Source organism: Hyphomicrobium sp., from assembly GCF_041659645.1.
In the GTDB taxonomy this organism is placed as follows: domain Bacteria; phylum Pseudomonadota; class Alphaproteobacteria; order Rhizobiales; family Hyphomicrobiaceae; genus Hyphomicrobium_B.
Genome location: NZ_JBAZXX010000003.1, coordinates 852,772 through 909,796 on the forward strand (window position 1 = coordinate 852,772; position 57,025 = coordinate 909,796).

Below are 57,025 nucleotides of genomic sequence, written 5' to 3' on the forward strand. Positions count from 1 at the left end.
CGCGGTAAGATCGATCTTGTGAACGGGCGGCTGCTGGTCGGTCAGCGCCGCTTCCGCATGTTCGCTCCAGTGGTCGGTCGTGCTGACGATGACGCGTTGGGTGAAGGGCTTCTTGCCGGAGGCTGTGAAGAAGCTGTCGATGTCCGCCTTCTGCAGCCGGTAGCCAGGATCGAAGAGTTTGCATTGGATCGCATGATATTCACCTGTGCCGTGCGTCTGGGCGACAAGGTCGATGCCGGCGTCACGCCCGTCGAAGCTTTGGGTGCGCGCCCAATCGGCGTAGGGCCAAACCGTCTCATAGAGATCCCGGTAGCGCGGCTCATTCCGGAGGTAGCAGGCAATCAGCTCCTCGAAGTAGGTGCCTTTTTCCCGTTCGGTTTTGGCGGCCCCGCGGTATCGTGAGAGAAGCCCTTCAAGCGCAGTATGCATTCGTAATCCCCCGGCACTCCCACAGCAGCTTGGCTGCGCCGTCTTTTCGTTGATGAGTATGTGTGAGGCTTTCTAAGCCCGGAGGCTTACGTTTAGCAGCCGAGCCGGGCGATCGCATCGCCGATCAGAGCTTGGACGCAAGGTGCTGGCATGACAACGATTCTCAGCAAATTGCTAACAGGGGGAAGTCTAAGCGTGCTACATGCCATGCTGGCTCATCGTGTCCTGCCCTGGAGTTACGATGAGCAGCAAATTCTCTCATGCGCAATCAGATCAAGCTTGCCAGCAGGTTCTAACGTTGACACACGCCGAAGGTCGGATTCGTCATGACCGAGCTATCCGATAATCGATTTTCAAACCCCTCATATCTATACTATTCGTAATTATGAAAAGGCTCCAGTGAACGAGCTTTAGATTCTTAATTATATATGTTATTTCAATTGCTTATGACTGTGTCTATCGTACGATTCTTTGCCTCAACCAACTTCCTTAGTGAGGCACGCGCGTATGAAGAAAAAGCCCTGGCTGCAGCTCGATAAGTTCTACAATGATCTTGTCGGCGATGAATTCCTGATGAAGGCTAGGTACTTCCGGAAGGTTCAGGTCGAAACGCCGGAGCAGTTCGAATCGATTGCTAAGTACTGTGACGTTGACCGACGTACAGCATTTTATTGGGCAGAGATCGGCCGAGTTTTCGGCGAGTTAAATGTTGATGAAAAGCGCCTCAGCGCGGTCGGATGGACCAAGGCGCAGATCATCGCGAAGTACATCAATCAAGACAACTGCGAGGAACTTATGACGCTCGCAGAAGCGAGTTCGGCCCATGACCTTGCACTGCTGATGCGCGGCGAGATGCCGGTTAAAGGCACGCGAGTGGTCACTTTGTACTTGAGGCCGCGACAATACAAAATTTTCTCGCAGGCGATCTTGGCGCACGGTGGCAGCAAGAACGGAAACGGTCTCGCGGGCAAGGAGGCGGCACTTACTTCGGCCCTGTCGAAGTTGGGCTATGGAATGTCGATGAAGTAAAGGTGTTCGCAATCGACGGCGCGGCACCATGATGATAGCCGATTGAGCAGGAAAGCCGACATCGGCCCCAGGAGACGCAGATTGCTTCTGGCAACAATCATTTAACGCTGTAAGCTGATGATGCCCCTATGGCCAAACTCGGGGCATCGTCGTGGCGCGGAAGTCAGGAAGTGAGATACCGGCGGGTCACTTCGATCCGTTATCGCCGGACGAAGAGCTTGTCGCGGCAATCTGCGAGAACGCCCCCCAGGAGGCGGCTCAGAAGCTGCGAGAGTTGGACAGCCTCGGCCGATATGCCCTGGACGCTCTAGCCGACATGCTTGACGGGGGAACCGCCGCGAGTTCCCGTCAACTGGACCGCCTGCCCGTCGCCCTGAAGATTATCGCCGCGCGAGGTCGGGGCCGCCCTTCGAAGGGCGTTGTGCGAAGCGTAGTTTCCCGGCCAAGTCGCCAGCGCAAGACGTTGGCCAAATCGCCGGGGTGGGAATACATGATGGCGCTGCGGGTCCAACGATTCATTGATGCAGGCTACACCCGGACACGGGCAATCGAAGAGGCGAGGCAATCCGCGCATTTTGCCGTTGAGGGTCAGAAAAAGCGCGTGCCGCCGTCGGCCTCCGCCGTCGAGAAAGCTTACGATCGCTATCGCAGGAAGCTGCGTACCGAGAAGTCCAGACGGATGCGGCGCGTCCTCAAATAATGCCAGCAATATAATGAAGTAGCCCGCCATTCTGCGGTGGCCTTAAGCCGATGGAGCTGCGACCAATTCCGGTCGCAGTGATCCAATCGAGCTGCCAGGTGAAAGCGCCAAGCAAATCGAGGGCTATAAAGGCTGAGACGCCGGACGGCGTCGTGGCCATTGACCTGCCGGAGCGCCTTCCTGTGGCGTCGGAAGAGGTCGCCATTCTCCGCGCCTTTCTGGCGCAGGAGATCGACGCGATCCTTTTTCCCGCATCGGAGGCCAGTTCTGTCCAGGCCTCGAACGCTTCCGCTTCAGTAAATCATCAGACAGCAGATCATTTATCGGCCGCCGTCGCAAAAGACGGATCGGCTTCTGCAGGAGCACAACCATGTCGATAAAAAAGACGTCGAGCCCGGAGGATTTCGAAGCGCTGTGGACCGTCAAAGAGATCGCGGCACACGGCAAGGTTTGCACAAAGACGATACGTCGGTGGCTCGTCGAACTCGATGTGCCGACCGTTCGTATCGGTCGGCAAATTCGAGTCCGCGCATCTCATGTTACGCTGCTGTTCAAGAAAAAGTGGTGAGGCGGATGTCTCTTCGCTTCCGCATCTTGCCGCCTCTGTCCACCCGATCGTGAAAACGCTTCGTGTCTAACCCGCGAATTTAATCGCCATACGTTCTCACGAATTTCCCAATGTTTCCACGAGTGTCCACGAAGGTCCCCCATGTACCACACGAAAGCTAGAGCGGAAAAAAATTGTGAGGCCGCTCCGCTCTTCACTTTAGCGAAGCTGATCGATCTGATAGCCGCGGACGCCTCGATCTCGGAGAAGCGGCGGGCAGAGTTATGTTCCGGTGTGCGATCGCTCGCACGAGCGATAGGCTTGCAGCTCGAGAGCACCCCTGCTGATCCGCGGCTTATCGCCGACCGGCTGCGCGACCTGACTCCTGCGGGGGCCGGAATGAGCAAGGGCCGGCTTCAGAACTGCCGATCGTATATGGACGCGGCGCTGGCCTATGCTGATAAGCGCTTCCGCCGCCGACAAGTGCGTCGCTGGCTTGCACCCCATCTCAAAGCTTACCTCGATCTGATCCCAGATCGGTGGAAGCGAATGAAGCTGCGTCCGTTCATGCACTTTCTTGACGAGAATTCAATCTCACCAGACGCCGTGGACGACGAAACCTTCCAAGCTTTCGGCACAAGCCTTGAAAACAGCCTCGTCAAGAACGTTCGAACGCGGGATCGCGAGACGCGAACGATATGGAACGCGCTGGTTGCTACGCTACCGGAGCGGCAATGCCGGCAGGTAACAGTGACGCTCAACACGGACCATTACGTCCTGCCTGAGAATGCATTCCCCGTGAGTCTCTGGGCGGATTGCGGTGCCTACATCGCGTCCCGCGCAGTGAAGGCCGGAGTTGAACTCGACGACATTTTGACTGAGGAGGAGTTGTTTGGTGAAAATACGCCGCGTGCGCTATCAATTCGCCCGTCGACCGCTAGATTGATCCGCTATCGTGTCCGACAATTCGCAACCGCCCTCGTTTTGTCGGAGGTCATGAAGCCTGATGCGGTGACTACTTTGAAAGTTCTGGTCGACATCAAGACCGTTGGCGCTGGATTAAACTTTTTCATAAAGCGCGCAGGCGGCAACCGCCGAAACTCTCAGATCCGTGGCATGGCGTACGACCTTCTGATGATCGCCAGACTCTGGGTCAGGAGCCCCGAGGTCGATCTGAAGAAGCTCGAGGAGATCGCCGTCAAGGTGCGTCCGGAGCATCAAGGATTGCCCGAAAAGGTTCGGCGGAAGCTCGCTCCGTTTCGAGAGATCGAAAATGTCCGAGCCTTTCTGGCGTTGCCCGACCGCATTGTTAAAGACGCTCTGCGCGACAAAGCCATCGATCGAGCGACGGCCAACCGCGTGGCGACGGCGCTGTGGATCAAGATCGCGCAGCGTGCGCCGCTGCGCATCTCCAATCTACTATCGACCAGCCTGAACACCAATCTGCTCCGCTCGCACACCGGGAAGGATGCCAAGGTCGCGCTGTTCTATCCGCCGGAGCAGGTTAAGAACGCCAAGACATTGGAAATACCTTTACCGGCGAGTACGATCAAGCTGCTCGATCTTTATTTGACGACCTATCGCCCCGCACTGATTGATACACCATGCGATTGGCTTTTCCCGGCGCTGGACTGCGGTCAGAAGCGCTCCGCAGTAATGTCGGACAACATTCAGAAGTTGATGCGGGAATACTTGGGCTTCGCCATTAACCCACATACGTTCAGACACCTCGCAGCCAAACTTTATCTGACCGCTCATCCGGGCCGCTACGAAGACGTGCAGCTTCTGCTCGGTCATCGCTCGCGCGAAACCACCGTCAGCTTCTACGTCGATCTGGAAGCCGAGGAGGCGTTCCGGCACTTCGATGCTGTGCTGCTCGGGCTCGAAGACGCCGGCACGCTGCGGTCCAAGGACAAGGACGGTGCTGGGAAGGCGAAATGACGGGTCAGAATGTATTTGATGGACGTGCTCTGCCGATTTCCGCTTGGCCCGCGGCCGACCGTCGCTCCTGGATAGATGCTCAGTCGGAAGATGACGACCTTCTTGCCGAACACAAACCCGCCGCTCACCTTCGTCCTAGCTCGAAGGAGCTCTACGCACGAAACTATGGCATTTGGCTCGCATGGCTAAAGAGCGAAGGGCTCCTGGATGAGGATCAGCAGCCCGAAGAGCGCGTGACCCCAGCACGGCTTACAGACTATCTGCGTGCCGAACGAGGGCTTGGTAACGGTGCTCGGACGCTCGAAAATCATGCTGTCAGCATCAGCCGAATGTTCGAGTTGCTTGCCCCGGACGAGGACTGGAGCTGGACGCAGCCGATGATCCGCAAACTGAAGAGCACAGTGAAATCCGTCAAGAATCACTCGGACCTGCCCTCAATCCGGGAGCTGTTCGAGGTCGGCTTGGCAATCATGCTGAAGGCTTCTGAGCCCGAATACGGATCTTTGAAGCAGCATGCGATTTGGTTCCGCAACGGTCTCGCCATCGCCCTGCTCGCCGCGCGCTCATTGATGCGCCGGAACAACCTCGCCACGATCGAGATTGGCCGAAACCTCGTGAAGGAAGGATCGAGCTACGCCTTGCACTTTTCCAGCGATGACATGAAAGGCAGGACGCGTCGCGGCGGACCGGTTCCGGACGCGCTAACCCCATTCATTGATCGCTACATCGAGATCTACCGGTCGCGCCTTCTTCTCGGCAAGTCCGACGCACACACCATCCTCTTCATTTCCGGCATGGGTAATCCAATTACTCCGCACAACCTGTCGGACGAGATCGGTAAGATCACCTTCGCCGTGTTCGGTCGGCGCGTAACGGCCCATGAATTTCGTCATGCCACCGGAAGTTCAATTGCGAAGGAAGACCCGGATCACGTCGGGATCGTCCCTTCGATGCTTGGTCATACTGATTATCGCACGTCGGAAGGCTATTATATCGTTGCGGACGAGATGGCGGCGTTCAATCGTCTCGACAAAGCCCTTGACCGATTAATGCGCGATGGCTTTCCCGAGGACTCTGGAGACGCCGAATAATCGCGACGCTGACAGTTTAAAAATCGGGCAGATAGAATTTCGGCGACCGGATGCTGGCGACGGTGCTTATAGATATTATTGAAGGGTAGGAGGCGGGCATGTCGAAAATGGAGCACTTAAATTTAGAAGATATCGAAGAGGCGCAAATTTGTGTCCATCAACGCCAGCTGCTTTTTAGGGTACGCCAGTTTCTTCTGGAGCACAGTGCTGGCGAGGAGCTGCTTGAAGCCGTCGATCAAGCAATGGAGGATAACGAGCAGTGGGGCGTTCCCGAAGTAGAAGAGGCCATTCTCGACGGGCGAATTAAGGGTGGCAGCGCATGATCATACAGATCGTATCCGGTGAACGATGACGACGGCCGCAATCTACGTCCGAGTATCGACCAGCAGGCAGGCCGAACGGGACCTGTCGTTGCCCGACCAGGTTGCCCAATGTCGCGCTTACTGCGAGCAACGGGGTTGGCAGGTAGCCGAGGTCTTCTGCGAGCCAGGTGCTTCGGCTCTTGATGACGATCGGCCGATGTTCCAGGAGATGATCTACAAGGCGACGCGGATCGCACGACCCTACGAATATGTCGTGGTTCATTCGTTGAGCCGCTTTTCTCGTGATTCGCTGCACTCGGAACTTTACGTCCGCCAGCTACGCAAAGCGGGAGTCGAACTCATCTCGATCACCCAGGACATCGGTCAAGATGCGAGTGGTGAGTTCATCCGGAAGGTCCTTAACGTTTTCGACGAGCACCAGTCACGTGAGAACGCCAAGCACGTCCATCGCGCTATGCTCGAAAACGCCCGGCAGGGTTTTTGGAACGGCTCACATCCGCCCTTCGGTTATGCTGCCGAAATACGGGAGCGTCGAGGCACCAAGGACAAGAAGGTGCTGGTTCTGCGGGAAGACGAGGCGGCTCTTGTGCGGCAGATTTTCAATCTTGCTGCTGGAACGGAAGGACGGCCGCTGGGCGTCAAGGCTATAGCGACCCAATTCAATGAGCGCGGCGTCACGCGCCGCGGTCGCCGTTTCTCGACCGGTAGCATCCACGAAATTCTAACATCGTCGACCTACTGCGGGCGGCACTTTTTCAACCGTACTGACAGCCGCAATGGTCGCTCGCGGCCCCCGTCGCAATGGATAGAGGTTCAAGTTCCGGCGATCGTCGACGAACCGACGTTCAATGCAGTGCAGGCCCTTCTGCAAAGCAGAAACCCGAAGCGGGTTGCTCCCCGTGTTGTCAACAGCCCGACGCTCCTCGCAGGCGTCGTGCGATGCGGCTACTGCGGCGCAGCCTTGATCCAGAATACCGGCAAGGGCGGCCTGTATCGTTACTACGCGTGCTCCCGGAAACTAAAGGAGGGCACGACGGCGTGCCGAGGGCTGCGCATGCCGATGGACCGGCTGGACCAGATTGTCATCGATGAGGTGAGTGCTCGCGTCCTCCATCCTGACCGGTTGGGGGATCTGCTGAAGACCTATCTGAAGTCGGCGAACAGCAGATCGGTGGAGGCCAAACAGCAGCTCGGCAAGCTTCGCCAGAGCCACAAGGATGCCGAAGCCGGTATTGTCCGGCTGCTGACGCTCGTCGAGCAGGGCGTGATGGAGGCCGAGGACGCAAGTCTGAAAGCGCGCCTAGTCGGCCTGAAGGTTCGGCGTGACGAACTCGCGGCCGAGATGACCGGCCTGCAGAAGCGCATTGCAGGCGGCGAGCCGACTATTACGCCGGACAAGATCGCGGCCTTCGCAGACCTCTTGCGCGACAAACTCCGAAACGGACCGCCCGACCTCAGACAGGCTTATGTCCGGCTCGTCATGGGCTTAGTGACCGTTAAGGACAAGGAAATCAGTATCTCTGGATCGAAGGCGATCCTGGCGCGGGCCGCAACCGACGGCCTCAACAAAGCAGCGCCCGGAGTTCTCTCTTTTGTTCCAGAGTGGCGCGCCGGGAAGGATTCGAACCCACGACCCCCAGATTCGTAGTCTGGTGCTCTATCCAACTGAGCTACCGGCGCTTTTTTCGTTGCGTTGGGGCTGGAAGCCCTTCCGGCGGCGTGGCCGGGCGACGAAGCCCCCCTCTCTAGTGGGTCGCGCCGCGGAGCGCAAGACCCCTCGATCACGCCAATAGAGGACGTCTCGCCGCGCTTGGGTCTTAGTGCGCGGTCAACCGACGGCGCGGTCCGGCAGTTCGATGCGGAAGCACGCGCCGTTCTTGCTGTCGACGAGCGTCAGGGTGCCGCCATGGGCCTGAACAAGCTCGGCGGCGATGACGAGGCCAAGGCCGGTGCCGCCCTTCTTCGTCGATGCCTGGAATGCCTTGAAAAGGTTTTCGCGCGCCTTCTTCGGGACGCCTGCGCCGTTGTCCATGACGTCGATGACCACCTTGCGGCCTTCGCGATGGGCTGCGACGCGAACCTCGCCGTCCGTCTTGCCGTCGATGCTCTCGATTGCCTGCGCGGCATTGCGGATAAGATTGCTGAGGGCGCGAAACAAGTGCTCGTGATCGGCGTCAATCAGCAACGCAGGCTCGATGTCGGCGATGAAGGCCACGGAACCTTCGCGCGGCAATCCTTGACTGTCTGCGATCTCCTCGACCAACGGCCTTAGCGGCATTACTTCGCGTCGGGGCGCAGCTTCCGAAACGCCGCCGAACTGCAAAGACGAGTTGCAGAACTGGATAGCGCGGTCGAGCGACGCAATCAGCTTCGGCACGAAGCGTTGGACGGTCGGATCGGGGATAGCGACGATACGATCGGAAATAAGCTGCGCGTTTGCCAGCATGTTTCGCAGGTCGTGATTGATCTTGGAGACGGCCATGCCGAGTTGCGCGAGGCGGTTTTTTTGCACGAGCAAACTCGAAAGCTGTCGCTGCATGCTCGCAAGCTCGCGTTCGGCGACGCCGACTTCATCGCGGCGCCCGGTATCGGGCATGATGCGGCTTTGATCCTCAGGATTTTCCGCGAAGTGCAGCATGTTGGTGGTGATCTGCGTCAGCGGCTTCACGAACAGTCGGCTCAGCGCCAGATAGACAACGACGGCCGTCAGCAGCGAGAGGATGATCGACAGCCAGAGGATGTTCATTCCGTAGCGGATCATCGCCGCCTTCAACGGTGCTTCGGGAATGACGATCTCGATCAAGCTGTTGTTATCTGGGCCGCTGTGTCCGATGACGCGGATGGTTCGATTGCTCGAAAGAAGAGTCGTCACTGCGTCCTTCGCCTGCTCGATCCGTGTCGACATACTTTGCCAAAACGTCTCAGGTTCGGGCGGCAGGTAGTAGACGTAGTCAATCGAGAGATCGCCTTCTGGCGGAAATACGAGACGTCTTTCGCCGGCGCTGCGCGATGCGATTGCTTTCACTTGGGCGGTTCTGAGAAGTTCTGCTCGAAGCGCCGACGGAATTTGTCCGCCTGGAAATGCGTCGGAGGTCAGCGCCGCGAGCTGGGCCCCCGTCAGCCGTTCCTGCAGCCAGGTCACGCGGTAGCTTGCAATCGACGGTAAGAAGATCAGGGCTTCCGCGACGAGGACGAAGATCGCCGTCAGTATGATGAGCTTGGATGGGAGGCCGCGGCTTTCCCAAAAGCGCGCAACGGCACGCCAAGGCGCCATCACGAACGAAGCCGTTCCCTTGGCATTCTCTCTATTTTTATCGTTGTTGTTGAAAATTGCGCGCTGCACCGGATTCAGCATCTCCATCCCCGGAGATCATTAACCGAGCTTCGCGAGCAACGCGATCACTTTGCGGAGAAAGGGGTTACTCGGCATTGTTGCAAAGTAACGAATTGCGGCCCTTTTGTTAATCTCGGAGTACGTCGGATAGGGCGAAATCCATTCGGTCATCGCCTTGATGTTGAGGCGCTGGGATATGGCCAGAGACCATATCTGGATGATCTCGCCCGCGTCGGCGCCGACGATGGCTGCGCCGAGAATCTGGCCACGCTTCGTCGTGATGACCTTCACATGACCTTCCGTCTTGTGCTCGATCTGGGCGCGGTCGTTCTCATGATAGGGCCAGCGCAGAACATTGATGCGGCCGTGCTCGGTGCGCGCTTCGGCTTCGCTGAGGCCGACGGATGCGAGCGCCGGTTCGGTGAACATGACGCGCGGGGCGGCGCGCCCTTTGGGCTTGGCGGACATGCGAAACAGAGACCGGCGCAGGACGACATCGGCGTGCTCACCGGCGATATGGGCATAACGTGGTCCGCCGATTGCGTCGCCAATGGCGAAGACGCGCTTGTTGGTCGTCTTCAGGCCGCTGTTAACTTTGATGGCATTCCCGACGATTTTAACGCCGGCAGCATTGAGGCCGAGGTCGGAGATGTTGGCCTTGCGTCCGGCGGCGAGGAGGAGTGCCGTCCCCTCGATCAGCTCGGTCTCGCCGCCAGCTTCGATCTCGACGATGATCTTCCCGACCGTCCCCGAGATACGCTTGATCGGGGTTCCTTCGCGGAAGGCGATGCCCTCTGCCGCAAGCTGTGTCAGCAACACGACGGCGAGTTCAGAATCTTCGTCGCCGAGGGCATGGGCCGAATCGACAACGGTCACGCGGGAACCGAGGCGGCGGTGCGCCTGAGCCAGTTCGATGCCCGTTGTTCCGGCGCCAACGACAATGAGGTGTGGGATTAGGCTGCTAGTGTCGAAGATCGTTTCGTTCGTGAAATAAGGGATGTCCGCGAGGCCGGGGATCGCCGGGATGATGGGCGATGATCCGGTCGCGATCACGAACCGGCGCGCCGAGATCCGGTAGTCGCCGGCGGCGACGGTGGTCGGGTTTATGAATCTCGCGGCTGCCGAAATCACGCGGATCCCCATGCCGCCGAATCGTTCGACGGTCACGTTCGGAGCGATGCGGGCGATGACGTCGGTGACGTATTGATTGATCGTCGCGTGGTCGAGCAGCGGTTCGACGCCCCGGATGCCGAAGGTCGAAGCCGTCCGCATATCCTGGGCGCGCCTTGCGGCGGCGAGGAGGGCGTTCGCCGGAATGCTTCCGTAATTCAAGCCGTCGCCGCCCATCTTGTGCTTTTCGATGAGGACGACGCGCTGGCCAAAGGCTGCTGCCGTGGTCGCGAGTGCGATGCCGCCGGCTCCGGCGCCAATGATGCAGAAGTCGGTTTCGACAGTTTGCGTCTCGGAGGCCATGTCGACGGTGTCTTTGGGCATGAAAAGATCCAGAAATCGCGAGCCGGTTGGGAACAGCTTAATACCACGCATCGACTTTTCATGCCGGAGATCGCGCCCTATCCCCTGCCGGAAGCGGGTAAAAGCTCGATTGGACGCCATTTCGACGAGCGCAGGAGCGCTATGCTCGCGTTGACTTGGCTGCAAGGCCCCACTATAAGGGCCGGAATTCCGGAGAATGCGAAATCGGCTGGGGTGTTTGCCCAGGCGGTTGTCTATTTGTAAGTCTCGGGAAAATAATAGCAATTTAGCTGCTCAGTTCGCTACGGATACCGATGCGGACGGCGGCCTTGAGAGACTTGGACGGAGACTTCCGTGAAGCGCACATATCAACCGAGCCGCCTTGTTCGCAAGCGCCGCCACGGATTTCGTAAACGTATGCTGACGACTGGCGGTCAGAGGGTTCTGGCGCGCCGTCGCGCGAAGGGCCGCAAGCGCCTTTCGGCCTAGTCGGGCGGCCTGGTCGAGTCTGGCGCCTAGGCCCCGCTGTCCGCGTTGTTGCGGCTCTGGAGGCTGTCATTCCTATTCTGCCAACGCTCAAGGCGCGATCCGAGTTTCTCGCTGTTCGCGGCGGCCGACGGCAATCCACGCCGGCCTTCCTGATCGAGATGCGCGAACGGCCTGACGCTTCGACCGCCAAAATGGCTCGTGGCGGCGACGGGCCGCGCTTTGGCTTTACAATCACAAAGAAAATCGGGAATGCCGTCACGCGGAATCGTATCCGGCGGCGGCTCAAAGCGGCGTTTGCCGCTCAAACCAAAGATGCGAAGCTTGGGCCGCGCGACTATGTGATTGTCGCGCGGCACGCGGCGCTCGACCGGCCGTTTGATCTTCTTCTCGGCGACGTTAACCGGGCAATCGGCGCATTACACGGCGCCAAGCCGGTCCGCGCCGAGAGAAAAGGTTCAGCGTGACTGGGTGTCCCCTTCCTTTTATGACCAGTTTCCTCCATCGCTTCCGGGCCAAAACAGGCCAAAAGAAGCTGGCCCCGACTCGAGGATTTGATGAGCTCTCCTAGCGATCCAAAAGACCAGAACAACCTGATCATCGCCGTGGTGCTGTCGATCCTGGTGCTCATGGGATGGCAGTACTTTTTCGCCGCGCCGCAAATCAAGCATGAGCAAGCGAAGCAAGAGTTCAACAAGCAGCTCGACGCGCAGAACACAGGGAAGGCGACGTCGGAGAGCCCGCCGAATGTCGCGAACGCGCCCGTCGCCGAGCCTCGGTCCGGCGTTCCTGTCGCCGGTCAGCAGGCGGCGGCCTCCGCGCCGAAGTCACGAGAAGAGATTCTAAAGCTGACGCCCCGCGTACCGATTGCGACGGCTTCACTCGAAGGTTCGATCGATCTCAAGACGGGCCGCATCGACGACCTCATATTGAAAAAATACCGTGAGACCGTCGATCCGAACAGTCCGATGGTGACTCTGTTGTCGCCGGCGGGATCATTCGATCCCTATTTCGCAGAATTCGGCTGGGTGCCGCAGGTCGGCTCGACGGTTAAGGTGCCGGATCGCGACACGGTTTGGAAACTCGAAAGTGGAACGACGCTGACGCCCGAGACGCCCGTCACGATCAACTGGGACAACGGCCAAGGCGTGATCTTTCATCGCGTCATCTCGATCGACAACGACTACATGTTCAAGATCGTCGACGAGGTCGAGAACAAGACCAACAATGAAATTTCGCTTCTCCCTTATGCACGTGTGCATCGGAGCGGGCATCCGCCTTCGCAGGTCTATTCGGTTCTGCACGAAGGCTTGGTCGGCATCTCCGGCGATCACGGGCTGATCGAGGATACCTATGCCGCCGCCATCAAGGAAGGCGTGCCGCGGACATTCGAGAACGTGGTCGGCGGCTGGCTTGGCATCACGGACAAGTACTGGGCGACTGCGCTCATCCCGAGCCAGACAGCGCCTTATCGCGCAATGTATTCGGCGCTTCCGGCGCGCGATCCGTCGGGCCGTGACGCATTCCAGACAGACTATCTGCTCGGCGCGCTGACTGTTGCGCCCGGAATGCGCAAGGGCGTTGAAGCGCATCTTTTTTCCGGCGCCAAGCAGGCGTCGCTGATCGACGGTTACGAGAAGGGCCTCAACATCCTGCGCTTCGATCGGCTGATTGATTGGGGATGGTTCTATTTCATCACGCGGCCGCTCTTCCGGTTGATGGAGCTCATCAACGGCGTCGTCCACAATTTCGGCATCACCATTCTCGTTCTGACAGTGATCGTGAAGGCTGCGTTCTATCCGATTGCGAACAAGCAGTACGAGAGCATGGCGCGCATGAAGAAGATGCAGCCGGAAATGCAGCGCATCAAAGAGCAATACAAGGACGATGCGCAGCGGCAGCAGAAAGAGATCTTCGAGCTTTATCGCAAGGAGAAGATCAATCCCCTTGCGGGCTGTTGGCCGATCCTGTTGCAGATTCCGGTGTTCTTCGCGCTGTATAAGGTGCTGTTCGTAACGATCGACATGCGGCATGCGCCGTTCTTCGGCTGGATCAAAGATCTCTCAGTGCCGGACCCGACGTCGCTCTTCAATCTCTTCGGTCTGTTGCCGTACGATGTGCCTGCGTTCCTGCACATCGGAGCTTGGCCGCTGGTGATGGGCCTCACGATGTGGGTTCAGATGCAGCTCAACCCGCCTCAGCCCGATCCGATCCAGCAGCAGATCTTCCAGTGGATGCCGGTGATGTTCACGTTCCTGCTGGCGAGCTTCCCGGCCGGTCTCGTGATCTATTGGGCCTGGAGCAACACGCTGTCGATCTGCCAGCAGCTCTGGATCAACAAAAAGAATGGCGCCGAGATTCACTTGTTCGGGAATCTCCGCCGCGCCTTTGCTCCGCTGTTACGATTATTCGGAGCGAGCGGCGACGGTGGCCCAGGTAAGTAATTTTTCCGAAGGCCTGGGTTACGCTTCATGCGTGCCTGGGCCTTTGCATTGGACCTGTCATGACTGACGAGGAAACTCTATCGGCCGACGAAATAGAAAACGGCAGGCGGCTTTTTACGCGCGCCTGGACGTTTTCGCGCGGCACGCCCGATCTCGATCACCTGCCGCCCGACGACAGGCCTGAGATTGCGTTCGCGGGCCGGTCGAATGTGGGCAAGTCGAGCCTCCTCAACGCGCTCGTCGGTCAGCTTCGGCTGGCGCGGGCGTCGAATACGCCGGGGCGCACGCAAGAACTGAATTTCTTCACCGATCCGAACGCGGAGCTCTATCTCGTCGACATGCCGGGTTACGGCTTCGCGGAAGCACCGAAGGCGAAGGTCGCGGCGTGGAACAAGGTGCTGCGCGCTTATCTCGCGGGGCGGCGAACGCTATTGCGCGTTTTCCTTTTGATCGACGCGCGGCATGGGCTGAAGCCGGTCGACGATGAGATCATGGCCCTGCTCGATGGGTCAGCCGTTTCGTATCAAGTGGTGCTGACCAAGGCCGACAAGATCAGCAAGACCGATCTTGAGCAAGTTTCCGAGCAAACGCAAAAAGCGATGGCGAAACATCCGGCGGCGTTTCCGCACATTATTCTAACGTCGTCGGAGAAGGCGTTCGGTTTCGAGGAACTGCGCGGGACGATTGCGCAGCTTCTCGAAGCGCACGGCTAGTGCCTAGTGGCCGAATTTTTTCAGTAAGGCCGTCGCAATCGTCATTCCCGATTCCCCGAACGTCGCGAGCGCGCCGCCGATGACGGCCGCGACCGTCCAGCTGAAGAGGCGGCCGACGGTGCGCCAAAGGTTGGCACGGACCTTCACCTCCACGATCTGATCGGGGAGCGCCGTTTCCGCGGCGGCGCCGTCAGCACCGATGGTTCGTGCCGAGACGATGATTTGCAGGTCCGACCAGCCGCGCGACTGCGGTGTGATCAGGAAGCGCCAACTCGCGAAGTCATCGCTGGCGTAGCCGAGATTGCTCTCGATCCACTGCGTCTCCGGAGAGGCCGATTCAATATAAAAACCGCCCTCCGGCGCACGGATGCGAACCGACATCGCCTTCGTGATGGAGATGGCGTGTTGCCACGTTTGACCTCCGCCATCGAGGCCATCGGCGATGGCCTTGACGGACGCCTTGGCGATGCGGACCTCGGCGCGCACTGTTCTGCCGACGCGCATCGAGCGCGGAATATTTTCAGCAAGCTGTCCGGTTTCGACGTCCGCCGCCTTGCCGCGCTTCTCTTTCCGTCGAGGTTGCGGCTGCGGCGCCGAGCGCTGTGCGCTGATCGGAGGACCCGGATGGAAGCCCGGATCTTGTCCGAGGTTCGGGCGTGGACCCGGAGCGCCGGTGGGCGCCCCCATCATAGAGCCGCCCGGCGGGCCGTTCGGTGCGACGGCTGGGGATGGAGTCGGCCGTGGGGCGTTGACCTGTGGAGTCGCGCCTTGGGCCGGAGATGGCGCGGATTGGCGCGGCGGACCCCCGAGGCCAGGGGCGGGCGGGATCGGCGGCGGTTGAATTCGCGATGGCTGCGGGCGTGGCGGCAGGTCGGCGAAAATCTCGCGCGGCGGGGGCACCGAATCCTGTCGTCCGGCACCCATGCCGAGCCCCGGACCAGCTCCAGGGAAGCCGTGCGGTTCTTGTCGCGAGCCGCCGCCGGGTCCCGCTGACCGTGATGGAAGCGGCAGCGAAGGTTCGGCGGGGAATGGCGCCGGGCCATGACCGGGCGCGGGGGGGGATCCCGGGTTCGATCCTGGGCGCGGTCCTGCATTGGGTGCGCCGAATGACGGTCCAAATGACGGATCTGGCCGGCGTTGCGCGTCGGGCTCGCCACCAACGGGAAGCCTCGGCTCCTGTTGCGCCGGATACGGCCTCCCGGGATTTGGCACGGGCGCTGTCGTGACCGCAGATGGGCGCGGCTCGGGTCTCGGTGGCTCGGTTCGCTGTGGTTCGGCTTGCGGCGGCGCTGTTCGCGGAGTCTCCCTCGTGGGACCGGTGTCGAGCGAGTGCGGCGCCTGCGGAGCGATCGGCTCAGGTTCGAAATCTTGCTCGAACTCAGGAGCGCGGTCTCGCACAGTCTGCTCGGCGGGGACATCAAGCGATGACGCCTGAGGGAACGTTTGGGGAAATGGAGGCTCAGGCGGAAGTCCTTGCTGCGGGGGCTCGTGCGCGACCGGAGGTTCCGGCATCGGTGGCGCCGGCCGCGGCATATCCTTCATGATTTCGCGCAGGGACGGCGCCGAGCGCGACTGTACGCGTTCGCGGGCTCGCGCCAGGACGTCGTCGGCGACGGGTGGTTGAGCTTGCGGCGCGACTGGAGCTTCGCGCGGGGGCTGAAGAGCCGCCTGGAGAGCGCGGATGGCGTTTTCGAAGGTCAGGCCGTGGGCTTCGAGGATCTCTGCCGCGGCGCTTCGCGCGTCACCGACGATGGCCGCCAGCACGATGGCGCCGTTGATATCACGTCTGCGGCTGCCCCTGGAGGCGGCGGCGGCAGCTTCCAAAATGCGCCTCACCTCGATCGAGACGCCGAGAGAATCCTGTTGAGCGGGTGGGGGCTGGGCGCTTGCCAGGACGCGGGAGATGACGTCGCCTTTGATGCGTTCACCACTGATATGGCTCGCGTCGAGCACCGCAACGGCGTCGGGATCGTCGCAGAGGGCGGCGAGCAAATGCTCGAGCGAAACCTCTGGCGCTCCGGCCGCTTCCGCGAACTCGGCGCCGCGAGCCAACGTCGCCGCAAGCTCCGACGACATCGGGATTTGCGCAATATCTGGTGCCGTCACGCCCACGACATCTCCTAAAACGAAGGCCAAGACGGGCAAGACTGGCCATGACTCATTGCGATAGCGTGTCGAAAACACACGCGAATGGCAAGGCTATAGCAATGGAGCGGCGGTTGGCAGGCCGAGAATGGATTTCGTCCCCAGGTGCCAGCCCAGATGCCGGGCGTTTGCCTGCGTCAGGAGCGCCCGCCGGGCTTCGGGTCAGGGAAATTCATTGAGGCCGTCCGCCGAGAAGCTATAAGACCGCGACAAGGCGCCCGGCTCCCCGCCGGGGCGGCCCATTTTGGCCATAGGGGGAATTCGTGACGTCAGCGAAAAATCACTCTGAAAAAACCGCCGCGACACCGGGTGAAATTCCGCTGACCGCGCATCAGCAGGCGCGCATCCTTGCGGAAGCGATCCCGCATCTCATTGATTATGACGAAGAGAATGTCGTCATCAAATTCGGCGGCAACGCCATGGGCGATGAAGAGCTGTTCAGGGCCTTCGCGCAGGACATCGTCTACCTGAAGCAATCGGGCATCAATCCGATCGTGGTTCACGGCGGCGGGCCGCAGATCGGCAGCATGCTGGCGAAGCTGGCGATCAAATCCGATTTCGTTCACGGTCTGCGCGTCACCGACAAGGCGACGGTCGAGGTCGTCGAGATGGTGCTCTCTGGCAAGATCAACAAAGAGATCGTGTCGGCAATCAACCGGCAGGGCGGCAAGGCGGTCGGCATCTCGGGCAAGGATGCCAATCTGATGATCGCGAAGAAGATCACGGAGATGCCGGACCCGCAGTCGAACATCATGAAGCATGTCGACATCGGGTACGTCGGTGATCCGCTCGAGGTCAATCCGCACATCGTCGAGGTGATCTCGAAGTCGGATCTTATTCCGGTCATCGCGCCCGTCGCCATTAGCCGCGACGGAGAGACGCTGAACGTCAACGCCGATACGTTTGCGTCGGCGCTCGCGGCGCGTATGCAAGCTAAGCGCCTGCTGCTGCTCACGGATGTTGCGGGTGTTCTGGACGAGAATAAGCAGCTCATTCCGAGCCTGTCGATCGAACAGGCTCGCGAGATGATCAAGAGCGGCGCCATCTCGGGCGGAATGATTCCAAAAATCGAGGGTTGCATCGAGGTTGTCGAGGCGGGCGTCGAAGGCGTTGTCGTCATCGACGGGCGAGTGCCGCATTGCGTGCTGCTCGAACTCTTCACCGAGCACGGCGTCGGCACGCTTGTGAAGCGCGCAGAGCGCAAGAAGGGCAAGGCCTGATGGCGGCGCCAGCCGGAGCAGCGAGCTTGCCGAGCGCGACCGCGGAGAAGCGTGGTTTCGATCATGTCGATACCTGGATCTTCGATCTCGACAACACGCTTTATCCGGCGTCGTGCGATCTCTTCGCGCAAGTCGATCAGCGCATGAGCTCCTTCATCGCGAAGACGCTCGGCGTGCCGCGTGAACATGCGCGGCATTTGCAGAAGGCGTATTACCGCCAGTTCGGCACGACGCTTGCGGGTCTCATGAAGGTTCACAAACTGGCGCCGGGGCCGTTCCTCGACTACGTCCACGACATCGATTTGTCGGTGGTTCCGGAATTGCCGGAGCTTGCCACCGCGATCGCCGCGCTGCCGGGGCGGCGGCTGATCTTCACGAACGGTTCGCGGCGGCACGCGGAAAACGTGGCGGCTAAGCTCGGCGTACTGCATCTTTTCGAGGATATCTGCGATATCGCGGCGCTCGACTATGTGCCGAAGCCGGAGCGGGAAGCGTTCGATCGGATGCTGAAGCTGCACGACGTTCCGGCGATGCGCGCGGCGATGTTCGAAGACATGCCGCACAATCTCGAAGCGGCGTCGACGCTCGGCATGACGACCGTGCTGGTGCATTCCGACTACATTGACCATCCGGCGCAATTGAAGATCAGGGAATGGCGGGAGCTGCCTCAGCACATCCACTATCTGACGCGCGATCTGACCCATTTTCTTCTCAACGGCATCGGCGGCCGCGCCGAATAGGAACGTGGGATGCCGGGCGCTTTACATGACGCGGCGATTTTCAATGTGCCGATCGCTTTTCTCTGGGTTTCGTTCCTCATTGAGTTGAGTCCTGGTCCGAACATGACCTATCTCGCCATTTTGACGCTCGTCGAGGGACGGAGGGCGGGGTTTGCGACCGTTGCTGGAATAGCTGCGGGCCTTTTGGTCGTCGGCATCCTCGCAGCGTTCGGCATCGCGGCGTTCGTCTCGGAATCGCCGCCGGTGTATCAATTGCTCCGATGGCTCGGCGCTGCGTATATGTTCTGGCTGGCTTACGAGATTTGGCGTGGCAGCGAACCTGCCGATGCTCACCAAAAAGTTGAATCCTCGTCTGCCGCAAGCCATTTCGGCCGGGGTTTTCTTGCGAATATTCTTAACCCCAAGGCCGTGGTCTTTTATATCGCGGTGCTCCCGGGATTCATTGATACGAGTAGAAAGCTCTTACCTCAGACGCTCTCCCTCTCCTTCGCGTATACGTTGGTTGCGACCGGTGTGCATGCGACGATTGTCATTCTCGCTTCCCGGATTCGGCCCCTCTTGCAAGATTTGGGTCGCATTCAAGCTGTGAGGCGTACGCTGGCCGTTATGCTTCTGTTTGTTGCCGTATGGATCCTGTGGAGCACGGCCGAGCCCAGGCGTGAAATTATCCCCGGCCGATGAATGGCATCGCCGTCGCCATCAGCGTCATGGATTGGACGTTGGCGTCGAGCGGCAGGTTGGCGATGTAGAGCACGGCGTCGGCGACATGCGAAACGTCCATGCGTGGTTCGACCATCGTGGTGCCGTTCGCCTGCAGGATGCCGCTTTCCATTTTGGCGGTCAGGTCGGTCGCAGCGTTGCCGATGTCGATCTGCGAGCAGGCGATGTTGTCGGCGCGGCCGTCGAGCGACAACGATTTCGTCAGGCCCGTTATGGCGTGCTTCGTTGCCGTGTAGGCCGCCGAAAACGGTCGTGGCGTTATCGCTGAAATCGAGCCGTTGTTGATGATACGGCCACCTTTCGGGTCCTGCGCTTTCATGATGCGGACCGCTTCGCGCGCGCAGAGGAAGCAGCCCGTCAGATTGACATCGACGACGCGCTTCCAGTCGGCGACCGGCAGTTCGTCGATCGGTACGCCTTGTGTGAACGTGCCGGCATTGTTGAAGAGCAGATCGAGACGTCCGAACGCGTCTTGCGTTTTTGCGAAGGCGTCGGCGACGGCGGTTTCGTCGGTGACGTCGGCGGGAGCGATGAAAAATCTGCCCCCTTGAGGCGATGCGGAGTCTGCGGTCTTTTGCAGCTCAGCAATGCGCCGGCCAAGCAACGCGACGTCGAAACCGGCGGCTTGAAGCTTTAGAGCCACGGCCCGCCCGATGCCTGAGCCTGCGCCTGTCACCAACGCTACACGCTTCGTCTGAATCATGTTTTCATTCCGGACCGGCCACCTCGAATAGCCGGTTCCATACCGTGGAACGTCAGCATGTGCCAGTTTCTGGCGTCATGAGTCCGTGATAGAAGCGAAATCGATCGGAGCGGATTGGGGGTTCACGGTCATGCCGGAAGCAGGGGTTAGCGCGGAAGCTACAAGCGCTCGATTTTGCGCGAACTGCGGAACAGCGCTGCAGGGAAAATTCTGCGGCGCCTGCGGTGCGCCCGCTGTCGCGCCTGTTCCGGAGCAAGCACCTGAAGGCTGGGGAAGCCTGACGTCCGAGTTTCTAAGCTCGCACGGCAGCAACGGCATTTTTGCGGTTGCGCTCTCGTTTCTGCGCCATCCCGTCGATACCATCATCCGGCTGACGGACGATCCGACCTATCGATCGCAGTGGGGATTTCTGACCGCAACGGTCGGCGCGCAGATGACGCTCGCCTACGTGTTGCTGCCGCGCATTTATGCAGCGCTCTTCAATGTTCCGAGCGCGGCGAACAATTCCGCGGTCGTTACGAACGAAATCGTGCAGTACGTCGGCATGGTTATCCTGACGCCGATCCAATTCTACGTCTGTCGCGCACTTGGGACGCTTCCCCGCTCGCCTATGTCGTATGTGAAGCTCTGCGCTTTGAGCGTCAGTTACGGTGCGCTGCTGTCTACCCTCGTTTCGCTTGGTTTCTTTGTGACAGGGGTCACGGCGCTTAAGAGCGGGATCACGCTCGATCTGTCGACACTATGGAACGGGCTTTCGGCGCTAACGCTCGTCGCCGTGCTGGTGTTTGTCACGATGAGCCACAAGCGATTTTGGGGAATGTCGTGGCCGATCGCGATCGGTGTCACGCTTGCAATCGCGGTGGTATCGTGGCGCGTCGTCTATCCCGGGCTGTTCGCGCTCGTCGAGCGCGGCGGTATAGCTGGGGCAATCAGCGGCCTCACCGGCGGCTGAGGTCTCAGCGCGTCGGGACCGGCTTTTCGCCGCGATAATCGTAGAAGCCGCGCTTGGTTTTGCGCCCCAGCCATCCGGCCTCGACGTATTTCACGAGCAACGGACACGGACGATATTTTGAATCCGAGAGGCCTTCATAAAGGACCTGCATCACGCTCAGGCAGGTATCGAGGCCGATAAAGTCGGCGAGTTCGAGCGGACCCATCGGATGGTGAGCGCCGAGCTTCATCGCCTTGTCGATGGCTTCGACGGTGCCGACGCCTTCGTAAAGCGTGTAGACGGCTTCGTTGATCATCGGCAGCAGGATGCGATTGACGATAAAGGCCGGGAAATCTTCCGATACCGCCGTCTTCTTGCCGAGGCTTTCGACGAACACCTTGGCCGTCGAAAAAGTCTCGTCCTCGGTGGCGATGCCACGGATCAGCTCGACCAACTCCATCAACGGCACCGGGTTCATGAAGTGCATGCCGATGAAGTCTTCGGGGCGGTCGGTGTTGGACGCGAGGCGCGTGATCGAAATCGAGGACGTGTTCGAGGCGAGCATCGCGGTCGGCTTCAGATGCGGACACAGCGCCGAGAAAATCTTGTGTTTCAGCGCTTCGTCTTCGGTGGCGGCTTCGATGACGAGATCGCAGTCGCCGAAGGCTTCCATGGCGGGCGCGAACGAGATGAGGGCGAGGGCCCTATCGCGATCCTCTTCCGTGATGATGCCCTTGGCGATCTGGCGCGCCATGTTCTTGGTGACGGCCTCGATGCCTTTGTCGAAGGATTCTTTCTTCAGGTCGTTGATCGCCACGGAATAGCCCGAGAGGGCGACGACGTGGGCGATGCCGCTGCCCATCTGACCGGCGCCGATGACGCCCACCTTGCTGATCGTCCGGGCAGGCTTGGCGCCGGCCTTGCCTTTATCCATCAGCTTCTGAGCTTGCGACATGAAGTCGTGTCCCCGCGGGTTCGGATGTTGTCTCAGCGTGCGGCTTTCTGCAGTTCGGCATCAAGCTCCGGCAGGGCCTGGAAGAGGTCTGCCACGAGCCCATAATCCGCGACCTGGAAGATCGGCGCTTCGCCGTCCTTGTTGATCGCAACGATGACTTTCGAATCCTTCATGCCGGCAAGATGCTGGATGGCACCCGAAATGCCGACGGCGATATAGAGATCCGGAGCGACGACCTTGCCGGTCTGTCCGACCTGCCAATCGTTCGGGACGAAGCCGGCGTCGACGGCGGCGCGCGACGCACCCATCGCGGCACCGAGCTTGTCGGCAATCGGCTCGATGTATTTGGTGAAGTTTTCGCCGTTGCCCATGCCGCGACCACCGGAAATGATAATCTTGGCGGAGGTCAACTCGGGGCGATCCGACTTCGACAGCTCGGCCTTTTCGAAGGTCGAGATGGCGACGGCGGCCGGCGCGGAAATGGTTTCGATGGCGGCGGAACCGCCATCGGGCGCGACGGCGAACGCAGCAGTCCGGACGGTGATGACCTTGGTCGCCTCGGGCGACTGCACCGTCTGGATGGCGTTGCCAGCATAGATCGGCCGCTCGAACGTATCGGGCGAGACGACCTTGGTGATGTCGGAGATCTGCATGACGTCGAGTTTCGCCGCGATGCGGGGCAAAACGTTTTTACCGAACGCCGTCGCTGCGGCGGCGATGGCGGAATAATCCTTCGCGATGGCGAGGATGACCGCCGCTACCTCTTCGGCAAGACCGTTTGCCAACTGAGGAGCATCCGCGACGAGAACCTTTGAGACGCCAGCGAGCTTGGATGCAGTCTCGGCGGCGCTACCAACGTCTGAGCCAGCAACCAGAATGTGGACGTCTCCGCCAAGGTCCTTCGCCGCGGAAAGCGCTTTGGCAGTCGCGGGTGCGAGAGTGTTGCCGTTCAGTTCGGCGAGGAGAAGTGTCGTCATTATAGGACTCCCGCTTCGCTTTTCAGCTTCTCGACCAGCTCTGCAACGCTGCCAACCTTGACGCCAGCCTTGCGGGTCGCGGGTTCGGCAGTCTTTAAAACCTTAAGCCGCGGTGCGATATCGACGCCGAAGTCTTCCGGCTTCTTGATATCGAGCGGCTTCTTTTTCGCCTTCATAATATTCGGTAATGACGGATAGCGCGGCTCGTTCAACCGCAGGTCCGTCGTGATGATGGCCGGGAGATTGAGCTTGATCGTTTCGAGGCCGCCATCGACCTCACGGGTAACGGTGACCGAACCCTCTGCCGGTACGACCTTCGATGCGAAGGTTCCTTGCGGCCAATCAAGGAGGCTCGCGAGCATCTGTCCGGTTTGATTGCTGTCGTCGTCGATGGCTTGCTTGCCGAGAATAACGAGATCCGGCTTTTCTGCTTCCACGATTGCTTTCAGCAGCTTGGCGACTGCGAGCGGCTCAATCGTCGTGCCTTCAGGAGTTTCGATCAGGATGGCGCGGTCGGCGCCGACGGCCAATGCGGTGCGCAGCGTTTCCTGAGACTTCGCCGAGCCGATCGATACGACGATGACTTCCTTGGCGCCGCTCTTTTCCTTGAGGCGCACAGCTTCTTCGACGGCGATTTCATCGAATGGATTCATCGACATCTTGACGTTCGCCAAGTCTATTCCCGAGCCGTCCGGCTTGACGCGAATTTTGACGTTGTAATCGACGACACGTTTGACCGGCACAACGATCTTCATGCCTTTCGCCAGGATCCTGGCGCTCCCCTGTTTGTTGTTTCCCACGCTTCGGACGAACGCAGGTTTCCTTGCGGTGCAACTCCGCTAGATCGGCAGAGCTGGACGCGCCCAGGCCGGTTCGAGCTCCGGCTGGCGCAATTCTCGCAACTGCGAAAAGCGAAAGCTACGGGTGGGTTCAGCCCAAGTCAATCGTCGCTTGCGTCGCGGCGGGGGTGAAAAGCGCTGGTTTCGGTAAGTCTTTAGGCTGCATCGTGGAACTTCGAATGCGGTGGCAGGGGGGAGCCGCAAGAGACCGCGCAGCCGAGCGCATTGCGGCCGTTCGCGGTCAGCGATTTTTCCCCGGAACCCACAGGATATCGCCCTTGCCGCGATCATTGACGTAACGGCTGGCGACGAACAGGAAATCGGAAAGCCGGTTAATGTACTTGAGCGCGGGTGCACTGACGTTTTCACCCGGCAGGCTCGCCAATTCGACCATCAGGCGTTCGGCCCGGCGCGACACCGTGCGGGCGACATGGAGCGCGGCGCCAGCGGGGGTTCCGCCCGGCAGAATGAATGAACGCAACGGATCGAGCGCCGAGTTCATCTGGTCGATTTCCGCTTCGAGCCTTGTCACCTGGGCATCGGCAACGCGGAGCGGTTCGTAGGCAAGTTTCTCGCCCTTGTCGGGCACGCAGAGGTCGGCTCCGAGGTCGAAGAGATCATTCTGAATGCGAAGAAGCATCGCGTCGACGTCGGGATCGGCGCCGGCCAGATGGGTGCGCGCGACGCCGACGACGGCATTGGTTTCGTCGACGGTGCCGTAAGCCGCTATTCGAGGTGAGGTTTTTGGGACGCGTTCGCCCGTTCCGAGCGCCGTCGTGCCGGCATCGCCGGTCTTTGTGTATATGCGGTTGAGAACGACCATCGATCTGAAACCTGATTTAGCTCGTTTGGCCCATAAGCCGCCGCGACATCCGCCGTGACTGGGCGAATTGCGCCATGGCGGCCATTAGTGGGTCACAATGACGTAGGCAAGAATAATGAGAATCGCGACGAACTGCAGTCCGACGCGCCAACGCATCAATTTTTGGCTGAGGTTCGGGCTGGTGCCCCGCATCATGTTCCACAAACCTAAGAGCAGAACAAAGAGAACGGCAAAGACGGCAACAGTCGTGGCATGGTAGAGAAATGTTTGCATCAGGCGTATCCACGGCCAAATCGGTCGTTTTGCTTAGGCCTTCCCAACGTGGCGGGCAATCTCGAAGTGTCCCGGTCCGAAGCGACAGGGCTCAAAGTGCGTTGTTTTGAAGGAACTTGGTTTGAAGCGCTTGGTGCGGCCTTGGTTCACCGCAGAACCGTCCGCTGGCAAAGCATTACGCATTTGAAATTTGCTCTCCGCTGCAAATGCCTTAATTTTTTCATCGCATCCTTCGCTCATCCAGTTTTCAAGCGGGCGACATCCGTTCCTACCGGCCGTATGTGCCCTTCAACCTGAGGCTTCGTGTCAAAGAACCAACCTGCGTTGCGCGATCTACGGCCTCGCATCGGCGACGTGGGCGGACGCATGGGCTTTGCCGGAGTTTTGGCGCTCTCCTTCGCGCTCATGCCATCCCCGCTTTTTGCGGAGGACGCGCTTCCAACCGATCCCGAGACGGCGAAGCGGGTTTTGCAGGAGAAGAAACACGAGCTTGACGTCAACGCCGCAAAAGAGCTGACGATCCAATCCGACGTGGCGCAACTCGATGCCGAGCGCGAGCGGTTGAACGGCCGCCTCATCGACACTGCCGGACTTATCCAGCGAAGCGAAGGGCAGATGACGGCGATCGAGGGCCGGTTGTCGGAGCTTGAAGAGCAGGAGCGGATCGTTCGCGGCTCGCTGGCGCAACGGCACGGCGAGATCGCGGTGCTGTTGAGCGCGTTGCAGCGCATGGGACGCAATCCGCCACCGGTGCTCGTGACCCGGCGCGAGGACGCGCTCAAGATGGTTCGCAGCGCCATGCTGCTGTCGTCGGCATTTCCCGATCTCAGAGACCAAGCCCTCACGCTCGGAACGCAACTTTCCGATTTGCAGCGGGTGATGGGCAATATCCGCACGGAAGGTGCGCGGCTTCAGGCCGAGACGGATCGTCTCAACGAGGCGCGGACGCGGCTCGCGAGCCTGATGGAAGCCAAGAAGATGTCGCTCGCGGATCGGCAATCGCAGCTTGCCTCCGTCCGCATGGCGACAGCCGATGTTTCCAAGCGCGTGACCAGTCTTTCCGATTTGATCAACAAGCTCGATGTGGCGGTGACCGAGAAGACCGGGCTCGGCGCTTATGACGACGAACTCAAGGCGCGCCATCAGGCCGAAGGTATGCAAGCGGCTTCCGCCGCGCCGCAATCGGGGCCGCAGACCATTACGCCACCACCACTCGACGCCGCCGCGACGAAAGCCGAGACCAAGGCCGCAGCGGCTGTTCCTCCGGTACAGCCGGCGCCGAGCACGGTCGCAGTGATGCCGCCGCCTGCGCAAAAAACCGTGGCTCCCCCGACCGATGTCGCAACCGCCGCGCCGCCGCCAGCTCAGAGTGCGGGCAACGGACAGAAGGTCGCCATGGTCGATCTCGAACCGGGCGGCGCATCGCTCGTGCCCGGCAGTCCGGGCCGGATCAAGCCTGCCATTGCGTTCTCGGACGCGCGCGGCAAACTGCCGTTACCGGCCCAGGGCCGTCGAGCCCTCGCATTCGGCGAGCGCACGCAATTCGGCGGTCAATCCAAGGGGATCGTTATTGAGACACGGACGTCCGCCCAAGTTACGTCGCCTTGTGACGGCTGGGTTGTGTACGCTGGAGAATTTCGCAGCTATGGGCAACTCTTGATCATTAATGCCGGCGACGGCTATCATGTGCTGCTTGCGGGGTTATCGCAGATCGATGTCCAACCGGGACAGTTCGTGCTGACCGCAGAGCCCGTCGGTACCATGAGTGGTGGGCAAAAGAATTCGTCGTCCGCGGCACCAGTAAGCGGACCCGTATTGTACGTTGAACTTCGTAAAGATGGGCGTCCTATCGATCCCGATCCCTGGTGGGCATCAGGTCAGCAGAAGGTACAAGGCTAATGCGCAAGACAGACTATGCATTCTGGACATTCCTGCTGATGACGGGTTTGGCCGGGGCGACGACGCTCCTCAATGTCACCCAAACCTATTCGGCGACATCATCGCAGAATTCGGAACTCTACAAGCAGCTCGACCTATTCGGCGATGTGCTCGAGCGCGTTCGTTCCGATTACGTCGACAAGCCGGACGATACGGCACTGATCGAATCGGCGATCAACGGCATGTTGTCGTCGCTCGATCCGCATTCCTCCTACATGAGCCCGAAGAGCTTCCGGGACATGCAGGTCCAGACGCGCGGCGAGTTCGGCGGTCTCGGGATCGAAGTCACGATGGAGAACGGCGTTATCAAGGTCGTTTCGCCGATCGATGACACGCCTGCCTCCAAGGCCGGTCTGATGTCCAACGATCTCATTACGCATCTCGACAATGAAGCGATTTCGGGTCTGACGCTTGAGCAGGCGGTCGAGAAGATGCGCGGTCCGGTCAACACACCGATCACGCTGACCATCGTTCGCAAGGGTAAGGACGAGCCGTTCGACATCAAGGTCGTGCGCGACGTCATTCGCATCAACCCCGTCAAATCGGAGGTCGAGGGCGACATCGGCTACGTGAAGATCACCACTTTCAACGAGCAGACGCACGCCAATCTCGTGAAGGCGATCGACAGCCTCGACAAGAAGATCGGTCCCAACCTCAAGGGATACATCATCGATCTGCGCAACAACCCGGGTGGGCTTCTGGATCAGGCAATCGCCGTTTCCGATGACTTCCTGGAGCAGGGCGCGATCGTCCTGACGAAGGGCCGGAACAACGAAGAGACGCAACGTGCGAACGCTCGTCCGGGCGATATCACCGACGGCAAGAAGATGGTCGTGCTGATCAACGGCGGTTCGGCTTCGGCATCGGAAATCGTTGCGGGTGCGCTGCAGGATCACAAGCGGGCAACCGTTGTCGGCACGCGTTCGTTCGGTAAGGGTTCGGTGCAGACGATCATTCCGCTCGGCGCCAACGGTGCGATCCGCCTGACGACGGCACGATACTTCACGCCGTCGAACCGGTCGATCCAGGCCAAGGGCATCGAGCCGGATATCAACGTCACCGAAGCGGTGCCGGATGATCTCAAGGACAAAGTCGCTGCCGACAAGCCGCGCGGAGAAGCCAGCCTTCGCGGCCACTTGAAGAACCCGGATGGTTCCGACCAGACGAAGGACGATGATCTGGGCGAACCGTCAGGCTCGGCGTCGTACGTCAACAAGGACGCCGACAAGGATACGCAGCTGCAGTACGCGATCAACTTCCTCGACGGTAAGGCGAAGGGGCCGGAAACCTCGAGCGCGACGCCATCGCCGTCCGATACGCCGGCCGCTGTCCCGTCGAAGGACGGCGACAAGAAGGCTCCGATCCCGTCGTCGGACGACGATAAGAAGGTGACGCCGAACTAAGGCGACGCTTCTGACATTTGAACTGTTGAAGGGCGCCCTAAAACGGCGCCCTTCGTGCTATGGAGCGCGCAATTCAAGAGGACGGGACTTTGCGAATGACCGAGCAGCCGAAAATCGGCGTAAACGCCGAAGATCTTGCCTATCGCCCCTGCGTCGGCCAGATGGTGATCAATTCCGAAGGCCTGGTATGGGTTGGCCGCCGCGCCGATCTTCCGGGGGATGCCGAGGGGCGCGGGACATGGTGGCAGATGCCGCAGGGCGGTATCGATGGCGATGAAGCCCCTGCGGCCGCCGCGCGACGTGAGCTCTTCGAAGAAACGGCTATCGTGTCGGTCGAGCAGATCGCGGAGTTGTCGTCGTGGGTCACTTACGATTTGCCTCCAGAGCTGCTCGGCGTCGCTTGGGGTGGCCGATACCGCGGGCAGAAGCAGAAGTGGTTTGCCTACCGGTTTACTGGCCACGACAGCGAAATCAGCATCACGCCGCCGGAGGGGCTCGAAGCGGAGTTCGTCGAATGGCGATGGGCGCGCGCGGACGATCTTCTGGAGCAGATCGTTCCGTTCAAGCGCGAGGTTTACCGTCAGGTTCTCGCCGAGTTTGGGCCTCTCGCCTGTCCCATCGGTGGATAGCCGCACTGTAGGGCTGCTTTTTGGTCCGCATTTTGCTTAAAAATGCTATTTGTGACCGTCGGTTATGTATATGACAGTCTAATGTCATATGGTTGCTACGTTTTTCTGTACGATAACGAATCGGAGAACGATCCCACCCGGAATGGCATTTGAAGTCGATTGAGGAATGACGTTGCAGCCCAATCCATCGAGCCTATCGCGTGACGCGCTGCCGTTCCGGACGTGCGTCGGGATCATGCTTCTCAATCGGGACGGCTTGGTTTGGGTCGGCCGCCGTCGGCCGAAATGGGCTGGCGAAAATCAGGCGCACATCTGGCAGATGCCTCAGGGCGGGATCGAAAAGTTCGAAGCGCCTCGGATCGCCGCGATCCGAGAACTGCGCGAGGAAACGGGCGTAACGCATGTCGAGCTCTTGGCCGAACATCCGGACTGGCTGAGCTACGAACTGCCCTCGAACTTGCTCGGCATCGCCCTCAAGGGCCGCTATCGCGGGCAGCGGCAAAAATGGTTCGCGATGCGCTTCCTTGGAAACGACAGCGACATCAATATTTTGGCGAAGGCGGAGACCAAAGCCGAATTCGATATGTGGCGATGGGCGCCGATCGAGACCATCTCGGAGCTGGTCGTGCCGTTCAAGCGCGTCGTCTATGAGCGCGTGACCAGCGACTTCGCGCGATTTGCACGACCGGAGACGGCTTAGCGCCCGGCCAGATCGTATTGCTACCGACGCTTTCATGGCCTCGGTTCAGGCCGTCTTTCAGACGGTCAGTCCAGCGGACGTCATGAGCAAACGGATCAGCCCCGCGACGACGGCAAGGGCAAGTACGCTCAAAAACCAGATCAGCAGCAGCCATCCGATGCGGCGCACCCAAGTCGGCCGTTCCGTTCGTGTCAGCGGCACTCGCCCCGCTCCGGTATCATCCGGCATCAGTGATATCTCTCGCCGGCTTTCACCTTGCCGCGGAAGACGTGATAGGCCCACGCCGTATAAAACAGAATGAAGGGGATGGTGAAGAGGGCGCCGACCAGCGTGAAGCCGAGGCTTTGCGGCGGCCCGGCGGCATCCCAGATGGACACGGACGGCGGGATGATGTTCGGCCACAGGCTGATGGCGAAGCCGCTATAGCCAAGAAAGACGAGAACAAGAGCGAGCACGAATGGCAGGGCGTGCGCTTCGCGCCGGACAGCCCAAATTATAGCGAGCGCCGCAAGTACGACGAGGATCGGGACCGGCGAGAAGAACAAGATGTTCGGGTACGAAAACCAGCGCGTGGCGATCTCGGGATGCGAGAGCGGCGTCCACAGGCTGACGATGGCAATCGCGACGAGGAGCGTGGTGACAACCGGCTTCGCCAGCGTGCGCATGCGTTGTTGCAGCGGGCCTTCCGTCTTCAGGATCAGCCACGTCGAGCCGAGCAGCGCATAAGCGACGATCAAGCCAAATCCTGAGAAGATGCTGAAGGGTGTGAGCCAGTCGAGGCCGCCTCCGGCGTAGGCGCGGTCGGCGACTTGAAAGCCGTTGATGAAGGAGCCGAGGACGACGCCTTGCGAGAACGTCGCGACGTATGAACCGCCGGCAAAGGCTTTGTCCCAAATCGGCTTGTGAGCGTCGTCGGCCTTGAAGCGAAACTCGAAGGCGACCCCGCGCAGGATCAGACCCAGAAGCATGGCGATGATCGGCAGGTAGACGGCCGACAGAATGACCGAATAGGCGAGTGGGAAGGCGGCGAGAAGCCCGGCACCGCCAAGGACCAGCCACGTTTCGTTGCCGTCCCACACCGGTGCGATGGTGTTCACCATCGTATCGCGGTCGGTGCGGTCTGGGACGAAAGGAAACAGGATCCCGATGCCGAGGTCGAAGCCGTCCATGATGACGTACATCATCAGGCCGAAGCCGATGATCGCGGCCCAAATGAGCGGAAGATCGATACCGATATCCATGGCGTTCAATTTCCTCGAATGGCCGGGAACGATGGGATGTCGATCTTGTCGTCGACGGCCGACAGCGGACGCGCTGGGCGCAGGTGTGGATCGGTGTCGGGATCTGGATGCTTACCGCCGCCTTCGTCGGGACCTTGCGCGATGACCTTCATCATGTACGTGATCCCCATGCCGAAGACCGCGAAATAAAGGACGACGAACGCTGTAAGGCTGATGGAGAGCGCGAGAACCGAATGGTTCGAGACGGCGTCTTGGGTCCGCATCACGCCGTAGACGACCCATGGCTGACGGCCGATTTCCGTTGTGAACCAACCGGCGAGGATGGCAATCAATCCGGCGGGGCCCATGATCAATGCAAAGCGTAGGAAAAGCTCCGAGGAATACAGCCGCTCTCTCCAGCGCAGCCAAAGGCTCCAGAAACCGAGCACCACCATCAGCAGGCCGAGACCGACCATGATGCGGAAGGTCCAGAAGACGATGGTGGAGTTTGGCCGATCTTCGGGCGCGAATTCCTTGAGGCCAGGAATATGGCCATCGAAGCTATGCGTTAGCACGAGGCTGCCGAGATCGGGAATTTCGAGCGCGTATTTTGTCGTCTCGGCTGCCATGTCGGGCCAGCCGAACAGGATCAGCGGCACGCTTTGACCTGGCGTGTTTTGCCAGTGGCCTTCGATCGCGGCGATCTTCGCCGGCTGATACTTCAGCGTATTCAGGCCGTGCTGATCGCCGATTAGAATTTGGATCGGAGCCATCACCGCAATCAACCACATGGCCATCGAGAACATCGTCCGGATCGCAGGCGACGACCGGCCTTTGAGAAGGTGCCATGCGGCGGACGCGCCGACGAACAAGCCCACAGCAATCTGAGATGCCACGACCATGTGGGCAAGGCGATAGGGGAACGACGGATTGAAGATCACCTTCAGCCAATCGACGGGGACGACGCGGCCGTCGATGATTTCAAAGCCCGCCGGCGTCTGCATCCAACTGTTCGACGCCAGAATCCAATTGGCCGAGACCAGCGTTCCGAGCGACACCATGATCGTCGCGAAGAAGTGGAGGCCCGGGCCGACCTTGTTCCACCCGAACAGCATGACGCCGAGAAAGCCAGCTTCGAGGAAGAAGGCGGTCAACACTTCATAGGTCAGCAGCGGGCCGGTGACGCCGCCGGCGAATGCCGTGAAGTGGCTCCAGTTGGTGCCGAACTCGTAGGCCATCACCAGGCCCGAAACGACGCCCATGCCGAAGTTGATGGCGAAGACCTTCGACCAGAAGTGATAGAGATCCCTGTAGGCCGTATCTTTCGTCGCGAGCCACAGTCCTTCGAGAACGACGAGATACGTTCCGAGGCCGATGGTGATCGCGGGGAAGATGATGTGGAATGAAACGGTGAACCCGAACTGGATCCGGGCAAGTTCAAAGGCACTCAACGCTGATACGGCCGTAATCATTTGTGCCTCTGTATTTCGACGTGGTGCGACCGTGCTCTCGGCGTCAGACGCCGGAGGGATCGCATGAATCTACTTTGCGTCAGTCGCCACATAATGAAAAGCATTGTTGCGACGCCGGTTTAACGCGCTCAATGACCCGAACGCCGACTATTGTCTGGAAGACAACCGCCAGTACGAAATGCCATCATTCACTGCGGCTTTTTAAATAGAAAAGCGATTGCGCCGTGCGAAGTGGACAAGACGCCCAAGACCTCGGGGCCGAGCATTTATTCGTGCTTATTTGAAATTCAGATCGTTGTTATTTGCAATTCGATCTACCGGCGACGGAACCCGGTGCCGGTATTCGGATTTCCTAATCTGCCGTAGCTTGCGGCGGGGTTATTGAAATCGCGCAAAGGTGCGGGATAGGTTGTCGTCGGAGATCCGATGCTGCCGGATGTTCCGTTGCTGGTGCCGCTGCTGCTCGACGGCGTCCGAATGATCGATTCCGTTCCGCCCGACGGCTGCGGGCTGATGCTCTGTTGAGCGCTCGCCGGAGCCGCGCTTGAGATTATGGCGGCAGCTATTACGAACATTGCTTTCCGCATCTCGATGCTCCTTAACTTTCAGCCGCCAGACCGTGATGGTTGCGCCAGATTTACATAGGAAATTTGCGCTTGGCTGCAAGCCGGCGCAACTAGCACGAAACGCGGCGCTTGAGGCGAAGTTCCGGTTTGCTCGACGATCAGCGGACGAGGAAAATTGTCCCGGTGGCGATCGCAACCAAAACGGCGCATAGGACGCTCAACATCACGGGATTGGAGGACGGCGCGCGTTCGCGGTCGTCGGAGGTTTTCGGTGATTGGGCCATGGGAGCTGTTCGAATTCCAAATAGATTTGAAGCCAGTATGAGAGAAACTTTAGTCTCTTTTCTCAACTTGATGCGGAACGGATGGCTTGGTGGTTGATGATTCGTAAAAAGCGAGAGGCATCCGGAAATCTCGTCCGGCTGTTATCCACAAACGAATAACCGCGTCCGATCCGTTTGAAAATCTAGGCTTTTTCAAATATTTTCTTCGCATGTAGGAAATGAGCTTCCGCAGGAAGGAGCTTCCAAATGCGGCGTCATCGTAGTTTCCAGCGCGGTTGTCTGTTGTTGGTCGCCGCCGGATTGGGAATTCCCTCGATTGCGACTCTTGCTGTTGCGGATTCCGTTCCGGAGAGCATCCGGATTCAGGAGAAAGCGGAAAAGGCGTACGAGCGCGCGCCTGTCGTTCCGATCGAAAGAGGAAACGCGCACCATCGGGACTCGAAGGACGAAGGCGACGGCGCAGGGACCGGAAACACGCCGGAACCTCCGGCGCGAGGGACGCCGCAGGGGACGGAACGGCATAATTCGAATAATTAGCCGAGGCGTATTGGGACCGGGCGTTTGCTGGTGCAACTCATGCGGCGCAGCGTGTGCAACTCGGGCGAGCGTCCGCAACTTTCGTCCGGTCGGGGATAAAACTTAAAATCCCGAATATCTGCTGAACCCGGACTTAAGTTGACGGGGACTATAATGGCGGGACCGACTTTTCGGAGTGTCCATGTCGACCGCCGCCGCAAGTCACAAACGCCGACGCGTCCTGATCGAGGTTGCACCCTCGTGGAGCGAGCGTGTGGCGCACTGGCTTCACAGGTTACGGCATCCTCGGCACCCATGGTTTGCCGGGCACGGACTTTCGGGGCGAAAAGCCGATCATGCCGGCCCGCTTGCACGCCCCGCCGAAGCGGCGCACCGGGAAAAAGATTGATTCTGGTGGCATCCGTTGCCGCCGACCGCCTTACCGGCCAAAGCAAAAGGTCGCGACAAGGTCCTGGGGGACAAAGGGAAAACTCGAAAGCTTATTTTCTGCGGCATCGGCACATTGGACAATTTGCCTAATGCCCTCACAGTGTATCCCGGGACAAGAAGCTGTCTTCGAGGCTCGCGAATGTTTTTGCGCGCGGAGCCAGGGCATGGTTCAAGGAGCAAGAGCGGCCGATGAGTGGAGCCTCAGCCACGTTCGAGCAGACTACGAGAGTCGCGGATAGCGGGCACGGTGATGTCAGCCCTGGCGAAATCGCTATTGGGGTCGTCATCGGCCGGACTTCGGAATTTTTCGATTTCTTCGTCTATGCCATCGCCTCGGTGCTCGTTTTTCCGAAGCTCGTCTTTCCGTACCTCGATCCGCTGACCGGGACGCTTTACTCGTTTGCGATCTTCGCGCTTGCGTTCATCGCGCGGCCCTTCGGTACGGCCATTTTCATGGCTATCGATAGAAACTACGGCCGAAGCATCAAACTCACCATAACGCTTTTCCTCCTCGGCACTTGTACGGTCGCCATCGCCTTCCTGCCCGGTCATGAACAGATCGGATGGGTGTCGGCTTTGCTCCTGGCGATCTTTCGCATCGGTCAGGGCTTGGCGCTTGGCGGCGAGTGGGACGGACTTCCATCGCTGCTCGCGATGAACGCGCCCGTGAACCGCCGTGGCTGGTACGCGATGATCCCTCAGCTCGGCGCGCCGCTTGGCCTGATGGTCGCCGCAGCGCTCTTCGCTTATTTCGCAGCCAACCTTTCAAGCGAGGATTTCCTTGAGTGGGGCTGGCGCTATCCGTTCTTCGTTGCCTTCGCCATCAACGTCGTTGCTCTGTTCGCCCGCCTTCGCATGGTGGATACGCCGGAATACATCGAACACTTCGAGCAGCAAGAGCTTGAACCGATGCCGATCGGCGAGACGCTGCGGAAGGAAGGCTTTCATGTCGTTATCGGCGCATTCGCGCCTCTGGCGAGCTTCGCGCTGTTCCACATGGTCACGGTGTTCCCGCTGTCCTGGATCTTCCTCTACACGGATCAGAGCCCGTCGCGCTTCCTCGTCATCGAGTTGATCGGCTCTATCGTCGGGCTCATTACGATCGTGCTTTCCGGTTATGTCGCCGATCGTGTCGGCCGTAGAAACCTGCTCTCGGCGACGGCCGCCGCAATCGCCGTGTTCAGCGGATTCGCACCGCAGATGCTCAATGGCGGCGACATTGGCGAAATCACCTTCATGGTGTCGGGCTTCATCCTTCTCGGCTTGTCCTTTGGACAGTCGTCGGGTGCGGTGGCTTCGAACTTTGCGAAGATCTATCGCTATACCGGTTCGGCTCTGACGACCGACCTCGCGTGGCTGGTCGGCGCTGGTTTTGCGCCGTTCATCGCGCTTTGGCTGTCGAGCCATTTCGGTTTGATGGCGGCAGGCGTCTATCTGCTCTCCGGCGCGGTCTGCACGTATTTGGCGGTGGCCATGAGCCGCCAGCTTGAATCGCACGATCAATGATCCGGCCAGACCGGCTCTAAGCGCCATCTGCAATTTAAGACGCCCGGCTCATCACCGGGCGTTTTCGTCGATGGTGCATTGCTCGGTTCGATGGCGGCGGGCGTCAGGCGAGGCCCAGCTTTTGCGCTAAGCCGATGCGCTGCAGCTTGCCCGTGGCGCCTTTCGGGATCTCCGGCAGCAGCAGGATCTTGCGTGGAACCTTGAAGGTCGCGACGCGCGCGATCACGAAATGGCGTAGTTCGCGTTCCGTCGCTTGCTGGCCTTCCCGAAGCACGACAGCAGCCGCGACGTCTTCCCCGAGCTTATCGTGCGGGACTGCGAACGTCACGGCCTGCAAGACGGCTGGGTGGTCCATCAGCACTTCGTCGATTTCGCGCGGTGAGATTTTCTCGCCGCCGCGATTGATGATTTCCTTCAGTCGGCCGGTGATCGTCACGTAGCCGTCGGCATCGATGATGCCCTGGTCGCCGGTGCGGAACCAGCCATTGGTGAAAGCTTCGCCATTGGCCTTGGGATTGTTCTCGTAGCCAGCGGTGACGTTATCACCGCGGATGACGATTTCTCCCGTTTCACCATGAGCTAGAAGATCGCCGTCGTGATCCATGATCGCGATTTCGGGACCAGCCGCGAGGCCGACAGTCCCCGGCTTCCTGACGCTGCCGATTGGGTTCGACGCCATCTGATGCGCGGCTTCGGTCATGCCGTAGGCTTCGAGGACCGGCGCATCGAAAACCCTTTCGAGTTCTCCGAGGACTTGCGGCGGTAAAGAGGACGACGACGAGCGGATAAAGCGCAGCTTGTGGCGGGCAATGATTTCCCGGTTGTGGTGGGAACGGCCGACGATCGCCTGATGCATCGTCGGGACGCCGGGGTACCAAGTCGGCGCCGCTTCATCCATCGCGTGAAAGAACCTGAGCGCATTGAAGCCCGGCGTGCAGAAAATCGAGCCGCCACGCGACAATGGCGCAAGCACGCCAGCAATCAGACCGTGGATATGGAACAGGGGCATAATGTTGAGCGCGCGGTCGGCGTTCGTCAGATGCAATGCCGTCGCGATGTTGTTGGCGGATGCGGCGACGTTCTTGTGACTCAGCGGCACGATCTTCGGGCGCGATGTCGTGCCGGAGGTATGCAGGATGAGGGCGATGTCGTCAGATTCGGCAGGGCCCGGTTGTGCCGGTTGTTCGCGGCTAACTTCGGCCGAAAGCTCAAAGGCGCCAGCACCGTGTGCCGGATCGCGCTCAAGGGTAATGACCATGATGCCGCGTTCCTCGGCGACGCCGACGGCGGGGGACGTGCTGCCATCTTCGACGATGAGGGCTTTTGTGTTGATGTCCGACATATAGAAATCGAACTCGTCGTGGCGATAGGCCGGATTAAGCGGTGCGGCGGTCGCGGCCGAGGCGACGGCGACAAACACGGTTGCCATCTCAGGCCCGTTGGGCAAGACGATCGCGACGCGGTCGCCGCGACCGATGCCGAACTCATTCAGCCGAGCGATCGTCCTGATGACCAAAGTCCGGAAGCCAGCATAGGTGAGCGGCTCGATGCCGGATGTCCGGATCGCGGGCGCCTGGTCGTCGCCTGCCTTGAGAAGGTCGTGAAGTGTCGTGCTCGTCACCATCGTCGTCGTATCTCCGTGCCCGTGCCTTCGAGGGCGAAATCAGGCTTTTTCAACTCTCAAACGTCCGCCCTTGTGGGCCAAAGTCGCCGCCAGCAATTTCACGCAGGCATAAACCGTTTCGATCTGCGGTGTGGGGACGCTTGCCACTTGTCCGAGTTCGATGACAGAGCCAATCAGCGCATCGGCTTCGATGCCGCGGCCGGCCTCGATATCCTGCAGCATCGAGGTCTTATGCGGACCGACCGCTTCCGCGCCGGCAATGCGCTTTTCAAGGGGAATGCGGAAGCGAATGCCAAGAGCTTCGCCGACGGACTGGGCTTCCCGCATCAATCGTGCGGCTGCATCGCGGGTCGGCTGAAACCGGCAGATGTCCTCGAGCGTCGCGTGCGTCAACGCGCTGATCGGATTGAAGCTCAGGTTGCCCCACAGCTTGGTCCAGATCTCCGCCCGAATGTCGGAAACAACCGGCGCTTTGAACCCGGCCTTTTGCAAAGCGTCGGAAACGCGCGTCACGCGCTCGGTTTTCGAGTTGTCGATCTCGGCAATTGAGAAGCGGTTGCCTTCGATATGCTTAATGACGCCCGGCTCGGTTATTTCCGCGGCAGGATAGACCACGCTGCCGAGCACTCGCTCCGCCGGGAGATTGTCCGCGATGATGCCGCCCGGATCGACGCTTTCGAGACGGCGATTTTCGTGCGGCCCAGCGACGCGCATGAAGTACCACCACGGTATTCCGTTCTGCGCGGTGAGCACGGCGGTCTCGCGACCATACAGCGCGGGAAGATCGCGCACGACGGCTGCGACCTGGTGTGCCTTCATGCCGAGAATGACGAGGTCCTGCTCCGAAACTTCGACGATCTTATCGGTCGCAGCGATGTGCGAAATGCTTTCGCGTCCGTCCTCTTCAATCAATTTTAGTCCATTGGCACGAATGGCCGCGAGGTGCGGGCCGCGCGCAACGACGGTCACGTCTTCGCCGGACTGAGCCAGCCGTGCGGCAAGCAGACCGCCGATACCGCCCGCGCCGACGACACAAATTTTCATCGAACTTCGTCCCTCGAATTCATGTGGCGGTGCAGCAAAAACTTTGTTGGCACTTGGCTTTAGCGCTGCACTTGTCGAACGTGGTTTTTCACGTTTTATGTGCGCTGCGCTTTTAGTGCGAAATGAAAAAGAATTACAAGCCCGAGGGGACGACAAGGATGACCATTCAAACGGAGTCGGGTGCTCCGGCCTCCAGCATTGCGACGCAGGCCACCGGAAGGTGGATGCAGCTCGCGCTCGGGGTTCTGTGCATGACCATGATCGCCAACCTGCAATACGGTTGGACGCTCTTCGTCAACCCGATCGCTGCCAAGTTCGGCTGGGAGATGGCGGCGATCCAGTGGGCGTTCACCATCTTTATTCTCACCGAGACGTGGCTCATTCCGTTCGAAGGCTATCTCGAAGATCGCTTCGGTCCACGGCCGCTCGTGTTGGTCGGCGGCATCATGATCGCGATCTCATGGATCCTGAACTCGCACGCGGACTCGCTGGCGATGCTGTACATCGCCCAGGCCATCGGCGGTGTCGGCGCGGGTTGCGTCTATGGAACCTGCGTCGGCAACGCGCTCAAGTGGTTTCCGGATCGTCGCGGCCTCGCGGCGGGCATCACGGCGGCGGGCTTCGGCATGGGCTCGGCGTTGACGATCATTCCGATCTCGGCGGTGATCGCCTCGCAGGGATATCAAGCCGCGTTCCTTTATTTCGGTGTTCTGCAGGGCGTCGTCATCATCATTGCGTCGTTCTTCTTAAGGACGCCGTCGAAGGATCAGTTCGGTGCGCGCGCTCTGCTGGTTTCGGTAAAGCGCTCGTTCGCGCCATCGGAGATGCTGAAGACTCCCGTATTCTGGGTCATGTATCTGATGTTCGTGATGATGGCGGCGGGCGGCCTCATGGCGACGGCGCAGCTCGCGCCCATCGCGAAAGATTTCAAGGTCGCGGATATTCCCGTGTCGCTGCTTGGCATCACGTTGCCGGCGTTGACGTTCGCGCTGTCGCTTGACCGCGTACTGAACGGCGTCACGCGGCCGTTCTTCGGTTGGGTGTCGGACAAGATCGGGCGCGAGACGACGATGTTCATCGCGTTCGGCATCGAAGGCTTGGGCCTTCTGGCGCTGGCCCACCTCGGGCACGATCCGATCCTGTTCGTCCTCCTGACCGGTCTCGTGTTCTTTGCTTGGGGTGAGATCTACAGCCTCTTTCCGGCGACGTGCGGCGATACGTTCGGCTCGAAGTTCGCCACCACGAACGCGGGCCTTCTTTATACGGCGAAGGGAACGGCGTCGCTGCTCGTGCCGTTTTCGAGCGTGCTGACGCATGCAACGGGAAGCTGGCACGCGGTGTTTTACGTCGCGGCGGCGATGAATATTCTCGCGTCGCTGCTCGCCATTCTTGTTCTGCGGCCTATGCGCCAGCGGATCGCGCAAAGTCTATAACGGTGGCCGTTGCTGTCCGCTAAAGCTTCGAACGGGCCGAAACTCTTCCGGCCCGTTTGCTTTGCAAGGCATGACAACGCGCCGGGGATAGTGACATGCGAGATGCCGATCCATCGAAAGCTTATCTCCTGCTTTGAGGCCGGTCCCGTTTTGCTGGTCACGACGACGACCGGAAAGAGCGGCGAACGCTGTACCATAACGGCGACGGCACGTTCACGGTCGATGGGCGCAGAATCGATCTGCGCGAGCGCATGCGGCTTTGGACGGGCTTTCAGGTCGACTTATGAAGCGCTTTCAGGCGATCTTCGGCGGGCCGCCGCGGCCCTTGAAAAGGAACGCGATCGCAAGGCCTGCGACGAAGCCGCCAACGTGGGCCATGTAGGCGACGCCACCGGCATCGGCGGTTTCATCCGTCCTGGCGATCGACCCGACACCGCTGAAAAGCTGGAGCACGAACCAGAAGCCGATAACGATCAGCGCCGGCATGGACATGACTTGCCGTCCGAACAGCACGTCGACGCGAGCCTGCGGAAACAGAAGCAAGTAGGCGCCGAGCACGCCAGCGATCGCTCCCGAGGCGCCGAGGTTTGGAATGTTGGAGTGCTCGCTGAAATAGAACTGAGCGAATGTCGCGGCGATGCCAGCGACGAGATAAAAGACGAGAAACTTCACGTGGCCGAAGCTCTCTTCGACGTTGTCGCCGAAGATGTAGAGATAGAGCATGTTGCCGAAGAGGTGCATCCAGCCGCCGTGCATGAACATCGCGGTGAAGATGGTGGGCCAGGTCGATGCCGGGTCGGCGACGAATTTGCTCGGGATGAAGGCCCATTGCCGAATGAATTCGTCGCCGCCGTTCATCTCAACGAAAAAGAAAAGGACGTTGGCGACGATAAGACCGGTGGTGACGATAGGCGTGATGCGAACCGCGGAGTCGTCGTCGCCAATCGGAAACATCGCAGGCTCTCCCCTCTCGAAACCGCGTTGTCGTCAAGATTTTAGAAACGCTCAGGCTACGCTCGGTCTCCGTGCCGACATCAGATAGTTGACGTCGGTATCGGGATTGCGCGACCAGACGTCTTGCAGTGGATTGTACGTGATTCCCTCAAAGCGGATGTCGTCCAATCCGGCGGCCTTGGCATAACCGGCCAGTTCCTCAGGTGTGATGAAGCGATCCCACCGGTGCGTGCCGCGCGGCAACCAGCCGAGCACGTACTCGGCGCCGACAATCGCGAGCGCCCAGGCCTTGAATGTTCGGTTCAACGTCGAGAAGACGGCGAGGCCGCCGGGCGCGACGAGGGCCGCACATTCGGCGATGAACTTCGCCGGGTCTGGGACGTGCTCTACAACTTCGAGGCAGGCGACGACATCGAACGACCGTCTTTCCGCGACCAGATCTTCGACGCGCGCCGCGCGATAGCCGATGGTCAAGCCCTGGCCTTCGGCGTGTGCCGTGGCGATGGCGATGTTCTTTTCAGACGGATCGATGGCGGCGACGGTGGCGCCCATGCGCGCGAGCGGTTCCGAGACGAGACCGCCGCCGCAGCCGATATCGACGGCCGTCAAGCCGGACAGAGGTCTTAATGCCTTGGGGTCGCGGCCGAAGCGCTCCACGGCTGCATCGCGAATGAAGGAGAGCCGCGGCGGCCCAATCTGGTGGAGAGGGCGAAACTTGCCTTGCGGGTTCCACCATTCGGAGGCCAGCCGGGAAAAACGCTCAACCTCGCCGGTATCGAGGGTGCGTTCGCTGGCGTCCGATTGCTGCGTTGCGGTCATTGCTGTCTCCGTCCTGCACCCTACACGTCAACCGGGCGGTCATCTTGTCAAGCTATTGTCCCGGCAACGTTGATTTTCGGTTGTTGCCGGGGGGCTCGCGAGCCGCTAAGAAGCGCCGGACTCAATCCAAATCCGAATGCTCGCATGGCCTGTAACAGGGACCGGGGTGGGCTTGCACAGGCACAGAAAGCGCTTCGAGAATGGCGACGGTAGTGATGAAATTTGGCGGCACGTCGGTCGCCAACATCGAGCGCATTCAGAATGTCGCCCGGCACGTTAAGCGCGAGGTCGACGCCGGCAATAAAGTCGCGGTCGTGGTGTCGGCTATGGCCGGGGTGACGAACCAACTCGTCGCGTGGGTGAAGGAAGCGTCTCCGCTTTACGATGCGCGCGAGTACGACTCGGTGGTCGCGACGGGTGAGCAGGTGACGGCCGGCCTCCTCGCCATCACTTTGCAGGCGATGGGGCTTCGCGCGCGGTCGTGGGCCGGTTGGCAGGTTCCAGTCAAGACGGATGGCGCCCACGGTTCGGCGCGGATCATCGATATTCCGGGCGAAGATCTCAAAGCGCGGATCGAAGGCGGCGAGGTCGCCGTCATCACCGGCTTCCAAGGCATCGAGCCAACCGACAACCGGATCTCGACCCTCGGTCGTGGCGGTTCCGATACGAGCGCCGTCGCGATTGCCGTCGCGCTCGAAGCGGACGTGTGCGACATCTACACCGACGTCGACGGTGTCTACACGACAGACCCGCGGATCGTTTCGAAGGCGAAGCGGCTGGCGAAAATTTCCTACGAAGAGATGCTCGAAATGGCGTCGCTTGGATCGAAGGTCCTGCAGACGCGCTCCGTCGAGTTGGCGATGGTTTACAAGATCAGGACACGGGTGCTCTCGAGTTTTGTTGCGCCGGATGCCATGAAACCCTTCAAAGCCGACAATATCGAAGATATCGGCACTATCGTATGCGACGAGGATGAGATCGTGGAACAGCAAGTCGTGAGCGGCATCGCCTATGCGAAGGACGAAGCGAAGGTGACGCTTCTCAATGTCGACGACAAACCGGGTATTGCCGCAAGGATCTTCGGGCCGTTGTCGGAGGCCAACATCAACGTCGATATGATCGTCCAGAACGTCACGCCGGACGGCAAGCATACGGACATGACGTTTACTGTGCAGGCGGCCGAGCTGCCGCGCACGCTCGACGTTTTGAAAAAGGCGAAGGCCGACATCGGCCACGTCGACGTCAAAAGTTCGGCGGACGTCGTGAAGATTTCGGTGATCGGCGTTGGCATGCGCAGCCACGCAGGCGTTGCGGCGCAAATGTTTAAAACGCTGTCGGAGAAGGGCATCAACATCCACGCGATTTCGACGTCGGAGATCAAGGTCAGCGTGTTGATCGATGCGGCATATGCTGAACTCGCGGTGCGCGCATTGCATTCGGCCTATGGGCTCGACAACGATTAAGGCGCGGCGCTCTTACCAGCCCCGTCCCTTTATGACTAAGGTGTAATTGCCGGGCAGATTCTGCTGGCGAGACGATGGGCAAGGCAAGATGGTGCGGCGCGATGATCCGAGACCCTTACCGAGCGAAACCTCGCTCCGGGTCATCATGCGCCATCTTCGCGAGATCATGGCCGACGGTGGCGAAGGCCAGGACAAGCTCGATCGCATCGTTCGCCAGATCTCGGGCGTCATGGTCGCCGAGGTCTGCTCGATCTATCTGAAGCGCCAGGACGGATCGCTTGAACTTTTCGCATCTGAAGGCCTCAATCCGGGAGCAGTGCATACAACCCGGTTGAAGCGCGGCGAGGGCCTCGTCGGGCGGGCGTCCGAGCTTGGGGTGACCGTCAACGAACCGGAAGCGTCGAGCCATCCGGCATTCTCCTATCGGCCGGAGACGGGCGAAGAAATCTATCACTCGTTGCTTGCCGTGCCGATTTCCCGCTCGGGTCAGGTGCTCGGCGTGCTCGTCATTCAGAACCGGACGCCGCGCGAATACTCCGACGAGGACGTCGAGGTCATGGAGGCAACCGCGATGGTGATCGCGGAAAACCTCGTCTCCGGAGCGGTCGCCGGAACGGTCGCCGCGATCGAAGCCTCGCGCTCGCAACCCCTCGTGATCGAAGGCGAACCGATTTCAGACGGCATCGCGCTTGGTCATGTCGTGCTGCACGAGCCGCGTATCGTCGTTACGCAATTGATGGCGGAAAATCCCGTTCTCGAATTGGAGCGGCTGTCGCACGCGCTCGAAAAGCTGCAAGCGAATATCGACGAGATGTTCGAGCAGGAGCATTTGTCGAACGTCGGCGAGCACAGGGATGTGCTCGAAGCGTATCGCATGTTCGCGCACGACAAAGGCTGGCACCGGCGGCTGCGCGAAGCGGTCGAGGGCGGCCTCACGGCGGAAGCTGCCGTCGAGCGTGTTCAGAACGCGATGCGGACGCGCATGCTGCGTCAGCACGACAGCTATTGGCGGGAACGCCAACGCGACCTTGACGATCTGTCCGACCGGCTGCTGCGTGTGCTCGCGGGACGCCTCAAGAGTTCGGAAGACGACGGCGGATTGCCCCCCGATACGATCCTTGTGGCGCGGACGATGGGACCGGCCGAGCTTCTCGACTACGACCGGACACGGCTGCGCGGTCTCGTCGTCGAAGATGGTTCGAGCCAAAGCCACGTCGCCATCGTCGCGAAAGCGCTCGGCATTGCAGCGATCGGGCAGGCGGCCGGAATTGTCGATCGGGTTTCAGCGGGCGATGCCGTGATCATCGATGCCGTTGCGGGCGAAGTTCATCTCCGGCCGACGGCCGAACTGATCTCTGCCTATTCCGACAAAGTCCGTTTTCGGGCGCGGCGGCAGAAGCGGTATCAATCGCTGCGGGAACGCCCGGCGATCACCAAGGACGGTTTGCCGATCACACTCATGATGAATGCGGGTCTTCTTGTCGACATGCCGCATCTTGAAGAGTCGGGAGCCGATGGTATCGGGCTCTACCGGACGGAGCTGCAGTTCATGCTGTCGGAGTCATTTCCGCGCCTCGACCGGCAAACGCAACTTTACAAGTCGGTGATCGACGAAGCGGGCGGCAAACCGGTGGTGTTCCGCACGCTCGATATCGGCGGCGATAAGGTGCTGCCTTATCTTCGCCAGCCCAAGGAAGAAAATCCGTCGATGGGCTGGCGCGCGATCCGTATGGCGCTCGACCGGCCGGAACTGTTCCGCTTGCAGATCCGGGCGCTGCTCAAAGCCGCTGCGGGGCGCGAGTTGCGCGTGATGATCCCCATGGTTTCGGCAGCCTACGAGCTTGGCGCGATCAAGGCGCTGATCGAGCGCGAGAAGGCATTTTTGACGGAGCACGGGCATCAGCTGCCGGAGACGGTACTCGTCGGGGCGATGTTCGAAGTCCCGGCGCTCCTGTTCGAACTCGACGCGTTTTTGACCCGGGTCGATTTCGTGTCCGTCGGCTCGAACGACCTCATGCAGTTCCTGTTTGCGGCGGACCGCACGAATGCGCGCGTCGCGAGCCGTTTCGACGTTCTGGCTCCGGCTCCCTTGAGGGTGTTCCAGACGCTCATGAAGGCGGCGAACTCCTACGGGGTCCCGGTGACGTTGTGCGGCGAGATGGCGGGTAGCCCGCTCGAAGCGATGACGCTCATTGCGCTTGGCTTCCGGTCGCTGTCGATGGCACCCGCTTCCATCGGTCCGATCAAGTCCATGATCCTATCCCTCGACGCGGGAAAGGCCACGGCCCTCCTCGACGATCTTTTGAAAGAGGGTGCGAAGGACGTACGCATGTCCTTGGAGCAGTTCGCGGAAATGGAACACGTCGCGCTCGAGGGTTAACGGCGCTCCGCCGCCCGATGCGGAGTCTTTGACAAACAACGATTTTTGGCCAACAATATACTTAACGTTGGGGGGCCGGTGCGTTTTACCGGTAAGTGGGTATGCGTCGAAGCGTAGGGCGGAGCGTTCCGGCCGGGAGTCATGAGCGTGAGCGGCAGGTTTATAGCCGTAATGACGCACACATGCAGGCGGCGTCGGTGCAGGCTCAGGCGGAAAGCCGGGCGCTGATAGCGCGGTTTTTCATCGATTTAAGGCAAGCGCTGCGGCTGACGGTGCCGCAAGCGGCACATTATTTAGCGGTGCGACCGGAAGTCGTCGAAGCCCTTGAGACGGGGCAGGTCGAGTATCTGCCGCCATGGCCCGAAACGTCGGGCATCATCATGACCTATACGTCAATGGCGGGTGTCAGCGGCCGTCCGGTGCTCAATGCCATCGGCACGCTTTTTACGCAGCTTTCCGTGGCGGCCGCGCCGCCTCAAGCGCCTGTGCGCTCTTCGTTACCGTATCTGCATCAACCGATGCAGCCGCAGCAGCAACGTTATCCAGCGGCGCCGCAGTACGCGATGCCCCAACAACAGCAGCCTTTCCCCGCCCGTCAGAAGCCGCAGCGTACCGTCGCTCCGCAGACGGAGCCGGACATTGCGCGCTCCGGGCTCATTGAATCGAGCCGAAATCTGCTGCGGGCGGGCTCGGCTATAGCGAACGGGGCGCGGCGCCTGCCGCAGGAGGCCCTCGATCGCGTTCGCGATCAGGTTCGGACTAGGCCGCAACGGGCGCTTTATGCCCTTTCGCTGCCGCTCGGCCTCGTTGTGATCACAATGCATTCCTCGATTTTCGCGACGATCTCGGCACCGTTTGGAATGGCCGTGCAATGGGGCAGCACCTATATTCAAGAGCATTACGGCCCGGTGCGAGACGGCATGCGCTATATTGAAGTTGACGATCCCCGGTCGCGGCGGGCTGATAAATTGCGGATCGGCGGCGGTTCGTATTAGATAGGGCGCTAGATGCTGGGCGCCCGATGCGCGGTGACGCGCTCAAAGCGTTGTCGCAGCGTTGTGGCCGCCTTTTTACGGCCCGCCATTACCAAACCCACATTCTCAAGCTCCCATTCTTAAGCTCATCGGACACATGTCAGCACTGCCACGCGATAAACTCGACCGTCTCTTCGAACGCTGGATGGGCATTCAGGATCAGCTGAACCATGGCATTCCGCAGGCGGAATACGTAAAGCTGTCGAAGGAATTCTCGGAACTCAGCCCCGTCGTGGCGCAAATCAATGCGTTGCGTAAAGCCGAGGCCGAAAGCCGGGATCTCGAACAGATGATCCGCGATCCCGCCGCCGACAAAGACATGGTCGATCTCGCCTACTCCGAGCGGGCGGCGCTGTCGGAACGCATCACCGACCTCGAACAGAAGCTTCGCGTTGCGCTTCTGCCGAAAGATGCGGCAGATGAAAAAAGCGCGATCCTGGAAGTTCGGGCGGGAACGGGCGGCGATGAAGCGGCGCTGTTCGCGGCCGATCTTTTTCGCATGTACTCGCGCTATGCCGACCTCAGAGGCTGGAAGACGGAAATCATATCAGCCTCGGAAAACGATCTCGGGGGTTACAAGGAAATCATTGCGTCGATCACAGGCGCGGGTGTCTTCGCGCGGTTGAAATTCGAATCCGGCGTGCATCGCGTACAGCGCGTTCCGGCAACGGAAGCAAGCGGGCGCATTCATACTTCGGCCGCGACCGTCGCGGTGCTACCGGAAGCGGAAGACATCGATATCGTTATCAGGCCGGAAGACATTCGCATCGATACGATGCGGGCGGGCGGCGCGGGCGGGCAGCACGTCAACAAAACGGATAGCGCGGTGCGCATGACGCATCTGCCGACGGGGATCGTCGTCGTTTCCGCCGAAAAATCGCAGCATCAGAACCGGCGGCTTGCCATGGCCGTACTGAAGTCGCGCGTTTACGAGCTTGAGCGCGAGAAGGCCGCGACCGAGCGTTCGGACGCGCGCAAATCGCAAGTCGGCTCGGGCGATCGTTCGCAGCGCATCCGGACGTACAACTTTCCCCAAGGGCGTGTGACGGACCATCGCATCAACCTCACGCTCTACAATCTCGAAGACGTCATGACAGGCAATGCTCTCGATATGTTGGTCGACCCGCTGATTACGGATCACCAGGCGACGATGCTTGCCGAACTCAGCGCGGCGTGACGACGATGGCCGGTGTCGACGCCGACCCATTGCCCGCGGTTCATTTTCGATCCGACCAGAGCATCGGCGACGCGCTGGCCCAGCTGACGCGCGTACTCAGGGACGCGGGAATTGATACGCCGCAACGCGACGCGCGCTTCCTGCTGCGGGGGCTTCTCGGACTCGATGGCGCGAAGTTGCTGTCCTGTTCGGCCCGGGCGCTTGGCGACGACGCTGAGAGGATCAGTGATGCGGCGCGGCGCAGGGCGGCGCACGAACCGGTTTCGCGCATTCTCGGGCATCGCGAATTTTATGGGCGCGACTTCATCGTGACGCCGGATGTGCTCGATCCGCGGCCCGATACCGAAGCCGTCGTCGAGGCGGCCCTCGGTCTCATCAAATCGCGCGGACTTTCGCAGCGGCCGCTTTCGATTGTAGACGTCGGAACCGGATCTGGAATTCTGATCGTTACGCTGCTTGCCGAACTGCCGAACGCGCGCGGCGTTGGCACCGACGTCAGTCAGGCAGCCCTTGAGGTGGCCCGGCGAAATGCGGCGTCGCTTGGGGTCAAGGACCGGGTTCACTTCGTTGCGACATCTGGTCTCGATGGTTGCGCGGGACCCTTCGACCTCGTGATCTCGAACCCTCCCTATATATCCACAGGTGAGATCGACGAGTTGGAGCGGGATGTGAAGGATTTCGATCCTCTCCTGGCGCTTGACGGCGGTGCTGACGGCCTCTGCGTTTACCGTAAGATCGCCCAGAATATCGTGGAATTGCAGCGGCCATTGATGGTCGTTTTGGAGGTCGGCTCGACCCAGGCCGAGGCGGTTATCGAGATTTTCTCAAGCGCTGGCGGTCAACTTATTGGCCGGCATAAGGATTTGGGCGGCCATACGAGGGCTGTTGCGCTGGAGATACATCTCTAACCCAAGCGATCATTTCTGTTTGCGGAATTACGTTTCCGGAGTAATGTCAGTCCCGAAGAGTTTGATCGGATGTGCTTGGCCATTGATGCCGCTAAAGCGGCTACCGAGCCGGCCTTCCCATCTCAGATGATCAGCGCAAACTTTCTCGGACCCCACTGTCCGTTGATTGGCGAATGTCGGGCCTATCCTTCTCGGCATGTGTGCTGACAAAGCTCCTTATGAGGACGGCTCTAGTATCTTTACAGGCGTGATGACTGGGATGAGTGCGATTTTGCCCGAGGCATTGGGGCAAGAGCCTGGGCTTACGAGCCTTGGATTAGATCCGTGGGACATGTCCGTGGGACAGTGGTGACTTTAAGAAGCAAGATTTTTGAATTGGATCAGAGGATCCAGGGCGACGCCTCGCGGAAATGAGCGTGCGCCGGTGGTCAATACCAACAAGCATGAACGGGAGCCCATGAGGCAAGGTCAACAGAACCGTCGCGGTCGCGGACGAAACAACAACAGCAATAACAACAACAATAATAATAACCGCAAATCGCAAAATCCCCTGATGCGCAGCTTCGAGAGCTCGGGCCCTGACGTGAAGATTCGCGGCACGCCCTCGCATATCGCTGAGAAGTACATCACCCTGGCGCGGGATGCGCTTTCGTCGGGTGACCCGGTGCTGGCCGAGAACTATTTGCAGCACGCCGAGCACTACAATCGCATCATCCTGGGCTATCGCGAGCAGGTGGCGCAGCAGGGCGGCGTGGATCCGATAGGCACCGGCGGCGCGCGGACGCACTCGCTGGCGGGTCCTGAAGGTGCCGATGGCGACGAGTTCGGCGACGAGGACGGCGACGACTTCGGCGGGCAGCCGCAGGCCGCCGGTCAGGGTGGACAGCCGGATTTGCCGCAACAGCCTTTCCAGCAGCCGCCACAGCAACAGCGCAACTTCGATAATCAGAACCGCTACGATAACCGGGATAACCGGGATAACCGACAGCCGCGCCAGGAGCGGTTCAACAATAACCGCAATGATAATCGCAACGATCGCGGCGACGGCCAGCGCTACGATCGCAATGACCGCGGCGATCGCGGTGAGCGACAGGAATTTCGTGGCGATCGTGGTGGTGATCGCGGCGATCGATTTGAGCCGAGGAACGGTCCCGCTCCCAGTGGCGGCGAAGGCCGCTTCCGCGACGATCGCAGGCCTCAGAACGGCAACGGCGAAGGCAATCAGGGCGATGGCGGCTTTCGTCGTCGCGAGCGCTATCAGGCTCCGAACAACGGCAATTCGAACGGCGCCGATCGCGAGCACGCAAACAGTGGTTTTCAGCCGCCCGTAACGGCTGCCCCGCAGCCCGTCGTCGAGCGTCCGGCGCCTCAGGCTGCCGCGCCGCCGCCGCCGGCTTCCATTGAGCAGCAGGAGCAGCCGGCCTTCTTGCGCCGTCCGGTTCGCCGCCCGCGTCGCGAGGAACCCGCCGAGGCTCCGGCCGTGCCGCCAGCCGCGAACGAAGATACGGAATAAAGAAAAAGAGCCCCGGTTGTGGGGCTCTTTTTATTTAATGCGTGCGACTCGCCCCGGCGAGCCGGCCGCCAGGGACGGATTAAGCGCGATTTTTCGCGACGTCGTAGACACGATCGAAGATGGCTTCGATGTAGCGGCTCGCGGGACAGTATGACCAATGCTTTCCGGCGAACTCAAATCCGTCTGGACTGCTTGGCCGCAACGCCTGTCGCATTTTCAGCAGAATGAGCGAATTGGCCGGAACCTCGTCGGGAATGCCCGGCAATCTGCATGGCACGTTGTTCTGCCGTGTCACCGCTACCGCTGACGTGCGGACCTTGTTCCACTCGAGCGGCGTTGCGCGCGCTTCGGCGGTCTGAGGCTCTACGAAGAGCGCGCGAAGGTGATCGAGGATAACGACGGAGTTGGCGAGCGTGATACCGACCGCATGCAGGCCATAGTCGTCGCCGCCGGTCATTTCTAAAATCTCTCGCGCGGCGTGCCGGTCTTTGCCGAGGAGACGCGGCAGCAATCCCTTCCAAGGGTTCCGGGCAACCTGCAAGATTTCAAAAAGACCGAACAAGCGGCGAAACTTGGCGGGTTCGTAAGACGTGTCCTCCGGCGAGAGAAATGGGTAAGCCGTGGCGTAGGCGAGGGCGGCGAGAGCCGCGTTCCGATCTGTGCCGTTTGCGACATAAGCCGCCATAACGGCGATCGCTTCCGGAGCCCAAGGCCGCTGTTCGGCCAGTGCATCCACGCGTTTCGCGAAAGCGCCTTGCGCGGACGCGCGGTCTCCGTCTCCGCGGGGCGCGAATGAGCGAAGCGCGCTGCCGTCGCGAAAAAGGGCGCGGCGCAGCCTGGAGATCATCAGGCGATTGAGTGGAGGGCCTTCGACACGGTACGTGCGATCGAGGTCGGGACGGTCGATGAGCGCGTCGATTTCGTCATCGGCTTCTACGACGACGATCGAAGCGAGACCTCCAAAGCGGATATGGCGAGCCATCGGTCGATTTTTCTCCGGGCTTTATGGCGGGCAAATTTCGGCCGTCGCCGCTTAATCCGCGATCTCGAATGTATCGCCGACGCGGATGCGGCCGCCGTCAATGATGCGAGCGTACACGCCGAAATCGGTGTGCCCGAGCGTCTTCGACAGAAACGACGGAATTTTCATGTCGCGGACGCCGGTTTCCGGATCGACGTTGGTTGCGGCGCAACGCTCGGTGCGCTTGAAGATTTCGAGTGTCGTTGTGCCCGTGCGCAACTTCTTGCCGACGAGATCGAGTTCTTGCCACGGCACAAGGCCGTCAATTACGAGGTTCGGACGAAAGCGGCGGGCATCGACGTGAGAGCCGATCATGCCTTCCAGCGCGGTCAAGCTCTGGCGGCTAACGAGATGCAGGCACTTCGGCGCGACGTCGGAAAAGCTGTGGCCGGGACTGACGACGACGCGGGGGCGGCCGCGAAGTCCCGATGTCACGATCCGGGCGATGGCGTCCTCGATCGCCGCACGCCCCGCTTCAGTCCGCAAGTCGCCGCGGGCGATCTCCGTTCCGGATTTCGAGATGACCAGGGTCTCGGTGCTGTCGTCGAACAGGGAGCGGACGGTTGCCAGCTCTTCGTTTCGCATCAGCATGACGAAGTGAATCTTCTGGAGATGCTGGGGGCTGGCCGGATCGAATGGGCCAGGACCGTTCTCGATGGCGTAGGCTCGGTCGAACGGCAGGGTCTGCATCGGGGTCAATTCTACGCTTTCGAGAGGTTCGGGCGTCAAACCCTTAACCGGATAGCGGTAAAGGGCTTCGATGCTGACGATCGCGGACTTTCCCATTTCTGACGGTGCCATGTCGCGAAATTTCCTCGGGTTTTATCGATGCTGCCTCTTTTTCGAGCGGCGCCCGATCCTATATCGGGAGCATCGTAGGGGTAGCCGGGGATGCCGACCATCGGGTCTTTGGCCGCGCCATGATGATAAAAATCAAATCGCATGGCATTCTTTCCGGGCCTCATGGGGCGGAACGAATGTGCTGGAGGACGCGACATGAACTTCGAACGCTACACGGACCGCGCCAAGGGCTTCATCCAATCGGCCCAATCGCTCGCGCTTCGTGAGAACCATCAACAAGTCACACCCGATCATCTTCTGAAAATCCTGCTCGATGACCCCGAGGGTCTGGCGAGCGGCCTTATTCAGAAAGCCGGTGGGGACGCCCGCGGGTCGCTTCGCGCGGTCGAGGCCAATCTCGCCAAGAAGCCGAAGGTCACGGGCGGCTCGGGGCAGGTTTATGTTTCGCCCGAACTCGCGCGGCTTTTCGATGCCGTCGAGAAGCTTGCCGATAAGGCGAGCGATAAGTTCGTCACCGCCGAGCGTCTGCTGCTGGCTCTGGCGCTTGATACCTCGACCGACGCGGGCAAAGTGCTGCGCGACGCGGGCGTGACGGCCGACAAGATTAACGCCGCCATCAACGACATCCGCAAGGGCCGCACCGCCGATAACGCGAATGCCGAACAAGCTTACGATGCGCTGAAGCGGTATGCGCGCGACCTGACGGAAGCGGCCGCAACGGGCAAGCTCGATCCCGTCATCGGGCGAGACGAAGAGATTCGCCGTACCATTCAAGTTCTGTCGCGGCGGACGAAGAACAATCCCGTTCTGATCGGCGAGCCCGGTGTCGGCAAGACGGCGATCGCGGAAGGGTTGGCGCAGCGCATCGTCAAGGGCGACGTGCCCGAGAGCCTCAAGGACAAGAAGCTGCTGTCGCTCGATATGGGCGCGCTGATCGCTGGCGCGAAATATCGTGGCGAATTCGAGGAGCGGCTGAAGGCCGTGCTTTCGGAAGTCGAAGCCGAGGGCGGCAATATCATTCTTTTCATCGACGAACTGCACACCATCGTCGGCGCTGGCAAGACCGAGGGCTCTATGGATGCGGGCAACTTGCTCAAGCCAGCTCTGGCGCGCGGTGAACTTCACTGCGTTGGCGCGACGACGCTCGACGAATACCGCAAGCACATCGAGAAGGACGCGGCGCTGGCCCGTCGCTTCCAGCCGATTTTCGTCTCCGAGCCGACGGTCGAGGATACGATCTCGATCCTGCGCGGCTTGAAAGAGAAGTACGAGCTGCACCACGGCGTGCGCATCACCGACAGCGCGCTCGTTTCGGCGGCGACGCTTTCGAACCGCTACATCACCGACCGGTTCCTGCCCGACAAGGCAATCGACCTCGTCGATGAGGCGTCGTCGCGGCTGCGGATGCAAGTCGATTCGAAGCCGGAGGAACTCGACGCCATCGACCGCGATCTCATGCAGCTCATGATCGAACGCGAAGCTCTGAAGAAGGAGACCGATGCGGCATCGAAGGACCGCCTGGGCCGTATCGAAAAGTCCATCGCGGAGTTGCAGGAAAAGTCTCACGCGATGACGGCGCGCTGGCAGGCCGAGAAGCAGAAGCTCGGCTCGGCGCAGAAGCTCAAAGAAACGCTCGACGGGCTCCGCAACGAACTGGAACAGGCGCAGCGTAAGGGCGACCTCGCGCGCGCGGGCGAGCTTCGCTACGGGAAGATCCCCGAGCTTGAAACGAAGCTTGCGGACGTCGAGAAACACGAAGGCAAGGGCGCTCTCGTTGAGGAGGCCGTAACGCCGGATCAGATCGCGGCCGTGGTGTCGCGCTGGACGGGCGTGCCGGTCGATAAAATGCTCGAAGGCGAACGCGACAAGCTTCTCAAGATGGAGGAGGCGCTGGGCAAGCGCGTCATCGGTCAGAAGGAAGCGGTCATCGCTGTCTCGACGGCCGTTCGCCGCGCACGCGCCGGGCTGCAGGACCCGAACCGGCCGATCGGCTCTTTCATGTTCCTCGGACCGACTGGCGTCGGCAAAACCGAACTGACGAAGGCGCTTGCGGGCTATCTCTTCGACGACGACACGGCGCTGCTCCGCATCGACATGTCGGAATACATGGAGAAGCACTCAGTCGCGCGTTTGATCGGCGCGCCTCCGGGCTACGTCGGTTACGAGGAGGGCGGCGCTTTGACCGAAGCGGTCCGGCGGCGTCCCTATCAGATCGTCCTGTTCGATGAGATCGAGAAGGCGCATCCGGATGTCTTCAACGTGCTGCTGCAGGTCTTGGACGACGGACGTTTGACAGATGGCCAAGGCCGCACGGTCGACTTTAAGAATACGCTGATCGTGCTGACATCGAACATCGGTGCGCAGTACCTCGTCGAGCAGAAGGAAGGCGAGGAGACCGAAGCCGTGCGCGACGAGGTGATGGCCGAGGTTCGGACGAAGTTCCGGCCGGAGTTCCTGAACCGTCTCGACGACATCATCCTGTTCCACCGCCTGCAGCGGGCGGACATGACGAAGATCGTCGATATCCAGATGGCGCGGCTGCAGAAGCTGCTCGTCGATCGCAAGATCAAAATCGAACTCGATGAGCAGGCCAAAACGTGGCTCGCCAACCGCGGCTACGATCCGGCTTACGGGGCGAGGCCGCTGAAGCGCGTCATCCAGCGCAACGTGCAGGATCCGCTCGCCGAGCAGATCCTCGCGGGCGGTGTGAAGGATGGCGATACGGTGCAAGTCTCGGTGCGCGACGGCGCCCTGACGATCAACGGCTGGCCGATCAAAGCGGCGGCTTGATGAAGTGCGCCGGCGACTGCGCTCCGCGGAGCCGGCCGCCGGGGACGCGCCTCGGCAAAAAATTTCGGACGCGATACGGGGGCATCGCGTCCGAGCTGCAGAAGTCTTTGAGGTTTCGTCGCGTTTTTTTAGCGGACGCAGACGAGGCGGCCGCTCGGCGTGCGAACGGCGCGGTAGCCGGTATGGCGAACACACCAGGCTTGATTTTGCCCGCCCCAGATGCAGCGGCCGGTGACGCTGCTGCGATGGCGGTTCGGACCACAGCCGCCGAGGGCAGATGCGGGCGTAACGGCATACGAGAGATCGACTGCGAGAAGTGCGGCGAGACCGAGTAGGGAAGCGAAAAGTTTTTTCATGACAGAGTCTCCTTGAGGACGCGCGATATTGATCGTTTTCAGCATGCAGTCCGCAGTTTCCGTCCAATAACCTGAACTCGGCATTAACGGTGCCGACATCGTATTAAGGCTGGCTGGGGCGTTCGATCGGCTGACGGCGCGCAGCCGGTCGCCGGGGATGGCGTCGTCCAACGACGGTCGGCCCGGGTTGAGCCGCCCGTCGTCGTGGCCTTCGTTTTTATTACTGCCCGGTGCCTTTGCTTGCGGCCTCGGCCTCGGCCATCCGCTTCTGCATCTCGGCCTTTACAGCGTCGAGGTTGAAGCTCGCGCCGCGCTGCATCGGCGGGAAATCAATGAACGTCTGAAGTTCCTTGCCGACCGTCTGTTGGACGAATACGAAGCGCCAGAACTGATACTTGAACCAATCGAAGTATTGCTGGCCGCCTTCCTTCGTCCCGTTGTTCGGCCAGCCGGTGCGTTCGAACGGATCCAAGCGCAGGTTCGTGATGTAAGGCACGTCAGGGTGCGTCTTTTCTCCCACCCAGCCATTCGGCTGGTCGATGAAGCGGAATTTATAGTCGTCGATGCGCACCGCGCCGACCGTGCTTTCGCCGAGATAGAAAATCTCGTGACGCGCGGAAGGACCTTTTCCTGTGATGCAATCCATCTGGTTGTAGCCATCCAGATGGTTCTTGTAGGTCCGGTCGCCGATCTGCTTACCCTTGAGCAATTCTTCCGTGATGTTCGGATTACCGGCTGCTGCCGCGAAGGTCGGCAACCAGTCGAGGCCCGAGAAAATCCCGTTCTGAACCGTGTCTGGTGCCACATGACCAGGCCAGCGAAGGATCGCGGGCACCCGGAAACCGCCTTCAAGGACCGTTCCCTTGGACTGCGCGAATGGCGTCTGACCACCATCGGGCCACGTGAAGACTTCTGTGCCGTTGTCGGTGGTGAAGACGACGATGGTGTTATCGTCGACGCCCATGTCCTTGAGCTTCTGCATCACGAGACCGATGTCGTCGTCGAGCTGGGCCATGCCGGCTTCTTCTTCCGACCAGCCGTTCTCGGAATTCCGCATCGCTTCATATTTGGGAGAGAGATGCGTGACGATGTGCATACGTGTCGGGTTGAGCCAGACGAAGAACGGCTTGCCGTCCTTTTTAGCCTTGTCCATGAAATTGATCGCGAGGTCGCGGATCTCGTCGTCGACCGTTTCCATGCGCTTGGGATAGAGCGTGCCGGCATCCTCGATTTTCTGCTTTCCGACCTTACCCCAACGTGGCATTTCAGTAGGATCATCGGTGTCGGTCGCCCAGCTGTGGACCATGTTGCGCGGGCCGACGACGTTCAAGAGGTTCTGCGGATAGTTGGGATGGGCGGGGTCTTCCATCGCATCCAAGTGATAGAGGTAGCCGAAAAATTCATCGAAGCCATGGACGGTCGGGAGGAACTCGTTCTTGTCGCCGAGGTGGTTCTTGCCGAACTGTCCGGTGGCGTACCCCATCGATTTTAATACGGTCGCAATGGTCACGGCTTCGGCCGGAAGCCCGGTCGGCGCGCCAGCCTGGCCGACGGTCGTCATGCCGGTGCGGATCGGAAGTTCGCCGGTGATGAAGTTCGCGCGGCCCGCCGTGCAGCTTGCTTCGGCGTAATAGTCGGTGAAGAGCATTCCGTCTTTTGCAAGCTTGTCTAGGTTTGGGGTGCGCCCGGCCATCAATCCTCGATGATAGGCGCCGATGTTCCACATGCCGATGTCGTCGCCCATGATGACGACGATGTTCGGTTGGGATTGTGCGTGAGCTACGGAGGAATAAAGCGATGGAAGAGTAAGTGCCGCTGCGGCTAGCAGGCCCGCTAGTTTATTTGACGGCCGAATATCGAACATGGATCATCTCCTCGTTCCGGCGTTTTTTCAATGATTGATGAGGAAGAAAAACGGAAGGGACTCGTTTGATGTCCGACGCGAAGATTACCTAGCCAAAATAAAATCGGCATAGCATCGCTCCGGTCCCCCCGGAACACGCGGTGATAAATTCCCGTCCGGCGCAGAAACTCTGCTCAATGCGCAGCAACGTCAATTGTAATCGTCGTTGCGTTGCGATGTATGAAATCGGTTCACCGCGAATTTACCATCCTTCGCATGCGTAAACGTATTTCATTGCGGAAGCCGCCGGCATGCTTTCTTGCATTTCGCCAATACTGACAGATG

The 57,025-nt window shown here is 60.2% G+C and carries 50 protein-coding genes and 1 tRNA gene (1 of these 51 cut by a window edge); 29 read left to right on the forward strand and 22 right to left on the reverse strand.

Annotated features, from left to right (window positions below; all coding sequences use genetic code 11):
- Positions 1-429, reverse strand: the start of a protein-coding gene (locus WC811_RS14050; protein WP_372645613.1) for a DEAD/DEAH box helicase. The gene continues 4,455 nt to the left of window position 1, outside the view; the window shows 429 of its 4,884 coding nt (coding positions 1-429); its start codon is at positions 427-429; its stop codon lies off the left edge, out of view.
- Positions 430-936: 507 nt separating this feature from the next.
- Between WC811_RS14050 and WC811_RS14055 the strand changes: the two genes are divergently transcribed.
- From WC811_RS14055 to WC811_RS14090, 8 genes are all read left to right on the forward strand, one after another.
- Positions 937-1,458 carry a hypothetical protein gene (locus WC811_RS14055; protein WP_372645615.1) on the forward strand — a complete coding sequence of 174 codons (522 nt, stop codon included), beginning with the start codon at positions 937-939 and terminating at the stop codon, positions 1,456-1,458.
- Between the two features lie 151 nt (positions 1,459-1,609).
- The gene (locus WC811_RS14060; protein WP_372645617.1) at positions 1,610-2,158 is read left to right on the forward strand and encodes a hypothetical protein; all 549 of its coding nucleotides are present in this window, start codon (positions 1,610-1,612) and stop codon (positions 2,156-2,158) included.
- A gap of 152 nt (positions 2,159-2,310) precedes the next feature.
- A complete protein-coding gene (locus WC811_RS14065) occupies positions 2,311-2,538 on the forward strand; it encodes a hypothetical protein (protein WP_372645619.1) in 228 nt (75 codons plus the stop codon).
- Positions 2,529-2,726: a hypothetical protein gene (locus WC811_RS14070; protein WP_372645621.1), complete on the forward strand. Its 198-nt coding sequence runs from the start codon at positions 2,529-2,531 to the stop codon at positions 2,724-2,726. Before WC811_RS14065 ends, WC811_RS14070 begins: the two co-directional genes overlap by 10 nt.
- 378 nt (positions 2,727-3,104) lie before the next feature.
- The gene (locus WC811_RS14075) at positions 3,105-4,646 is read left to right on the forward strand and encodes a tyrosine-type recombinase/integrase (protein WP_372645623.1); all 1,542 of its coding nucleotides are present in this window, start codon (positions 3,105-3,107) and stop codon (positions 4,644-4,646) included.
- Positions 4,643-5,737: a tyrosine-type recombinase/integrase gene (locus tag WC811_RS14080; protein ID WP_372645625.1), complete on the forward strand. Its 1,095-nt coding sequence runs from the start codon at positions 4,643-4,645 to the stop codon at positions 5,735-5,737. Before WC811_RS14075 ends, WC811_RS14080 begins: the two co-directional genes overlap by 4 nt.
- A 98-nt stretch (positions 5,738-5,835) precedes the next feature.
- Positions 5,836-6,060 carry a hypothetical protein gene (locus WC811_RS14085; RefSeq protein ID WP_372645627.1) on the forward strand — a complete coding sequence of 75 codons (225 nt, stop codon included), beginning with the start codon at positions 5,836-5,838 and terminating at the stop codon, positions 6,058-6,060.
- Positions 6,061-6,085: 25 nt separating this feature from the next.
- Positions 6,086-7,708, forward strand: a complete 1,623-nt coding sequence (locus tag WC811_RS14090) for a recombinase family protein (RefSeq protein WP_372645793.1) — start codon at positions 6,086-6,088, stop codon at positions 7,706-7,708.
- Here WC811_RS14090 and WC811_RS14095 read toward each other — a convergent pair.
- The 3 genes from WC811_RS14095 to WC811_RS14105 form a co-directional block, all read right to left on the reverse strand.
- Positions 7,664-7,740 (reverse strand) — tRNA-Arg (locus WC811_RS14095). The two genes, WC811_RS14090 and WC811_RS14095, sit on opposite strands and share 45 nt — an antisense overlap.
- A gap of 148 nt (positions 7,741-7,888) precedes the next feature.
- A complete protein-coding gene (locus tag WC811_RS14100; protein ID WP_372645629.1) occupies positions 7,889-9,403 on the reverse strand; it encodes a sensor histidine kinase in 1,515 nt (504 codons plus the stop codon).
- A 30-nt stretch (positions 9,404-9,433) separates the two neighbouring features.
- Positions 9,434-10,888: an NAD(P)/FAD-dependent oxidoreductase gene (locus WC811_RS14105; protein ID WP_372645631.1), complete on the reverse strand. Its 1,455-nt coding sequence runs from the start codon at positions 10,886-10,888 to the stop codon at positions 9,434-9,436.
- Between the two features lie 333 nt (positions 10,889-11,221).
- On the opposite strand from WC811_RS14105, the gene rpmH reads away from it, so the two are divergent.
- The 4 genes from rpmH (at position 11,222) to yihA (ending at position 14,510) form a co-directional block, all read left to right on the forward strand.
- Positions 11,222-11,356 carry a 50S ribosomal protein L34 gene (rpmH, locus tag WC811_RS14110; RefSeq protein ID WP_372645633.1) on the forward strand — a complete coding sequence of 45 codons (135 nt, stop codon included), beginning with the start codon at positions 11,222-11,224 and terminating at the stop codon, positions 11,354-11,356.
- 77 nt (positions 11,357-11,433) lie between these two features.
- Positions 11,434-11,820 (forward strand): ribonuclease P protein component, encoded by a 387-nt coding sequence (gene rnpA, locus WC811_RS14115; RefSeq protein ID WP_372645795.1) that lies wholly within the window; start codon positions 11,434-11,436, stop codon positions 11,818-11,820.
- A 90-nt stretch (positions 11,821-11,910) separates the two neighbouring features.
- Positions 11,911-13,797, forward strand: a complete 1,887-nt coding sequence (gene yidC / locus WC811_RS14120; RefSeq protein WP_372645635.1) for a membrane protein insertase YidC — start codon at positions 11,911-11,913, stop codon at positions 13,795-13,797.
- 59 nt (positions 13,798-13,856) lie between these two features.
- Positions 13,857-14,510, forward strand: coding sequence for a ribosome biogenesis GTP-binding protein YihA/YsxC (gene yihA / locus WC811_RS14125; protein WP_372645637.1), 654 nt, complete (start codon positions 13,857-13,859; stop codon positions 14,508-14,510).
- Positions 14,511-14,513: 3 nt separating this feature from the next.
- Here the strand turns inward: yihA and WC811_RS14130 are convergent, their stop codons facing one another.
- The gene (locus WC811_RS14130; RefSeq protein ID WP_372645639.1) at positions 14,514-16,616 is read right to left on the reverse strand and encodes a Clp protease N-terminal domain-containing protein; all 2,103 of its coding nucleotides are present in this window, start codon (positions 16,614-16,616) and stop codon (positions 14,514-14,516) included.
- Between the two features lie 302 nt (positions 16,617-16,918).
- Between WC811_RS14130 and argB the strand changes: the two genes are divergently transcribed.
- Genes argB through WC811_RS14145 form a run of 3 tightly spaced genes read left to right on the forward strand, consistent with a single transcriptional unit; the run spans position 16,919 to position 19,296 of the window.
- Complete coding sequence (argB, locus tag WC811_RS14135) at positions 16,919-17,875, forward strand: acetylglutamate kinase (RefSeq protein ID WP_372645641.1); 957 nt, start codon at positions 16,919-16,921, stop codon at positions 17,873-17,875.
- The gene (locus tag WC811_RS14140; protein ID WP_372645643.1) at positions 17,875-18,615 is read left to right on the forward strand and encodes a pyrimidine 5'-nucleotidase; all 741 of its coding nucleotides are present in this window, start codon (positions 17,875-17,877) and stop codon (positions 18,613-18,615) included. Before argB ends, WC811_RS14140 begins: the two co-directional genes overlap by 1 nt.
- A 9-nt stretch (positions 18,616-18,624) precedes the next feature.
- Positions 18,625-19,296 carry a LysE family translocator gene (locus WC811_RS14145; RefSeq protein WP_372645645.1) on the forward strand — a complete coding sequence of 224 codons (672 nt, stop codon included), beginning with the start codon at positions 18,625-18,627 and terminating at the stop codon, positions 19,294-19,296.
- Here WC811_RS14145 and WC811_RS14150 read toward each other — a convergent pair.
- Positions 19,280-20,038 carry an SDR family oxidoreductase gene (locus WC811_RS14150; RefSeq protein WP_372645648.1) on the reverse strand — a complete coding sequence of 253 codons (759 nt, stop codon included), beginning with the start codon at positions 20,036-20,038 and terminating at the stop codon, positions 19,280-19,282. The two genes, WC811_RS14145 and WC811_RS14150, sit on opposite strands and share 17 nt — an antisense overlap.
- A gap of 85 nt (positions 20,039-20,123) precedes the next feature.
- On the opposite strand from WC811_RS14150, the gene WC811_RS14155 reads away from it, so the two are divergent.
- Positions 20,124-20,990 (forward strand): zinc ribbon domain-containing protein, encoded by an 867-nt coding sequence (locus tag WC811_RS14155; protein ID WP_372645650.1) that lies wholly within the window; start codon positions 20,124-20,126, stop codon positions 20,988-20,990.
- Between the two features lie 4 nt (positions 20,991-20,994).
- Here the strand turns inward: WC811_RS14155 and WC811_RS14160 are convergent, their stop codons facing one another.
- From WC811_RS14160 to WC811_RS14180, 5 genes are all read right to left on the reverse strand, one after another.
- Positions 20,995-21,924 carry a 3-hydroxybutyryl-CoA dehydrogenase gene (locus tag WC811_RS14160; protein ID WP_372645652.1) on the reverse strand — a complete coding sequence of 310 codons (930 nt, stop codon included), beginning with the start codon at positions 21,922-21,924 and terminating at the stop codon, positions 20,995-20,997.
- Between the two features lie 32 nt (positions 21,925-21,956).
- Complete coding sequence (locus WC811_RS14165; protein WP_372645654.1) at positions 21,957-22,901, reverse strand: electron transfer flavoprotein subunit alpha/FixB family protein; 945 nt, start codon at positions 22,899-22,901, stop codon at positions 21,957-21,959.
- Entirely contained in the window at positions 22,901-23,656 is a 756-nt protein-coding gene (locus WC811_RS14170) for an electron transfer flavoprotein subunit beta/FixA family protein (protein WP_372645656.1), read from the reverse strand. Before WC811_RS14170 ends, WC811_RS14165 begins: the two co-directional genes overlap by 1 nt.
- Before the next feature lie 325 nt (positions 23,657-23,981).
- The gene (locus WC811_RS14175) at positions 23,982-24,563 is read right to left on the reverse strand and encodes a cob(I)yrinic acid a,c-diamide adenosyltransferase (protein ID WP_372645658.1); all 582 of its coding nucleotides are present in this window, start codon (positions 24,561-24,563) and stop codon (positions 23,982-23,984) included.
- Between the two features lie 84 nt (positions 24,564-24,647).
- Positions 24,648-24,836 (reverse strand): twin transmembrane helix small protein, encoded by a 189-nt coding sequence (locus tag WC811_RS14180; protein ID WP_372645660.1) that lies wholly within the window; start codon positions 24,834-24,836, stop codon positions 24,648-24,650.
- A 303-nt stretch (positions 24,837-25,139) separates the two neighbouring features.
- Between WC811_RS14180 and WC811_RS14185 the strand changes: the two genes are divergently transcribed.
- From WC811_RS14185 to WC811_RS14200, 4 genes are all read left to right on the forward strand, one after another.
- Complete coding sequence (locus tag WC811_RS14185; RefSeq protein ID WP_372645662.1) at positions 25,140-26,735, forward strand: peptidoglycan DD-metalloendopeptidase family protein; 1,596 nt, start codon at positions 25,140-25,142, stop codon at positions 26,733-26,735.
- A complete protein-coding gene (locus WC811_RS14190) occupies positions 26,735-28,177 on the forward strand; it encodes a S41 family peptidase (RefSeq protein ID WP_372645664.1) in 1,443 nt (480 codons plus the stop codon). Before WC811_RS14185 ends, WC811_RS14190 begins: the two co-directional genes overlap by 1 nt.
- 95 nt (positions 28,178-28,272) lie before the next feature.
- Positions 28,273-28,806: an RNA pyrophosphohydrolase gene (locus WC811_RS14195; RefSeq protein ID WP_372645666.1), complete on the forward strand. Its 534-nt coding sequence runs from the start codon at positions 28,273-28,275 to the stop codon at positions 28,804-28,806.
- A 166-nt stretch (positions 28,807-28,972) separates the two neighbouring features.
- Positions 28,973-29,506 carry an RNA pyrophosphohydrolase gene (locus tag WC811_RS14200; RefSeq protein WP_372645668.1) on the forward strand — a complete coding sequence of 178 codons (534 nt, stop codon included), beginning with the start codon at positions 28,973-28,975 and terminating at the stop codon, positions 29,504-29,506.
- Positions 29,507-29,563: 57 nt separating this feature from the next.
- On the opposite strand, the gene WC811_RS14205 is transcribed toward WC811_RS14200, so the two are convergent.
- From WC811_RS14205 to WC811_RS14215, 3 genes are read right to left on the reverse strand one after another with little or no spacing between them, the layout of a single operon-like run.
- Positions 29,564-29,734, reverse strand: coding sequence for a DUF2474 domain-containing protein (locus WC811_RS14205; RefSeq protein WP_372645673.1), 171 nt, complete (start codon positions 29,732-29,734; stop codon positions 29,564-29,566).
- Positions 29,734-30,741: a cytochrome d ubiquinol oxidase subunit II gene (gene cydB / locus WC811_RS14210; RefSeq protein ID WP_372645798.1), complete on the reverse strand. Its 1,008-nt coding sequence runs from the start codon at positions 30,739-30,741 to the stop codon at positions 29,734-29,736. Before cydB ends, WC811_RS14205 begins: the two co-directional genes overlap by 1 nt.
- An 11-nt stretch (positions 30,742-30,752) precedes the next feature.
- Positions 30,753-32,198 carry a cytochrome ubiquinol oxidase subunit I gene (locus tag WC811_RS14215; protein ID WP_372645677.1) on the reverse strand — a complete coding sequence of 482 codons (1,446 nt, stop codon included), beginning with the start codon at positions 32,196-32,198 and terminating at the stop codon, positions 30,753-30,755.
- A gap of 2,005 nt (positions 32,199-34,203) precedes the next feature.
- On the opposite strand from WC811_RS14215, the gene WC811_RS14220 reads away from it, so the two are divergent.
- Positions 34,204-35,520 carry an MFS transporter gene (locus WC811_RS14220; protein WP_372645679.1) on the forward strand — a complete coding sequence of 439 codons (1,317 nt, stop codon included), beginning with the start codon at positions 34,204-34,206 and terminating at the stop codon, positions 35,518-35,520.
- Positions 35,521-35,623: 103 nt separating this feature from the next.
- Here the strand turns inward: WC811_RS14220 and WC811_RS14225 are convergent, their stop codons facing one another.
- Positions 35,624-37,144 (reverse strand): acyl--CoA ligase, encoded by a 1,521-nt coding sequence (locus tag WC811_RS14225; protein ID WP_372645681.1) that lies wholly within the window; start codon positions 37,142-37,144, stop codon positions 35,624-35,626.
- Positions 37,145-37,183: 39 nt separating this feature from the next.
- On the reverse strand, positions 37,184-38,188 hold the full coding sequence (locus tag WC811_RS14230; protein WP_372645683.1) for a ketopantoate reductase family protein: 1,005 nt from the start codon (positions 38,186-38,188) through the stop codon (positions 37,184-37,186).
- A gap of 158 nt (positions 38,189-38,346) precedes the next feature.
- Between WC811_RS14230 and oxlT the strand changes: the two genes are divergently transcribed.
- Entirely contained in the window at positions 38,347-39,621 is a 1,275-nt protein-coding gene (oxlT, locus tag WC811_RS14235; RefSeq protein ID WP_372645685.1) for an oxalate/formate MFS antiporter, read from the forward strand.
- A gap of 294 nt (positions 39,622-39,915) precedes the next feature.
- Here oxlT and WC811_RS14240 read toward each other — a convergent pair whose 3' ends face one another.
- Together WC811_RS14240 and ubiG are read right to left on the reverse strand one after the other, a co-directional pair.
- Positions 39,916-40,575, reverse strand: coding sequence for a rhomboid family intramembrane serine protease (locus WC811_RS14240; RefSeq protein WP_372645688.1), 660 nt, complete (start codon positions 40,573-40,575; stop codon positions 39,916-39,918).
- Between the two features lie 51 nt (positions 40,576-40,626).
- Entirely contained in the window at positions 40,627-41,394 is a 768-nt protein-coding gene (gene ubiG / locus WC811_RS14245; RefSeq protein ID WP_372645690.1) for a bifunctional 2-polyprenyl-6-hydroxyphenol methylase/3-demethylubiquinol 3-O-methyltransferase UbiG, read from the reverse strand.
- A 200-nt stretch (positions 41,395-41,594) separates the two neighbouring features.
- On the opposite strand from ubiG, the gene WC811_RS14250 reads away from it, so the two are divergent.
- From WC811_RS14250 to WC811_RS14275, 6 genes are all read left to right on the forward strand, one after another.
- Positions 41,595-42,857, forward strand: a complete 1,263-nt coding sequence (locus WC811_RS14250) for an aspartate kinase (protein ID WP_372645692.1) — start codon at positions 41,595-41,597, stop codon at positions 42,855-42,857.
- Positions 42,858-42,945: 88 nt separating this feature from the next.
- Entirely contained in the window at positions 42,946-45,237 is a 2,292-nt protein-coding gene (ptsP, locus tag WC811_RS14255) for a phosphoenolpyruvate--protein phosphotransferase (RefSeq protein ID WP_372645694.1), read from the forward strand.
- 182 nt (positions 45,238-45,419) lie between these two features.
- On the forward strand, positions 45,420-46,232 hold the full coding sequence (locus WC811_RS14260) for a helix-turn-helix domain-containing protein (RefSeq protein ID WP_372645696.1): 813 nt from the start codon (positions 45,420-45,422) through the stop codon (positions 46,230-46,232).
- A gap of 136 nt (positions 46,233-46,368) precedes the next feature.
- A complete protein-coding gene (gene prfA, locus WC811_RS14265) occupies positions 46,369-47,448 on the forward strand; it encodes a peptide chain release factor 1 (RefSeq protein WP_372645698.1) in 1,080 nt (359 codons plus the stop codon).
- A 5-nt stretch (positions 47,449-47,453) separates the two neighbouring features.
- Positions 47,454-48,356, forward strand: coding sequence for a peptide chain release factor N(5)-glutamine methyltransferase (prmC, locus tag WC811_RS14270; protein ID WP_372645700.1), 903 nt, complete (start codon positions 47,454-47,456; stop codon positions 48,354-48,356).
- Positions 48,357-48,813: 457 nt separating this feature from the next.
- Complete coding sequence (locus WC811_RS14275) at positions 48,814-49,869, forward strand: DUF4167 domain-containing protein (protein WP_372645702.1); 1,056 nt, start codon at positions 48,814-48,816, stop codon at positions 49,867-49,869.
- Between the two features lie 79 nt (positions 49,870-49,948).
- Here WC811_RS14275 and WC811_RS14280 read toward each other — a convergent pair whose 3' ends face one another.
- Both WC811_RS14280 and WC811_RS14285 read right to left on the reverse strand, forming a co-directional pair.
- Positions 49,949-50,851, reverse strand: a complete 903-nt coding sequence (locus tag WC811_RS14280; protein ID WP_372645704.1) for a hypothetical protein — start codon at positions 50,849-50,851, stop codon at positions 49,949-49,951.
- Positions 50,852-50,902: 51 nt separating this feature from the next.
- Positions 50,903-51,691, reverse strand: coding sequence for an MOSC domain-containing protein (locus WC811_RS14285; protein WP_372645706.1), 789 nt, complete (start codon positions 51,689-51,691; stop codon positions 50,903-50,905).
- Between the two features lie 195 nt (positions 51,692-51,886).
- Between WC811_RS14285 and clpB the strand changes: the two genes are divergently transcribed.
- Positions 51,887-54,481 carry an ATP-dependent chaperone ClpB gene (clpB, locus tag WC811_RS14290; protein ID WP_372645708.1) on the forward strand — a complete coding sequence of 865 codons (2,595 nt, stop codon included), beginning with the start codon at positions 51,887-51,889 and terminating at the stop codon, positions 54,479-54,481.
- A gap of 128 nt (positions 54,482-54,609) precedes the next feature.
- On the opposite strand, the gene WC811_RS14295 is transcribed toward clpB, so the two are convergent.
- Both WC811_RS14295 and WC811_RS14300 read right to left on the reverse strand, forming a co-directional pair.
- Complete coding sequence (locus tag WC811_RS14295) at positions 54,610-54,837, reverse strand: hypothetical protein (protein ID WP_372645710.1); 228 nt, start codon at positions 54,835-54,837, stop codon at positions 54,610-54,612.
- A gap of 220 nt (positions 54,838-55,057) precedes the next feature.
- Positions 55,058-56,701 carry an arylsulfatase gene (locus WC811_RS14300; RefSeq protein WP_372645712.1) on the reverse strand — a complete coding sequence of 548 codons (1,644 nt, stop codon included), beginning with the start codon at positions 56,699-56,701 and terminating at the stop codon, positions 55,058-55,060.
- Positions 56,702-57,025: the final 324 nt, after the last annotated feature.

Excerpts from the sequence above, each read along its gene's own strand:
- WC811_RS14055 (WP_372645615.1), top strand. The coding sequence starts at position 937 with ATGAAGAAAAAGCCCTGGCTGCAGCTCGATAAGTTCTACAATGATCTT.
- WC811_RS14070 (WP_372645621.1), top strand. The coding sequence starts at position 2,529 with ATGTCGATAAAAAAGACGTCGAGCCCGGAGGATTTCGAAGCGCTGTGG.
- WC811_RS14075 (WP_372645623.1), top strand. The coding sequence starts at position 3,105 with ATGAGCAAGGGCCGGCTTCAGAACTGCCGATCGTATATGGACGCGGCG.
- WC811_RS14080 (WP_372645625.1), top strand. The coding sequence starts at position 4,643 with ATGACGGGTCAGAATGTATTTGATGGACGTGCTCTGCCGATTTCCGCT.
- WC811_RS14085 (WP_372645627.1), top strand. The coding sequence starts at position 5,836 with ATGTCGAAAATGGAGCACTTAAATTTAGAAGATATCGAAGAGGCGCAA.
- WC811_RS14090 (WP_372645793.1), top strand. The coding sequence starts at position 6,086 with ATGACGACGGCCGCAATCTACGTCCGAGTATCGACCAGCAGGCAGGCC.
- WC811_RS14105 (WP_372645631.1), bottom strand. The coding sequence starts at position 10,888 with ATGCCCAAAGACACCGTCGACATGGCCTCCGAGACGCAAACTGTCGAA.
- yidC (WP_372645635.1), top strand. The coding sequence starts at position 11,911 with ATGAGCTCTCCTAGCGATCCAAAAGACCAGAACAACCTGATCATCGCC.
- yihA (WP_372645637.1), top strand. The coding sequence starts at position 13,857 with ATGACTGACGAGGAAACTCTATCGGCCGACGAAATAGAAAACGGCAGG.
- WC811_RS14140 (WP_372645643.1), top strand. The coding sequence starts at position 17,875 with ATGGCGGCGCCAGCCGGAGCAGCGAGCTTGCCGAGCGCGACCGCGGAG.
- WC811_RS14145 (WP_372645645.1), top strand. The coding sequence starts at position 18,625 with ATGCCGGGCGCTTTACATGACGCGGCGATTTTCAATGTGCCGATCGCT.
- WC811_RS14150 (WP_372645648.1), bottom strand. The coding sequence starts at position 20,038 with ATGATTCAGACGAAGCGTGTAGCGTTGGTGACAGGCGCAGGCTCAGGC.
- WC811_RS14160 (WP_372645652.1), bottom strand. The coding sequence starts at position 21,924 with ATGTCGCAAGCTCAGAAGCTGATGGATAAAGGCAAGGCCGGCGCCAAG.
- WC811_RS14165 (WP_372645654.1), bottom strand. The coding sequence starts at position 22,901 with ATGACGACACTTCTCCTCGCCGAACTGAACGGCAACACTCTCGCACCC.
- WC811_RS14170 (WP_372645656.1), bottom strand. The coding sequence starts at position 23,656 with ATGAAGATCGTTGTGCCGGTCAAACGTGTCGTCGATTACAACGTCAAA.
- WC811_RS14175 (WP_372645658.1), bottom strand. The coding sequence starts at position 24,563 with ATGGTCGTTCTCAACCGCATATACACAAAGACCGGCGATGCCGGCACG.
- WC811_RS14180 (WP_372645660.1), bottom strand. The coding sequence starts at position 24,836 with ATGCAAACATTTCTCTACCATGCCACGACTGTTGCCGTCTTTGCCGTT.
- WC811_RS14190 (WP_372645664.1), top strand. The coding sequence starts at position 26,735 with ATGCGCAAGACAGACTATGCATTCTGGACATTCCTGCTGATGACGGGT.
- WC811_RS14195 (WP_372645666.1), top strand. The coding sequence starts at position 28,273 with ATGACCGAGCAGCCGAAAATCGGCGTAAACGCCGAAGATCTTGCCTAT.
- WC811_RS14200 (WP_372645668.1), top strand. The coding sequence starts at position 28,973 with ATGACGTTGCAGCCCAATCCATCGAGCCTATCGCGTGACGCGCTGCCG.
- WC811_RS14205 (WP_372645673.1), bottom strand. The coding sequence starts at position 29,734 with ATGCCGGATGATACCGGAGCGGGGCGAGTGCCGCTGACACGAACGGAA.
- WC811_RS14215 (WP_372645677.1), bottom strand. The coding sequence starts at position 32,198 with ATGATTACGGCCGTATCAGCGTTGAGTGCCTTTGAACTTGCCCGGATC.
- WC811_RS14220 (WP_372645679.1), top strand. The coding sequence starts at position 34,204 with ATGAGTGGAGCCTCAGCCACGTTCGAGCAGACTACGAGAGTCGCGGAT.
- WC811_RS14225 (WP_372645681.1), bottom strand. The coding sequence starts at position 37,144 with ATGGTGACGAGCACGACACTTCACGACCTTCTCAAGGCAGGCGACGAC.
- WC811_RS14230 (WP_372645683.1), bottom strand. The coding sequence starts at position 38,188 with ATGAAAATTTGTGTCGTCGGCGCGGGCGGTATCGGCGGTCTGCTTGCC.
- oxlT (WP_372645685.1), top strand. The coding sequence starts at position 38,347 with ATGACCATTCAAACGGAGTCGGGTGCTCCGGCCTCCAGCATTGCGACG.
- WC811_RS14240 (WP_372645688.1), bottom strand. The coding sequence starts at position 40,575 with ATGTTTCCGATTGGCGACGACGACTCCGCGGTTCGCATCACGCCTATC.
- ubiG (WP_372645690.1), bottom strand. The coding sequence starts at position 41,394 with ATGACCGCAACGCAGCAATCGGACGCCAGCGAACGCACCCTCGATACC.
- WC811_RS14250 (WP_372645692.1), top strand. The coding sequence starts at position 41,595 with ATGGCGACGGTAGTGATGAAATTTGGCGGCACGTCGGTCGCCAACATC.
- ptsP (WP_372645694.1), top strand. The coding sequence starts at position 42,946 with ATGGTGCGGCGCGATGATCCGAGACCCTTACCGAGCGAAACCTCGCTC.
- WC811_RS14260 (WP_372645696.1), top strand. The coding sequence starts at position 45,420 with ATGCAGGCGGCGTCGGTGCAGGCTCAGGCGGAAAGCCGGGCGCTGATA.
- prfA (WP_372645698.1), top strand. The coding sequence starts at position 46,369 with ATGTCAGCACTGCCACGCGATAAACTCGACCGTCTCTTCGAACGCTGG.
- prmC (WP_372645700.1), top strand. The coding sequence starts at position 47,454 with ATGGCCGGTGTCGACGCCGACCCATTGCCCGCGGTTCATTTTCGATCC.
- WC811_RS14275 (WP_372645702.1), top strand. The coding sequence starts at position 48,814 with ATGAGGCAAGGTCAACAGAACCGTCGCGGTCGCGGACGAAACAACAAC.
- WC811_RS14280 (WP_372645704.1), bottom strand. The coding sequence starts at position 50,851 with ATGGCTCGCCATATCCGCTTTGGAGGTCTCGCTTCGATCGTCGTCGTA.
- WC811_RS14285 (WP_372645706.1), bottom strand. The coding sequence starts at position 51,691 with ATGGCACCGTCAGAAATGGGAAAGTCCGCGATCGTCAGCATCGAAGCC.
- clpB (WP_372645708.1), top strand. The coding sequence starts at position 51,887 with ATGAACTTCGAACGCTACACGGACCGCGCCAAGGGCTTCATCCAATCG.
- WC811_RS14295 (WP_372645710.1), bottom strand. The coding sequence starts at position 54,837 with ATGAAAAAACTTTTCGCTTCCCTACTCGGTCTCGCCGCACTTCTCGCA.
- WC811_RS14300 (WP_372645712.1), bottom strand. The coding sequence starts at position 56,701 with ATGTTCGATATTCGGCCGTCAAATAAACTAGCGGGCCTGCTAGCCGCA.